47 protein-coding genes and 8 pseudogenes (1 of these 55 running past the window's edge) are annotated in these 57671 nt (G+C 68.2%); 28 read left to right on the top strand and 27 right to left on the bottom strand.

From position 1 onward, the window contains the following. Positions 1-397: the 3' end of a sigma-54 dependent transcriptional regulator gene (locus BCR55_RS16855; RefSeq protein ID WP_035487738.1), read on the top strand. 995 nt of this gene lie to the left of the window's left edge; 397 of the gene's 1392 nt are visible here — the last part of the coding sequence; the start codon falls outside the window, past its left edge; it ends in the stop codon at positions 395-397. Positions 398-510: 113 nt separating this feature from the next. On the opposite strand, the gene BCR55_RS33930 is transcribed toward BCR55_RS16855, so the two are convergent. From BCR55_RS33930 to BCR55_RS16825, 6 genes are all read right to left on the bottom strand, one after another. Further along, complete coding sequence (locus BCR55_RS33930; RefSeq protein ID WP_065496624.1) at positions 511-2988, bottom strand: glycoside hydrolase family 2 protein; 2478 nt, start codon at positions 2986-2988, stop codon at positions 511-513. Further along, positions 2985-4040 carry a DUF1839 family protein gene (locus tag BCR55_RS16845; RefSeq protein ID WP_006403706.1) on the bottom strand — a complete coding sequence of 352 codons (1056 nt, stop codon included), beginning with the start codon at positions 4038-4040 and terminating at the stop codon, positions 2985-2987. The genes BCR55_RS33930 and BCR55_RS16845 overlap by 4 nt, the downstream gene beginning before the upstream one ends. Further along, a complete protein-coding gene (locus BCR55_RS16840; RefSeq protein WP_006403705.1) occupies positions 4037-5014 on the bottom strand; it encodes an amino acid--[acyl-carrier-protein] ligase in 978 nt (325 codons plus the stop codon). Before BCR55_RS16840 ends, BCR55_RS16845 begins: the two co-directional genes overlap by 4 nt. Then, a complete protein-coding gene (locus BCR55_RS16835) occupies positions 5011-6207 on the bottom strand; it encodes an acyl-CoA dehydrogenase family protein (RefSeq protein ID WP_006403704.1) in 1197 nt (398 codons plus the stop codon). Before BCR55_RS16835 ends, BCR55_RS16840 begins: the two co-directional genes overlap by 4 nt. Continuing rightward, entirely contained in the window at positions 6204-6455 is a 252-nt protein-coding gene (locus BCR55_RS16830; RefSeq protein ID WP_006403703.1) for an acyl carrier protein, read from the bottom strand. The genes BCR55_RS16835 and BCR55_RS16830 overlap by 4 nt, the downstream gene beginning before the upstream one ends. A gap of 169 nt (positions 6456-6624) precedes the next feature. Next, entirely contained in the window at positions 6625-7365 is a 741-nt protein-coding gene (locus BCR55_RS16825; protein ID WP_065496622.1) for a Crp/Fnr family transcriptional regulator, read from the bottom strand. A gap of 939 nt (positions 7366-8304) precedes the next feature. Between BCR55_RS16825 and BCR55_RS16820 the strand changes: the two genes are divergently transcribed. The 4 genes from BCR55_RS16820 to polX all read left to right on the top strand — a co-directional run bounded on the left by BCR55_RS16820 (position 8305) and on the right by polX (position 13223). Then, positions 8305-9087 carry a Crp/Fnr family transcriptional regulator gene (locus BCR55_RS16820; protein ID WP_006402402.1) on the top strand — a complete coding sequence of 261 codons (783 nt, stop codon included), beginning with the start codon at positions 8305-8307 and terminating at the stop codon, positions 9085-9087. 11 nt (positions 9088-9098) lie between these two features. Continuing rightward, positions 9099-10502, top strand: coding sequence for an undecaprenyl-phosphate glucose phosphotransferase (locus BCR55_RS16815; RefSeq protein ID WP_065495042.1), 1404 nt, complete (start codon positions 9099-9101; stop codon positions 10500-10502). Positions 10503-10896: 394 nt separating this feature from the next. Next, entirely contained in the window at positions 10897-11289 is a 393-nt protein-coding gene (locus BCR55_RS16810) for a TraR/DksA family transcriptional regulator (protein ID WP_035956058.1), read from the top strand. 170 nt (positions 11290-11459) lie between these two features. Next, positions 11460-13223 carry a DNA polymerase/3'-5' exonuclease PolX gene (polX, locus tag BCR55_RS16805; RefSeq protein ID WP_053298664.1) on the top strand — a complete coding sequence of 588 codons (1764 nt, stop codon included), beginning with the start codon at positions 11460-11462 and terminating at the stop codon, positions 13221-13223. Between the two features lie 36 nt (positions 13224-13259). On the opposite strand, the gene ald is transcribed toward polX, so the two are convergent. Then, positions 13260-14375: an alanine dehydrogenase gene (ald, locus tag BCR55_RS16800; RefSeq protein ID WP_006403699.1), complete on the bottom strand. Its 1116-nt coding sequence runs from the start codon at positions 14373-14375 to the stop codon at positions 13260-13262. A gap of 313 nt (positions 14376-14688) precedes the next feature. On the opposite strand from ald, the gene BCR55_RS16795 reads away from it, so the two are divergent. After that, a complete protein-coding gene (locus BCR55_RS16795) occupies positions 14689-15105 on the top strand; it encodes a DUF3995 domain-containing protein (RefSeq protein ID WP_006410420.1) in 417 nt (138 codons plus the stop codon). 44 nt (positions 15106-15149) lie between these two features. On the opposite strand, the gene BCR55_RS31050 is transcribed toward BCR55_RS16795, so the two are convergent. Continuing rightward, positions 15150-15551 carry a hypothetical protein gene (locus tag BCR55_RS31050; RefSeq protein ID WP_081000699.1) on the bottom strand — a complete coding sequence of 134 codons (402 nt, stop codon included), beginning with the start codon at positions 15549-15551 and terminating at the stop codon, positions 15150-15152. A 26-nt stretch (positions 15552-15577) separates the two neighbouring features. On the opposite strand from BCR55_RS31050, the gene BCR55_RS16790 reads away from it, so the two are divergent. From BCR55_RS16790 to BCR55_RS16775, 4 genes are all read left to right on the top strand, one after another. Further along, positions 15578-16318, top strand: coding sequence for a gluconate 2-dehydrogenase subunit 3 family protein (locus BCR55_RS16790; RefSeq protein ID WP_006402393.1), 741 nt, complete (start codon positions 15578-15580; stop codon positions 16316-16318). Then, entirely contained in the window at positions 16318-18096 is a 1779-nt protein-coding gene (locus BCR55_RS16785) for a GMC family oxidoreductase (protein WP_006410419.1), read from the top strand. The genes BCR55_RS16790 and BCR55_RS16785 overlap by 1 nt, the downstream gene beginning before the upstream one ends. Then, positions 18093-19502: a cytochrome c gene (locus BCR55_RS16780; protein ID WP_065495040.1), complete on the top strand. Its 1410-nt coding sequence runs from the start codon at positions 18093-18095 to the stop codon at positions 19500-19502. The genes BCR55_RS16785 and BCR55_RS16780 overlap by 4 nt, the downstream gene beginning before the upstream one ends. Before the next feature lie 143 nt (positions 19503-19645). Next, positions 19646-21361, top strand: a complete 1716-nt coding sequence (locus tag BCR55_RS16775) for a cation:proton antiporter (protein WP_006403691.1) — start codon at positions 19646-19648, stop codon at positions 21359-21361. A 35-nt stretch (positions 21362-21396) separates the two neighbouring features. Here BCR55_RS16775 and BCR55_RS16770 read toward each other — a convergent pair whose 3' ends face one another. Then, positions 21397-23253 carry a penicillin-binding protein 2 gene (locus BCR55_RS16770; RefSeq protein ID WP_065495038.1) on the bottom strand — a complete coding sequence of 619 codons (1857 nt, stop codon included), beginning with the start codon at positions 23251-23253 and terminating at the stop codon, positions 21397-21399. Positions 23254-23646: 393 nt separating this feature from the next. Beyond that, positions 23647-23994, bottom strand: coding sequence for a DUF3564 family protein (locus BCR55_RS16765; protein ID WP_006403688.1), 348 nt, complete (start codon positions 23992-23994; stop codon positions 23647-23649). 586 nt (positions 23995-24580) lie between these two features. On the opposite strand from BCR55_RS16765, the gene BCR55_RS16755 reads away from it, so the two are divergent. Next, positions 24581-25777: an SDR family oxidoreductase gene (locus BCR55_RS16755; protein WP_065495033.1), complete on the top strand. Its 1197-nt coding sequence runs from the start codon at positions 24581-24583 to the stop codon at positions 25775-25777. Positions 25778-25832: 55 nt separating this feature from the next. On the opposite strand, the gene hpaR is transcribed toward BCR55_RS16755, so the two are convergent. Beyond that, positions 25833-26279, bottom strand: a complete 447-nt coding sequence (gene hpaR / locus BCR55_RS16750; RefSeq protein ID WP_006402383.1) for a homoprotocatechuate degradation operon regulator HpaR — start codon at positions 26277-26279, stop codon at positions 25833-25835. Positions 26280-26429: 150 nt separating this feature from the next. Here hpaR and BCR55_RS16745 point away from each other — a divergent pair, with 150 nt between their 5' ends. The 9 genes from BCR55_RS16745 (at position 26430) to BCR55_RS31045 (ending at position 33472) form a co-directional block, all read left to right on the top strand. Beyond that, the gene (locus BCR55_RS16745; protein WP_065495031.1) at positions 26430-27119 is read left to right on the top strand and encodes a fumarylacetoacetate hydrolase family protein; all 690 of its coding nucleotides are present in this window, start codon (positions 26430-26432) and stop codon (positions 27117-27119) included. Then, complete coding sequence (locus BCR55_RS16740; protein ID WP_006403684.1) at positions 27116-27880, top strand: fumarylacetoacetate hydrolase family protein; 765 nt, start codon at positions 27116-27118, stop codon at positions 27878-27880. Before BCR55_RS16745 ends, BCR55_RS16740 begins: the two co-directional genes overlap by 4 nt. A gap of 22 nt (positions 27881-27902) precedes the next feature. Further along, on the top strand, positions 27903-29366 hold the full coding sequence (hpaE, locus tag BCR55_RS16735; protein WP_065495029.1) for a 5-carboxymethyl-2-hydroxymuconate semialdehyde dehydrogenase: 1464 nt from the start codon (positions 27903-27905) through the stop codon (positions 29364-29366). 42 nt (positions 29367-29408) lie between these two features. Next, positions 29409-30257 carry a 3,4-dihydroxyphenylacetate 2,3-dioxygenase gene (hpaD, locus tag BCR55_RS16730; protein WP_065496620.1) on the top strand — a complete coding sequence of 283 codons (849 nt, stop codon included), beginning with the start codon at positions 29409-29411 and terminating at the stop codon, positions 30255-30257. Between the two features lie 35 nt (positions 30258-30292). Beyond that, positions 30293-30685 carry a 5-carboxymethyl-2-hydroxymuconate Delta-isomerase gene (locus tag BCR55_RS16725; RefSeq protein WP_006409445.1) on the top strand — a complete coding sequence of 131 codons (393 nt, stop codon included), beginning with the start codon at positions 30293-30295 and terminating at the stop codon, positions 30683-30685. A 14-nt stretch (positions 30686-30699) separates the two neighbouring features. Next, complete coding sequence (gene hpaH / locus BCR55_RS16720) at positions 30700-31503, top strand: 2-oxo-hept-4-ene-1,7-dioate hydratase (RefSeq protein ID WP_006402377.1); 804 nt, start codon at positions 30700-30702, stop codon at positions 31501-31503. Between the two features lie 7 nt (positions 31504-31510). Next, entirely contained in the window at positions 31511-32317 is an 807-nt protein-coding gene (gene hpaI, locus BCR55_RS16715) for a 4-hydroxy-2-oxoheptanedioate aldolase (RefSeq protein ID WP_065495028.1), read from the top strand. Positions 32318-32432: 115 nt separating this feature from the next. Next, complete coding sequence (locus BCR55_RS16710; RefSeq protein ID WP_053298663.1) at positions 32433-32900, top strand: helix-turn-helix domain-containing protein; 468 nt, start codon at positions 32433-32435, stop codon at positions 32898-32900. Then, entirely contained in the window at positions 32897-33472 is a 576-nt protein-coding gene (locus BCR55_RS31045; protein ID WP_045593318.1) for a PIN domain-containing protein, read from the top strand. Before BCR55_RS16710 ends, BCR55_RS31045 begins: the two co-directional genes overlap by 4 nt. 244 nt (positions 33473-33716) lie before the next feature. Here the strand turns inward: BCR55_RS31045 and BCR55_RS16700 are convergent, their stop codons facing one another. Further along, positions 33717-34526 carry a helix-turn-helix domain-containing protein gene (locus BCR55_RS16700; RefSeq protein ID WP_053298608.1) on the bottom strand — a complete coding sequence of 270 codons (810 nt, stop codon included), beginning with the start codon at positions 34524-34526 and terminating at the stop codon, positions 33717-33719. A 95-nt stretch (positions 34527-34621) separates the two neighbouring features. On the opposite strand from BCR55_RS16700, the gene BCR55_RS16695 reads away from it, so the two are divergent. Further along, entirely contained in the window at positions 34622-34873 is a 252-nt protein-coding gene (locus BCR55_RS16695; protein ID WP_039218251.1) for a hypothetical protein, read from the top strand. Between the two features lie 78 nt (positions 34874-34951). After that, positions 34952-35917 (top strand): zinc-binding alcohol dehydrogenase family protein, encoded by a 966-nt coding sequence (locus tag BCR55_RS16690; protein ID WP_053298607.1) that lies wholly within the window; start codon positions 34952-34954, stop codon positions 35915-35917. A gap of 58 nt (positions 35918-35975) precedes the next feature. On the opposite strand, the pseudogene BCR55_RS31040 reads toward BCR55_RS16690, so the two are convergent. Further along, a pseudogene (locus BCR55_RS31040) lies at positions 35976-36092 on the bottom strand (porin); the annotation flags it as partial. A 121-nt stretch (positions 36093-36213) separates the two neighbouring features. Between BCR55_RS31040 and BCR55_RS16685 the strand changes: the two are divergent. Further along, positions 36214-36864 carry a hypothetical protein gene (locus BCR55_RS16685; protein ID WP_223852647.1) on the top strand — a complete coding sequence of 217 codons (651 nt, stop codon included), beginning with the start codon at positions 36214-36216 and terminating at the stop codon, positions 36862-36864. A 135-nt stretch (positions 36865-36999) separates the two neighbouring features. Here BCR55_RS16685 and BCR55_RS16680 read toward each other — a convergent pair whose 3' ends face one another. The 5 genes and pseudogenes from BCR55_RS16680 to BCR55_RS33800 all read right to left on the bottom strand — a co-directional run. Continuing rightward, on the bottom strand, positions 37000-38082 hold the full coding sequence (locus tag BCR55_RS16680) for a porin (protein ID WP_065495026.1): 1083 nt from the start codon (positions 38080-38082) through the stop codon (positions 37000-37002). A gap of 156 nt (positions 38083-38238) precedes the next feature. Then, the gene (locus BCR55_RS16675) at positions 38239-39306 is read right to left on the bottom strand and encodes an ABC transporter ATP-binding protein (RefSeq protein WP_065495023.1); all 1068 of its coding nucleotides are present in this window, start codon (positions 39304-39306) and stop codon (positions 38239-38241) included. After that, entirely contained in the window at positions 39299-41071 is a 1773-nt protein-coding gene (locus BCR55_RS16670; RefSeq protein WP_006409438.1) for an iron ABC transporter permease, read from the bottom strand. Before BCR55_RS16670 ends, BCR55_RS16675 begins: the two co-directional genes overlap by 8 nt. A gap of 98 nt (positions 41072-41169) precedes the next feature. Further along, positions 41170-42271: pseudogene (locus BCR55_RS16665) on the bottom strand (ABC transporter substrate-binding protein). 283 nt (positions 42272-42554) lie between these two features. Continuing rightward, positions 42555-42812 (bottom strand): annotated as a pseudogene (locus BCR55_RS33800) (transcriptional regulator); the annotation flags it as partial. A 152-nt stretch (positions 42813-42964) separates the two neighbouring features. On the opposite strand from BCR55_RS33800, the gene BCR55_RS16655 reads away from it, so the two are divergent. Together BCR55_RS16655 and BCR55_RS16650 are read left to right on the top strand one after the other, a co-directional pair. Then, positions 42965-43639 carry a response regulator gene (locus tag BCR55_RS16655; RefSeq protein WP_006403664.1) on the top strand — a complete coding sequence of 225 codons (675 nt, stop codon included), beginning with the start codon at positions 42965-42967 and terminating at the stop codon, positions 43637-43639. Further along, complete coding sequence (locus BCR55_RS16650; protein WP_065495017.1) at positions 43636-45057, top strand: sensor histidine kinase; 1422 nt, start codon at positions 43636-43638, stop codon at positions 45055-45057. The genes BCR55_RS16655 and BCR55_RS16650 overlap by 4 nt, the downstream gene beginning before the upstream one ends. Before the next feature lie 11 nt (positions 45058-45068). On the opposite strand, the gene BCR55_RS16645 is transcribed toward BCR55_RS16650, so the two are convergent. The 8 genes and pseudogenes from BCR55_RS16645 to BCR55_RS16610 all read right to left on the bottom strand — a co-directional run bounded on the left by BCR55_RS16645 (position 45069) and on the right by BCR55_RS16610 (position 53157). Then, positions 45069-45935 carry an MOSC domain-containing protein gene (locus tag BCR55_RS16645; RefSeq protein ID WP_065495015.1) on the bottom strand — a complete coding sequence of 289 codons (867 nt, stop codon included), beginning with the start codon at positions 45933-45935 and terminating at the stop codon, positions 45069-45071. A 74-nt stretch (positions 45936-46009) separates the two neighbouring features. Further along, a complete protein-coding gene (locus tag BCR55_RS16640) occupies positions 46010-46972 on the bottom strand; it encodes an ABC transporter substrate-binding protein (protein ID WP_006403661.1) in 963 nt (320 codons plus the stop codon). 37 nt (positions 46973-47009) lie between these two features. Continuing rightward, positions 47010-48191 carry a c-type cytochrome gene (locus BCR55_RS16635; protein WP_065495013.1) on the bottom strand — a complete coding sequence of 394 codons (1182 nt, stop codon included), beginning with the start codon at positions 48189-48191 and terminating at the stop codon, positions 47010-47012. A 59-nt stretch (positions 48192-48250) separates the two neighbouring features. Next, entirely contained in the window at positions 48251-49051 is an 801-nt protein-coding gene (locus tag BCR55_RS16630; RefSeq protein WP_065495010.1) for an ABC transporter ATP-binding protein, read from the bottom strand. Next, a complete protein-coding gene (locus BCR55_RS16625; protein ID WP_065496618.1) occupies positions 49045-50136 on the bottom strand; it encodes an ABC transporter permease in 1092 nt (363 codons plus the stop codon). Before BCR55_RS16625 ends, BCR55_RS16630 begins: the two co-directional genes overlap by 7 nt. A 4-nt stretch (positions 50137-50140) precedes the next feature. Continuing rightward, complete coding sequence (locus tag BCR55_RS16620; RefSeq protein ID WP_065495008.1) at positions 50141-51175, bottom strand: ABC transporter substrate-binding protein; 1035 nt, start codon at positions 51173-51175, stop codon at positions 50141-50143. Between the two features lie 35 nt (positions 51176-51210). After that, on the bottom strand, positions 51211-52050 hold the full coding sequence (locus BCR55_RS16615) for a class II aldolase/adducin family protein (protein WP_006403656.1): 840 nt from the start codon (positions 52048-52050) through the stop codon (positions 51211-51213). Positions 52051-52070: 20 nt separating this feature from the next. Further along, a pseudogene (locus tag BCR55_RS16610) lies at positions 52071-53157 on the bottom strand (LLM class flavin-dependent oxidoreductase). Positions 53158-53544: 387 nt separating this feature from the next. Here BCR55_RS16610 and BCR55_RS16605 point away from each other — a divergent pair. Further along, positions 53545-54867 (top strand): annotated as a pseudogene (locus tag BCR55_RS16605) (acyl-CoA dehydrogenase family protein). Positions 54868-54982: 115 nt separating this feature from the next. On the opposite strand, the pseudogene BCR55_RS16600 reads toward BCR55_RS16605, so the two are convergent. After that, positions 54983-55893 (bottom strand): annotated as a pseudogene (locus BCR55_RS16600) (LysR family transcriptional regulator). 74 nt (positions 55894-55967) lie between these two features. Here BCR55_RS16600 and BCR55_RS16595 point away from each other — a divergent pair. Further along, positions 55968-56528: pseudogene (locus BCR55_RS16595) on the top strand (cysteine dioxygenase). Between the two features lie 72 nt (positions 56529-56600). After that, positions 56601-57671, top strand: a pseudogene (locus BCR55_RS16590) (rhodanese-like domain-containing protein); the annotation flags it as partial.

Below are 57671 nucleotides of genomic sequence, written 5' to 3'. Positions count from 1 at the left end.
ACTGCTCGCGCATCACATGCTCGAACGTTTCCGCGGCGACGCGCGTCATCGCGTGCGCGGCTTCTCGACCGATGCCATCACGGCGCTGTACAAGCACGACTGGCCCGGCAACGTTCGCGAGCTGATCAATCGCGTGCGTCGCGCGGTCGTGATGACCGAAGGGCGCCTGATCACCGCGCGCGATCTCGAGCTCGAATACTGTCTCGATGCCGCATCGCCGTCGGTCGCCGACATGCGCAAGTCGATCGAGCGCGAGGCGATCGAAACCGCGCTGCTGCGCACGCGCGGCCGCGTCGCGGCTTCCGCGCGCGAACTCGGCGTGTCTCGCGCGACGCTGTATCGGTGGATGGAAGCCTACGGTATCGAGCGGCCGCGCGGTACCGGATCGTCCGACTGACCGACCGCCTTCGCCCGCGGCTTGCGCCGCGGACCTTCATCGAACCGATTCGATATGCGCGGCGCAGCGGTGCACCGGTATGCCGGTATGCCGCTGCGCACGCTGCGCGTGCGTCAGCCGGCCTGCGTCGCGCGCACGGTGCGCGCGGCATTCATCGCACGGATCTCGACGACCGGCGCCGTATCGGCCGCCGCGCGTGCCGGATCGCCCTCGAGCGGCACGAGCGCGACGCGCGCGGGTGTGTCGGGCGCGAGATGGAACCAGTCGTCGCGCGGCACGAAGCCGGGCGCGTCGATCTGCACGTGGCGCGCGACGTGGCGCGTGTCGATGTCGACATGCCAGACGTCCCCGGTGCGCGACACGCAGGCCTCGAGGCCGAGCTCGCGACGCGCGAACACGACCGGATGCGTGCGCGACGGGAAGTAGAACGCTTGCGACAGCAAGGTGCCGTCGTCCGCGCGCAGCGTCGCGACCGCGGTGTCGTGCTCGCACGGGCCGAAGCGGTACGCGTAAGTCCAGTCGAAAAACCGGCCGAGCAATTCGGCCGAGCCGAACCGCAGCGTATCGTGCGCGGCGATGCGCACCGGGCAGCCGGCACGCGCGACCGGCGTGCGGCCGTCGCGCAGCGCGACCAGCTCGACGGTCCCGGACAGCGGCGCCGGGCGCTCGTTGAGCACGTGCACGTCCAGGCCGTTCAGCCCTTCGTCGACGAGCAGCACCTGCACCGGCTGCAGCACCTGGCGCAACGCATACCATGCCGATTTCGGCCGATGCGAGGCGTCGATCACGCCCCAGCCGGCGCCCGGCATCACGTCCTGAAACTGCCAGACGAGCGCGCCGGCGCAGCGCGACCCGTTGCGGCGCCATTCGGAATAGGTGTCGCGCATCACGTCGGCGATCACCGCGCGCGACAGCTCGAAGTAGCGTGCCGGATCCTCGCGCCGCAGGCGATCGGGCGTCACGTCGTACAGCGTGCGCAAATAGTGGTCACGCACATCGTCGAAATCCCACGACGTGCCGGGGTCGCGCGGCACCGCCGCCTTCCAGCGCGGCTCGTGCACGCCAGGCCAGCCGAGCTCGTCGAGCATCGCGTTCGACGGCACGTTCGCGAACGCGAGACACTCGCTCGCGAAGCGCACGTCGGCCCGGCGCGCGTCCTCGAGCGGACGCAGATACGCGCCGACGCCGTAGTAGTGCGACACGCGCTCGCGCGGCACGAACGGCAGCACGCCGCCGTCGGGCGAGTCGGAGACGTACACGACGTCCGGCCGCCGCGCGGCCGCGTGGGCGGCCAGCCGCTCGGCCGTCAGCTCGAGAAAGCGCTGTTTCGTGCCGAGCCCCGACATCGCGGCCTGCTGCGCGATCTCGCTGCCGCCGCACAGCACCGCGAGCGACGGGGACGCACGATGACGCAGCAGGAACTGATCGGCTTCGCGATCGACGACCTCGGCGAACGCCGGATCGTCGAGCGCATAGTCGAAGTTTGCAAACATGAAGTCCTGCCAGACGAGCAGCCCGAGCCGGTCGCACCATGCATGGAACGCATCGGCTTCGTAGGTCATCGTGCCGCCGACGCGAATCATGTTGAAGCCGGCGTCGCGCGCATAGCCGAGCAGACGCCGGTAGGTCGCGTCGTCCGCATGCAAGGCGAGCGGCGCGGCGCTGCTCCAGCACGCGCCGCGCGCAAACACCGGCACGCCGTTGACGCGCAGCGCAAAGCCCTTGCCGTCCGCGCCGGCGTCGGCTTCGATCGTACGAAAACCGGTCGTGCCGAGCGGGCGGCGTTCGCCGCCGAGATGCAGCTCGACGTCGTACAGCGCGGGTTCGCCGTGCGTATGCGGCCACCAGCGCCTGACGTTCGGTATGGCGACGCTCCCGCGTACGCGGTCGGGCGCGACGCGTTCGAGCGTCGCGACGTGCTCGCCGCACGCGAGCCGCACGGCATCGTCGTCGGGCAGCGGCGATGCGAAACCGAGCTCCGCGTCGAGCCAGCCGGTGTCGCCGTCGACGCGTGCCTGCAGGTCGCGATGCACGATCACCGGGCCGAGCGTCGGATCGAGCACGTCGACCGGCCGCCACGGGCCGGTCGGCACGTAGGGCGGAAACCAGCCGGGCATGTGCCCGAGCAGCGACGTGCGCACCGCGCGCAGGCCGGCCGGTTCGGCGAGCCGCGTGCGCCAGCGTGCGCGCCGCGCCGCGCGTACCTCGCGCAGATGCGGCGCCAGCGCGCGGAAGCGGACGAAGAGCCGGTGCGCGCCGTCGAGCGAGACGGGAACATCGTGCGAGACGAACATGCTGTACGACTGCAGGATCGGCGTGTCGTCGAGCCATACGTCGGCGAGCGTCGCGAGGCCGTGAAAGCGCAGCACGCGCGGCCCGTGACCGTGCAGTTCCGTCCGGTACCAGTGATCGCGCTCGGCGAGCGACGCGATCTCGTCGGTACGGCCCGCCAGCGCGAGCGCCTGCGCGACCGTACCGGGCGCCGGTGCGTCGATCCAGCCTCGTTCGGCCGGCAGTTCGCGCGGTTCGTCCGCGGCGCCCGCGTCGGTCGTCAGCATCGACCACGCGGGCGCGGCGCCGGACCGCGTCATCGGCCGAGCGGCATCGCCGCCGCGTCGTGGCGTATCGGTGCGCGATGCAGCAGCGGCGGCGCGATCTGCCGCGCGCACGCGATCAGATCGTGATACGCGGCTTCGATCGCGTCGAGCGTCGCGTCGCCGCGCTCTTCCTTGCCGCGCGAACAGGCGCGCGCGAGCCGGAACTCGAGCACCATCGCTTCGGATGCGATGCGCTCGCAGGCACTGCGGATGTCGGCGAACGGACCGATGCAGCCGTTCGCCTGCAGCCAGCGCGCGTAATGACCGAACAGCTCGAAGTTCGCGCCGAGCTGCCGGACCGAGTTGAACGAATACGCGTGAAAGCGTTCGATCGGCGCGTCGGCGAGACGCTTCGCTTCGTCACGCAGCTGATACCGGAACGCCGCGATCGGATCGACGACCGGCAGCCGCCGCAGATGGCGCTGCAGCAGCGCGAGCGACGCTTCGCACAGCGCGCGTTCGTCGAGCGGGGGGAAGCGCCGCTTCGCGCACTCGACGTACGGCGGCAGCGTCATCGGCGATGCGTCGCCGACGAGCCCGTCGTAATCGTCGCCCTCGGCCACGTAATAGCCGCTGTTGTGGAAGTAGCCGAGCTGGCGGCGCTCGCGGTCGATCGCATCGATGCCGATCGTCGTCTTCGTGTGCTGCGCGCGATAGCTGATGCCGCGCGTATCGGGCAGGAACCACGCGTCGACTTCGACGATCATCAGATGGCCGCGCGCGACCTGCGTCTCGATGTGGCGGTCGAGCGGCTCGTAGATCGAATGCTCCTGCACGACGATGCCGTACAGCCGTTCGAGTTCGTCGAGCGGAAACTTGAAGAACGTGAACTGATCGCCCTCGAAATCGAGCGCGATCGTAAACGGCAGCGCCGCATACGGGTTCAAGCCCCACCACCGGAGCACCTCGAGCCACATGTCGACGTAGCAGTTGGTCTGCTTCCAGACCATCTCCTGGCCATGCAGCGGATGCGGCAGATAGTGGCGCGCGCGGTGGCGCACCGCGTCGAACGACGCATCCTCGCCGTCGCGGGACACGAATGTCATGGCGTTCCCCACAGTACGTTGCGCACGTCGGCCGGCCATGCTTCGATGTCGAAGCCGTGGTGGCGGAACAGCGCGAGCGTCAGGCGTTCGAGCCCGAAGCCGACGCAGCCGGTGTGCGCGACGTCGTCGGTCGCGGTGCGGATGTTCCACAGCAGGCCGAAGTGGTCCATGTGGTAGTTGAAGCTCAGGCAGGCGGTCTGCCGGCCGTCGTGTTCGATCGGGATCAGCAGCTCGAACTTGAGGTTCTGCTCGCGCTGGCTGTCGGCGACGATCTTGCCGCCGCGTCCGAAGAACGGATCGTTCGCGAGATCGATCCCGTTCGGCAGGCCCAGCGAGTCGATCATCTGCGTGCCGCGTTCGATCCACGTCTGGCGGAACGCGAGAATCTGCTCGGGTGTGCCGATCCGCACGTACTCGCGCATCCGGAACAGCTGCATGCGCGTCGGATCGAGCGACGGCTCGTGACGGAAGCAGTACGAGAACACGTCGAAGATCCGGCCGTCCGGCGGCAGCGCACCTGCACGTGCGACGACCGGGTAAATCGGGTAGCACGCGGCCGGCGTCATCACGACGTAGGTCGGCTTCTGGTTCTCGGTCCAGTCCTCGCCGCGCTCGAGGCATTGCAGCAGCCGCTGATGCTGGTGTTCGTTGCCGCCGAACGAATGCACGCTGCCCGCGAGCTGCGGAAAGCTCTTCATGTATTCGCTGCGCTCGAACTCGAGGCGGCTCATCGCGGGCGGGAAGCGCAGCACTTCCGCATGCTGGTCCGCGCCGAGGCGCGAGACGTACGCGTCGAGCGCTTCGACGACGCGCTCGAACGCTTCGCTGCGGCCGAACAGGCCCTGGATGCCGGTCGAGACCAGCAGGCCCGCATCGATCATTTCGTCGCGCAGCGGGTTCACGCCCGCGCGGTCGAGCGGCGCATCCGCGGGAACGGAGGGGGCGGCGGGGGCTACGGAGAGGCGATCGTTCACGTGTGTTTCTCCAGCGTCGCGGGACGCAGCGCGAGCAGCAGGCTCGAAGTGTTGGTGGCGATGCGGTCGTTGTTGATCATCAGCGGCGCCGCATGCAGGTCTCGAATATGACGGCCGACGCTGAAGGGCGTGCCGTGCTTGTAGCCGGCCATCCCGCAGATCATCATCGCTTCGTGTGCGACCTGAAGCGCGGTCGTCGATACGTAGGTCTTCAGCGTGTTGATCTCGGCGGCCCATGCCATGCCGCCCGACCACGAGCGCGGCGCGCCGCTCTCGTACAGGCGCAGCACGTTGTCGACGCGCGCCTGCATTGCCTGCAGCAGCGCGAGCGATTCGGCGAGACGCCGCGACGCGGGCGACGAGGCGCCGTCGGTCTGACGCGCCTGCGCGCGGAAGAACTGGTGCGCGCGGTGGAACGCGTCGCCGGCGACGCCGATCCACACGGCGGCCCAGAGGATGTGCGACACGGGCACCATCGTCTGTTCGGCGATCTGCGCGAACGGCACGGGCAGGCATTGCACGGTCGCGCCGTGCGCGTCGAGCATGAAGCCGTTGCTGCAGGTGCCGCGCATGCCGAGCGTGTCCCAGTCGCCGCGGCGCGCGAGCGTATAGCCGTCGCGCAGCAGCGTGACGAGCACCTGCTCCGACGCGGGTGCGTTTGCGTCGCGGCGTGCGGTGGCCAGAATGCCGTCCGCATATTCGCCGTACGAGATCGTCGGCGCGGCCTTGTGCAGCCGGAATTCGCCGCCGTCCGCTTCGAGCGCGCACTGGCTCGCGCGCAGGTTGCCGCCGACGCCGTCTTCCGACGTGGCCGACGCGAGCAGCCACTGATGGCGCACGAGCTGCTGCAGAAACAGCTTGTGCCAGCCGTGGTCGACCGCATGGTCGACGACGCACGCGACCTGGATCTGATGCATCGCGAAGACCATCGCCGACGATGCACATGCGCGACCGAGGATCGTACACGCCGATGCGACCTCCGCGAGCGAGGCGCCGATACCGCCGAGCCGCGTCGGCACGAGCGCGCTCAGCAGGCGGCGCGAGCGCATCGCCTCGATCGCTTCGACGGGACAGCGCGCATCGCGATCGACGGCGTCCGCGTGCTGCGCGGCGATGCGGGCGACGGCGTGCGCGGCTTCGTCGAGCCGGCCCGCGGTGTCGTCCGCTTCGAGTTCGGGAAGGATCGCGTTCATGCCGATTGCTCGGTGCGTTGGAGCGTACCGATCGCGTCGGCCAACGAGTCGATGCTGCGGAACAGATTGCGGTTCAGCATCTCGTCGGGGATTTCGACGTTGAACTGTCGCTCGAGCGCGAGCATCAGCTGGATCGTGTCGAGCGACGACAGGCCCGCTTCGTAAAGATCGTCGGCGTCGCCGATCGAATCGATGGCGGCTTCGAGATGGGCGACTTGCTTGAGAACGGCTCTGATTTCGTTTTTCACGTGCAACTCCGGCGTGCGTGGTGTCGTCCGCACGGGAAGAAGCGGCGCAGCGCGCTGACTCCCCCCCGGCAGTCCTGCGTCAGTAGACCATCCGGGGTCGCCGTGTTCTGTTCGCCAACCTACAGTCGGCAGGCCCGATGTGCGTTCGAGTACCGACGCATGACAACGGTCAAACGCGTGCCGCAGCCGGTACGCCGCTGTCGGCCGACAGGATCCGCTTCATCTCGTCGCGCACGATGGCGCGACAGCCGCACGACATCTTCTCGAGATCCTGCAGATCGGCGAGCACGATCGAGCTGCGGTATTGCCGGATCAGGCCGAGCTTCTGGATCTCGCCGGCCGCATCGGTGACGGTCTCGCGGCGCACGCCGAGCATCTGCGCGAGCATGCTGTGCGTGACCTGAATCTCGATGCTGCGCGAGCGGTCATAGGCCAGCATGAACCATCTGCATAACTGATGTTTCAGCACGTGATGGCGGCTGCAGAACGTGATTTGCGATACCTGTGCCATCAGCAGGCGCACGCTGACGAACACCAGATGACGAATCACCGGCGATGCGTCGAACGCCGCGGCGAATGCCTGCCGGTCGAGCCGGTAGACGAAGCCGTCCCGGCAGGCGACCGCGCGGCACGGCATCGTGCCGCTGCCGCCGATCACGTCGTCGCAGACGATGCTTTCGCTGCCGATCTCGGCGACCTCGAGCGTCATGCCGCCCGACGACACGTACTGCAGCGAGATCGCGGTCGTGACGGGCAGGTAGACGGCGGCCAGCCTGGCGCCGGGCTCGCACAGCACTTGCCCCGATTTCAGATGGACCAGTTGAAGCTGAGGAATCAGCGCTGCGCGTTCGTCGCGGTCGAGCGCGGCGAGAAACCGGTTTGCGTCGAAGCTGTGGGACAGTTCGATCATGCCGCTCGTGCGAGCGGCGCCATCACGGGCCAGATGGGTCACGGGCATCCTCGATATAAGTGGGCGCACGACGTCGCGGCGGATCTCGCGCAAAGCACGTCGTGTTCGTTTAAATGGATAGGCGGATAGCGCACGAAGGCTAGCACGGCACTCAATTCCGCTAAACGCACATTACGTCATTTCACAAACTTTGACGATCCAAAAAGAATGAGAACGTTATATGAAATTCGATCTTGCCTTATTTAAGAATTAATCATCCGGAAATGGAATCGACCGATGTAAACGTATTCTCCTATCACCGGTTGCCAATCGCCAGACATGAAGCATTGTGCCTCGAAAACAGAAAGACAACATCAAACACTATTTGACATTTAATTGGGGAAGGAGATCTTTCCCATTTGAATCAGGGGTTTGCGACGCATTTGTGGGATGGCTAACAAAAGCCCTGATTAGAGCGCCGATTCAAAGATGAGACAGTTCGAAACTGTCGCGCGGGACCGCGTGCGGACGCGCTGAGACAGCGGCCGACGTCGCGGAAACGATTGAAAAACAACTGTAAGTATTTGAACGACAAGCCCGGAGCGCCATTCTGCGCGGGCTTCCGCGGTGCCCGCGTATTGATCAGTCGAATAGCCGCGAGTGTCTAGCGAATGCCCGAGTGTCCGGAAATGAGACGGTTTTCGATCGTTCCGGAGGCCGCCATTCGGCCGTTCTAAACGGTCGTCATTCATATATTAAGGACGGACGGCGATTGGCACGCAAATCGCTTATTACGACTCGCGTGTCGAACGGGGTGATTGACCGACATCGACGGCGATAAGCCGCCAATGTCCGATCCGTGGTTGTAGGCCGCAACCGCCGATGGCGCCCGACACGCTTGACGAAAACGAATTCCGCCGACCGTCTGCATGCGGCGCGGACAATAAGAGGGATACAGACATGCTTCATCTTCAATCGAGCTATTCGGCGAATGCCATTCTGGACGCACTGCCGGAGGACAGCATTCGGGCGATCGCACCGCATCTCGAACTGGTCCGGGTCAAGCCCGGCATGCTGGACCGGGTCGGCGAACCGATGCGTCATGTGCATTTCCCGACGACGGCGATGATGTCGGTGCAGCACTTGATGGAAGACGGTGCGATGGTCGAGGTGGCGGTCGTCGGCCGGGAAGGTGTGGTCGGGCTCGCGACGATGGTCGGCGGGGCGGCGGTGTCGAACCGCGTCGAGGTGCGTATCGGCGGGATGGCGTACCGCGTGCCGACCTGCGTGATGCGCACGGAATTCGAACGTTCACCGGCGACGTACCGGCTGCTCCTCAACTATTGTCAGGCGACGATGGCGCAGATCTCGCGCAGTGCGCTCTGCAATCGCCATCATTCGGTCAGCGAGCAGCTGAGCCGCTGGCTGCTGCTTGCGCACGACCGGATCGAAGGCGACGAGCTGGCCGTCACGCAGCAGACGATCGCGAACATGCTCGGCGTGCGGCGCGAAGGCGTGACGGAAGCGGCCGGCAGCCTGCAGGAGGCCGGACTGATCCGGCAGCGCCGCGGACGCATCACGGTGCTCGATCGCGGCGGTCTCGAGCGTCACGCATGCGAGTGTTACGACATGATCCGCGCCGATTACGATCGGCTGCTCGGCTCGCGCAGCGGCGCGCGCCCGATGTCGGTACGTCCGCGTCTGACGGAGGTGCGCTGCGGCGCGGCGGCACACAGCGCGTGAGGGCGGCGGAGATGAGAGGAACGAGTGTGGCGCGCCGCGCCGGGATCGCGGCGGCCGACGTCGTGCTCGTGCTCGCCGGCGCGCTGGCTGCGCAGGCCGCGGGCGGGCTCGCGTGGAGCGATCTGTCCGACGCGCGCCGCGGCGCGATCGTGTTGCTCTGCGTGCTGAGCGTCGCGCTGCTGCCGCGCGCGCTGCGCGAGACGGGCAACGGCGCAAGCGTGCGCGAACGCGAACAGGCATTGAGCGGCACGATTGCCGCGATCGTGTGCGCGAGCGTACTGACGATCGCGACGGGCGTCTGGATCATGAATCGCGGCGGCACGATCACGATGCAGTGGATCGTCGAGACCGTGCTGGCCGCCGACGCGGCACTGCTGCTCGGCAGGGTCGCGCTGCTCGCGGTCGCGGCCAAGCGTCCCGAGGCGCGCGCGCATCGGCGCCGCGTCGCGGTGGTCGGCGCGACCGGATACGGCCGCGTCGCGATCGAACGCATGCGGCTCGCGCCGCAGGGGCCGTACGTGCCCGCGTACGTGTTCGACGACGATGCGCCCGGTGCGGCCGCCGATATCGGCGGCGTGCCGGTGATCGGCGACTGGCGCACGCTGCGGCAGCGGATCCACGACGGCGAGATCGACGAGGTGTGGCTCACGCTGCCGATGTCGCACGAATGGCGGATTCAGCGGATCGTTCGCGAGCTGCGCGACGAGTTCGTGCAATTGCGCCTGCTGCCCGATGTACGTCATATGTCGGTCGTCGACCGTTCCGCGACCGACGTGCTCGGCATGCCGGCGATCAATCTCGCGACGACGCCGCGTTCCGCACCGGAGATGTGGGCGAAGTTCGCGTTCGACCGGCTGTTCGCCGCCGCGGTGCTGGTACCGCTGATGCCGCTGATGGCGGCGCTCGCAATTGCCGTCAAGCTGTCGTCGCCGGGGCCCGTGCTGTTCCGGCAGCGCCGCAAGGGGATCGACGGCCGCGAGTTCCATATCCTGAAGTTCAGGACGATGCGCGTGCATCGCGAGCAGCCCGGCGTGCTGCGGCAGGCGTCGCGCAACGACTCGCGCGTGACGCCGGTCGGCGCGTTTCTGCGCCGCACGTCGCTCGACGAGCTGCCGCAATTCTTCAACGTGCTGTTCGGCCAGATGTCGGTCGTCGGCCCGCGGCCGCATGCGATCGAGCACGACGACTTGTACCGGCAGCTGATCGACTGCTACATGTACCGCTATCGCGTGCGGCCCGGCATCACCGGATGGGCACAGGTGAACGGCTATCGCGGCGAGACGCGCAAGGTCGAGGCGATGGCCGCGCGCGTGAAGTTCGACCTGTTCTACATGCAGAACTGGAGCTTCTGGTTCGACATGAAGATCATCCTGATGACGATCGTGCGCGGCTTCATCGGCCGCAATGCGTTCTGATCGATTCATGAACGACATGCTCGAGTGCGTTGCGCCGAACGTTGCATGCGCAACGAGATTGCGCAACACGTGCCGTTCGGCATCCGGCAATACGCCGAGCCGCACGATGCGGACGGAGGTCGAAGCAGGGCCGCCGGCCGCACGTTCCGGCAGGCGCGCGCGCCGCGTTTTCGCGTCCGTCCCCGGTTTTCGCGCCGCGCCCGCTCGGGCGGCGCGCGCAGCCTGTTCGGATCAACACGTGCCGCCCGGTTGGGTTTATGCTGCATCGAATGCCCGCGGCGTGCCTTGCACGCGCGGCAGCATCCGGTCGCAGCGGCGCGCGTCGTTCGCGTTGGCCGCCGCGCCTCCGCGCGTGCGCGGCAGGCGTACGCGAAATCCGGAACAGGAGACGACGATGGCGCTCGACGAACGGCAACGGCACGCACTGCTGCAGCGGCTCAACGAATCCGAGCAGGCCTTGCGCGCGGAGCTTCGCGCGAGCGAAGACCAGCGCGCATCGGAATCGTATGCGGAGCTGGCCGGCGCATCGCCGGACGAAGGCGACGAAGCGAACGCGGATCTTTTCGTCGACGTCGATCACGCGCTGATCGGCATGAAGCTGGCCGAGCTGCGTGCGATTCGGCGTGCGCAGCAGCGCATGGTCGACGGCAGCTACGGCGATTGCATCGATTGCGACGGCCCGGTCGGCTACGCGCGGCTGCGCGCGCGGCCGACGGCCGAACGATGCACGCATTGCCAGGCGCTGTACGAACGGCGATACGCGACGGCGCCGCGTGCGTCGCTGTAACGCGGCGTCGCGGTCGGACGACGCGGCACACATCGCGCGGCGGGCGTACGATGGAAGCGCGCGCCCGGCGTCGGGCGTCCGGCATCGACGCGCCTGTGCGCGCGGGCGGCGCGATGCCGGACGATCGACACCGTACGGCGTCATCTACGTGGAAGGGGGCCACGCCGATCATGCGGATTCACAATGCCGAATGTGCGGCCGTCTTCGCCGAAATCGCGGACATGCTCGAGATTCAGGGCGCGAATCCGTTCCGGGTCCGCGCGTATCGCAACGCGGCACGCACGATTGCCGACTACGGCCGTGACATTCCGTCGATGCTCGCCGACGGCGGCGAGCTCGTGCGGATCCCGTCGATCGGCCCGGATCTCGCGTCGAAGCTGCGCGAGATTGCGCAGACGGGCACCTGCGAATTGCAGCAGACGCTGCGCCGCGCGCTGCCCGGCGCAATCGTTCAGCTGCTCGACGTGCCGGGGCTCGGTGCGAAGCGCGTGAAGGCGCTGCACGATGCCTTGCGTATCGAAACGCTCGAACAGCTGCGCGTGGAAACCAAGAACGGGCACGTCCGTGCGCTGCCCGGTTTCGGCGCGAAAACCGAAGCGCAGCTGCTCGACGCGCTCGACGAACGCTTGCGCCGCACGCCGCGGCGCTGTCTGCTACCGGCCGCGACCGGCGTACTCGCGCCGCTGCTCGAACGGCTGCGCGCGCTGCCGGGCGTAATCGAGGCGGTGGCAGCCGGCAGCGTGCGGCGGCGTCGCGAGACGGTCGGCGATCTCGACATTCTGGTATCGGCGCGCGACGCGGCCGCCGTCGCCGATGCCTTCACGCGCGGCGACGCGGTCGAACGCGTGCTCGCGAAGGGCAAGACGCGCTCGAGCATCGTGCTGGCGTGCGGGCTGCAGGTCGACCTGCGCGTCGTCGATGCGGATGCTTTCGGCGCGGCGCTCGTCTACTTCACCGGTTCGAAAGCGCACAACATCGCGCTGCGCCGGATCGCCCAGGCGGCCGGGCTGAAGATCAACGAGTACGGCGTGTTTCGCGGCGAAGAGCGGATCGCCGGTGCGACGGAAGCGTCGGTCTACGACGCGATCGGCCTGCAGTGGGTGCCGCCCGAGCTGCGCGAAGGGCGCGGCGAGATCGACGCGGCGCGCGCCGGCACGCTGCCGACGCTCGTCGAGCGCAGCGATCTTCATGGCGACTTCCACGTGCATACCGACGCATCCGGCGGTCGCGACAGCCTGCACGCGATCGCTCGGGCCGCGCGTTCGCGCGGGCTCGGCTATCTTGCCGTGACCGATCGCGCGCCCGATGCGGGCCGCGGCCGTACGGCGGATTTCACATGGCTGCTCCGGCAGCTCGACGAGATCGATCGGCTCAACGCATCGTTCGACGACTTCGTGCTGCTGAAAGGCGTCGAGGCCGGCATACGCGACGACGGCAGCCTCGACGTGCCGGCCGATGTGCTCGACCGGCTCGAGATCGTCGTCGGCGCGGTGCGCGACGGCTTCGATCTGCCGCGCGACGCACAGACCGCGCGGATGCTGCGCGCGATCGACGATCCGCATCTGACGATCGTCGCGCATCCTGCCGGCCGCTTGCTCGGCGAGCGCGACGGATGCGATGTCGATCTGCCGCGCGTGATCGCGCACGCGGCGGCGCGCGGCTGCAGCGTCGAACTCGATGCGCAGCCGCAGCGGCTCGACTTGCCGGACGTCTGGTGCCGCGAGGCCGCGAAGGCCGGCGTGCCGGTCGCGATCGGATCGGACGCGATGAGCGCGGACGAACTCGGCTATCTCGACGGCGGCGTCGATCAGGCACGGCGCGGCTGGTTGACGCCGCGCGACGTGCTCAACACACGCACGCTCGCGCAGCTGCGCCCGCTGCTCGCGCGCGCGGCGGACAGAAGCCCGGCGCAGCGCCGCCGCAACGGCACGTGAACGCAACGGGTCGGCGCGTGCCGCGCCGTCGCGCGATCACGCGAGCACGTCGATCGCCGGCACGTACGGCAGCCGCAGCGCCTGTGCAACTGCTTCGTACGTGATATGCCCGTCGCAGACGTTCAGCCCCGCGCGCAGATGCGGATCGTCGATCATCGCCTGTTTCCAGCCCTTGTCGGCGAGCGCGAGCGCATGGCCGAGCGTCGCGTTGTTCAGCGCGAACGTCGACGTGCGCGCGACCGCGCCCGGCATGTTCGCGACGCAGTAGTGAACGACGCCGTCGACGACGAAGGTCGGGTCCGCGTGCGTGGTCGGATGCGAGGTTTCGAAGCAGCCGCCCTGATCGATCGCGACGTCGACGACGACCGCACCGGCCCGCATCGTCGCGATCATGTCGCGCGTGACGAGCCGCGGTGCCGACGCACCGGGCACCAGCACCGCGCCGATCACGACATCCGCATCGCGGATCGCTTCGTCGATCGTCTGCGCATTCGAGCAGACGGTCGCGATGCGGTTCGCGAAGATCAGGTCGAGCTGCCGCAGCCGGCTCACGTTGGTATCGAGCACCGTCACGCGCGCGCCGAGGCCGACCGCCATCTGCAAGGCGCCGGTGCCGACGACGCCCGCGCCGAGCACGACGACGTGCGCAGCGGGCACGCCGGGCACGCCCGCCATCAGCATGCCGCGCCCGCCGCGCGGGCTTTCGAGATGCGTGGCCGCGACCTGGATCGACATGCGGCCGGCGACTTCGCTCATCGGCGCGAGCAGCGGCAGGCCGCCGCCGGGCCCGGTCACGGTTTCGTAGGCGATGCACACGGCGCCAGACTTCACGAGTGCGGCCGCCTGTTCCGGATCGGGCGCGAGATGCAGATAGGCGTACAGAACCTGGCCGCGCCGCAGCATCGCGCATTCGGCGGGCTGCGGCTCCTTCACCTTGACGATCATGTCGGCGCGCGCAAACACTTCCTCGGCGCCGTCGCACAGTGCTGCGCCGGCGGCGACGTAGTCGTCGTCGAGCAGGCCGATCGCGGTGCCCGCACCGCGCTGCACGAGCACCTTGTGGCCATGCCGCGTGAGCTCGCGTGCACCGGCGGGCGTCAGGCCGACGCGGTATTCGTGGTTCTTGATCTCTTTCGGCACACCGATCAGCATGAGTCGTCTCCAACGGTTGTCGTTATCGTCGCCGTGCCGCGGATCGATGGGGCGATGCAGTTGCGTTCGCGCGTGTCGTTGTGCGACGCGCGTTCCGTCGGCCGGACGCTGCGCGCGCGTCGTGCGCGCGACTGCAGCACAGCTCTAAAAGGTAGCGACGGGCTGACCGAAGTCAAGCCGCAGTGCGGCACGGCTCGCGCGTGTCGATGCACGAACGGCGGCGTTTCGATATCGTGATGCACACGCGTTGCGTGTGCGCGCCGAAGCGGCACGACGCGAAGCACTTGTCACACGATACGAGGAACCGCGCGACATGATCGCTGCGTATTTCAGCGTGCCGACGCTCTGCGCGATCGCGCTTGTCCACGTCTATTGGGCATGCGGCGGACGGCGCGGCAAGCGTGCGGCGATACCCGAACACGACGGCGTGCCGTTGCTGCATCCGAGCACGGCCGGCACCTGCACGATCGCGGCCGCGCTGCTCGCAGCGGCATGCGTCGTCGCCGCGCACGCAGGGTGGGTGTGGCCGGGCCGTTATCCGGGCGCGAGCGGCATCGCGATCGTCGTACTCGCATTGATGTTCGCGGTGCGCGCCGTCGGCGATTTCCGTTACGTCGGCTTTTTCAAGCGGATTCGCGGCTCGCGCTTTGCCCGGATGGACACGCTGTACTACTCGCCGCTGTGCGCGGCGCTCGCGCTGTCGATCGCGTCGATGGCGTGGCGGCGCTGAGCGCTGCGGCGAGCTGCAGCCCACGTGGCCGCCGCCCCGTTTTTTCAATTGTTGCGGTTTTCGCTGCAATCAATTGCATCTGTTTCGATAGAAATGGAACCGGTTCCATATATAATGCGCGGCACTCGTCGCCCATGTCTCGAATGAGGGTCGTGCACGTTGCGCTTGCGACACGCAAGTGCGGCGTCTAAGTTGAATGAGAGCCATGGCGACGACGGACGGACGCGGCCGGCAGGCCCGAGCCGTCCGCCAATCAGGCCCGTGAAGAGGTCGAACCCGCCGCGCGCCGCCGGATCGAGCGCGTGGCAGCGTGAGAGGGCGCCGCCGCCTGCGCGGTCGGCGCCCGTGTCGAATTTGCTCGCAGCACACGGAAAAAACAACGACGGCCTGCCGTACGCGGCCGGTCCGTCGGGCACGCCGCATGCGGGATGCGCGTGTTCGAACAACGGTCTCCAACGCCCAACATCCGACCATGTCTACCCCATCTGACAAACCCAATTCGCGCCGCCGGTTTCTGCGCACGTCGGTCGCGCTCGTGCCGATCGCGTCGGTCGCCGGCTGCGACCTGCGTTCGTCGCCGTCTTCCGCGACGACGGCCGGCCACGCGTCGGCTGCGTCGGCCGACGCCGAACGTTCGCCGTACAAGCCGACCTTCTTCGATGCGAAGGAGTGGGCGTTCGTCCAGGCCGCGGTCGACCGGCTGATTCCGGCCGACGCCGAAGGCCCGGGCGCGCTCGACGCCGGCGTGCCGGAATTCATCGATCGCCAGATGGAAACGCCGTATGCGCACGGTGCGACGTGGTACATGCAGGCACCGTTCCAGCAAGGCGTGCCCGAGCTCGGCTATCAGCTGAAGCTCGTGCCGCGCGACGTGTACCGCCTCGGCATCGCGGCCGTCGATCGCTATTGCGAGAAGACGCACGGCAAGGCATTCGCGGATCTCGACGCGGCGACGCGCGACGCGGTGCTCGGCGCGCTCGAAAAGGGCAGCGCGCCGATCGACGACGTGCCGCCCGGCGTGTTCTTCGGCCAGCTGCTGCAGAACACGCGCGAAGGCTATTTCTGCGATCCGGTGCACGGCGGCAATCGCGGCATGGCGGCATGGAAGATGATCGGCTTTCCGGGCGCGCGCGCCGATTTCATGGATTTCGTCAACCAGAACGGCAAGCCGTATCCGTACGGCCCCGTGTCGATCAACGGGGAGCGTAGCTGATGGCCGCAGAGAAAAAGCCGCATGTCGATGCGGTGATCGTCGGCTTCGGCTGGACCGGCGCGATTCTCGCGAAGGAACTGACCGAAGCAGGACTGAAAGTCGTCGCGCTCGAGCGCGGCGAATATCGCGATACCTATCCGGACGGCGCGTATCCGAACACGATCGACGAGCTGACCTACAACATCCGCAAGAAGCTGTTCCTTGACCTGTCGAAAACGACCGTGTCGATCCGCCACGGCATCAGCGACACGGCGCTGCCGTATCGGCAGCTCGCCGCGTTTCTGCCGGGCGAGGGCGTCGGCGGCGCGGGGCTGCACTGGTCCGGCGTGCATTTCCGCATCACGCCCGAGGAGCTGCGGCTGCGCAGCCACTATGAAGAGCGCTACGGAAAGAAATTCATTCCGGAAGGGATGACGATCCAGGACACCGGCGTCAGCTACGACGAACTCGAGCCGCATTTCGACTTCGCGGAGAAGGTGTTCGGCACGTCGGGGCAGGCGTACAAGGTCGGCGGCAAGGTGGTCGGCGACGGCAACGTGTTCGAGGCGAACCGCAGCGATCATTTTCCGCTGCCGCCGCAGCTCAACACGTATTCGGCGCAGCGCTTCTACGATGCCGCGAAGTCGCTCGGGCTGCATCCGTACCGGCTGCCGTCGGCGAACACGTCGGGTCCGTACACGAATCCGTACGGCGTGCAGATGGGGCCGTGCAACTTCTGCGGCTACTGCAGCGGCTACGCGTGCTACATGTATTCGAAGGCGTCGCCGAACCTGAACATCCTGCCCGCGCTGAAGCAGACGCCGAACTTCGAGCTGCGCTCGAAGTGCCACGTGCTGCGCGTCGACCTCGACGACACGAAGAAGCGCGCGACCGGCGTCACCTACGTCGATCCGACCGGACGTGAAGTGCATCAGCCGGCCGATCTCGTGATCGTCGCCGCGTTCCAGTATCACAACGTGCATCTGCTGCTGCTGTCGGGCATCGGCAAGCCGTACGATCCGATCTCCGGCGAAGGCGTCGTGGGCCGCAATTTCGCGTACCAGAACCTGTCGACGATCAAGGCGTTCTTCGACCGCGATACGTTCACGAACCCGTTCGTCGGTGCCGGCGGCAACGGTGTCGCGGTCGACGACTTCAACGCGGACAACTTCGATCACGGCCCGCTCGGCTTCGTCGGCGGCTCGCCGCTGTGGGTGAACCAGGCGGGCGTGAAGCCCGTCAGCGGGATCGCGGTGCCGCCCGGCACGCCCGGCTGGGGTTCCGCGTGGAAGAAGGCGGTGAAGGATTACTACGCGCACACGATCTCGATGGACGCGCACGGCACCAACATGTCGTACCGCGACGTCTATCTCGATCTCGATCCGACCTATCGCGATTCGTACGGGCAGCCGCTGCTGCGGATGACCTTCGACTGGAAGGACAACGACATCCGGATGGCGCAGTACGTGACGGGCCAGATGAAGAAGATCGCGGAAGCGATGGGGCCGAAGGCGATCAGCGTAACGACGCGCGAGTTCGGCAAGCACTTCGATACGCGTGCGTACCAGACGACGCACCTGGTCGGCGGCGCGGTGATGGGCACCGATCCGAAGACGAGCGTGCTGAATCGCTATCTGCAGTGCTGGGACGTGCACAACGTGTTCGTGATGGGCGCGTCGGCGCTGCCGCAGGGCATCGGCTACAACCCGACCGGCATCGTCGCGGCGCTCGCGTACTGGTCGGCGCGCGCGATCCGCGAGCAATACCTGAAAAATCCCGCACCGCTGGTGACCGTATGAAGAGGATCGTGACCCACCGTATCGCGCGCCGCCTGTCGCGCGCATTGGCCGCGAGCGCTGCATGCGCGGCGCTCGGCTTCGGCAGCGCGGCGGCCGTCGCGCAACCTGCGGCGACGCCCGCCGCCGCATCGGCCGCGGCTGCAGCCGCGCCGCAGTCCGCCGATGCGCTGGTCGCGCGCGGCGCGTATCTTGCGCGCGCGGGCGACTGCGTCGCCTGCCACACCGCGGTCGGCGGCAAGCCGTTCGCGGGCGGGCTGAAGTTCGACACGCCGATCGGCGCGATCTATTCGACGAACATCACGCCGGCGCAAAAGACCGGCATCGGCACGTGGTCGCTCGAGGACTTCGACCGCGCGGTGCGCGCCGGCGTGCGCAAGAACGGCGACACGCTGTATCCGGCGATGCCGTTTCCGTCGTACGCGCGCTTGACCGACGACGACGTGAAGGCGCTGTACGCGTACTTCATGCACGGCGTCGCGCCGGTCGAGCACGAGAACCGCGCGGTCGACATCGTCTGGCCGCTGTCGATGCGCTGGCCGCTCGCGATCTGGCGCAAGATGTTCGCGCCGTCGCCGAAGCCGTTCGACGCGACGCCGTACGCCAATCCGGTGCTCGCGCGCGGGGCCTACCTCGTGCAGGGGCTCGGCCACTGCGGCGCGTGCCATACGCCGCGTGCAGTGACGATGCAGGAACGCGCGCTGACCGACGCGGACGGCCTCGACTTCCTCGCCGGCGGCGCGGCGATCGACGGCTGGGTGCCGACGAGCCTGCGCGGCGAACCGCGCACCGGCCTCGGCACGTGGAGCGAAGGCGAGATCGTGCAGTTCCTGAAGACCGGCCGCACGCTGCGCACGGCCGCGTTCGGCGGGATGACGGACGTGGTCGGCCACAGCATGCAGCACATGAGCGACGACGACCTGACCGCGATCGCGCGCTATCTGAAGACGCTGCCGCCGCGCGTGCAGGGCGAGCAGCCGCACGTCTACGATGCGGCCGCCGCGAAGGCGCTGCAGACGGGCGACGCAAGCAAGCCCGGCGCGGCCGTGTACCGCGACAACTGCATGGCCTGCCACCGCAGCGACGGGCACGGCTATACGCGCGTGTTCCCGGCGCTGGCCGGCAACCCGGTCGTGCAGGGCGACGATCCGACGTCGCTGATCCACGTGGTGCTCGAAGGCAGCGCGCTGGTCGGCACGCGCACCGCGCCGTCGACGTTCACGATGCCGCCGTTCGGCTGGCGCCTGTCGGATCAGGAAGTGGCCGACGTGTCGAACTTCATCCGCACGAGCTGGGGCAACACCGGCTCGCCGGTGACGGCCGCGCAGGTCGCGAAGGTGCGCAAGAGCGTGCCGTCGACGCGCCCCGAGCCGCCGCCGGGCGCGCGCTTCCCGCAAGCCGCGCGCTGAGCGGGCGCGGCGGCCTGCCGCGCTTCGCGTCCGACCCGCGCCGCCGCGTGAATTTTTCGCGGCGGCGCGCCATTTGCCCGCCTCATCCCTTATCCTTTCGTTCTTGAACCTTACTAAAGCGTTACACGAACCAGGGAGGGGGGATGCCTCATGACGTCAGCCTGATTGCGTTGCTCGCGGCCGGTTTCGGTCTCGCGATGATCTTCGGTTATCTCGCGTCGCTGCTCAAAATGCCGCCGCTCGTCGGCTATCTGCTGGCCGGGATCGTGATCGGCCCCGGCACGCCGGGCTTCGTCGGCGATCTGTCGCTCGCGCAGCAGCTGGCCGAAGTCGGCGTGATGCTGCTGATGTTCGGCGTCGGCCTGCATTTCTCGCTCGGCGATCTGCTCGCGGTGCGCAAGATCGCGCTGCCGGGCGCGATCGTGCAGATCACGGTCGCGACGCTGCTCGGCGGCGGCCTCGCGCTCGCGTGGGGCTGGAGCATCGGCGCGGCGCTCGTGTTCGGTCTCGCGCTGTCGGTCGCGAGCACGGTCGTGCTGCTGCGCGCGCTCGAAGGGCGCGGGCTCGTCGAAACGGTGAACGGACGGATCGCGGTCGGCTGGCTTGTCGTCGAGGATCTCGTCATGGTGCTCGTGCTCGTGCTGCTGCCGCCCGTCGCGGGGCTGCTCGGCGGCTCGCCGCCGGGTGGCGAGCATGCGGCCGGCGGCGGCGTGTGGAGCACGCTCGGCGTCACGATGCTGAAGGTCGCCGCGTTCATCGCGCTGATGTTGATCGTCGGCAAGCGCGTGTTTCCTCGCATTCTGTGGCTCGTCGCGCGCACCGGCTCGCGCGAACTGTTCACGCTCTGCATGATCGCGGCCGCGGTCGGCATCGCATTCGGTGCGGCGAAGCTGTTCGACGTGTCGTTCGCGCTCGGCGCGTTCTTCGCCGGGATGATGATGCGCGAATCGGAATTCAGCCGCCGCGCGGCCGACGAAACGCTGCCGTTGCGCGACGCGTTCTCGGTGCTGTTCTTCATTTCGGTCGGGATGCTGTTCGATCCGAAGGTGCTGCTCGACGAGCCGCTGCACGTCGTCGAGGTCGCGGCGATCGTGCTGATCGGCAAGACGCTGGCGGCCGTCGCGCTCGTCGTCGCGTTCCGCTATCCGCTGAACACCGCGCTGATCGTCGGCGCGGGGCTCGCGCAAATCGGCGAATTCTCGTTCATCCTCGCCGGGCTCGGCCGCTCGCTGGGGCTGCTGTCGGCGGAAGGGCAGAACCTGATTCTCGCGGTCGCGCTGATCTCGATCGCGCTGAACTCGGTCGCGTTCGCGGCGATCGATCCGGCGCTCGCATGGATCCGCAAGCGCTCGGCGTTCGCGCGGCGGCTCGAGGCGCGCGACGATCCGCTCGCCGCGCTGCCGATGTCGACGCCGCAGACGCATCTGACCGGGCAGGTCGTGATCGTCGGCTACGGCAAGGTCGGCACGCGGATCGCGCGGGCGCTCGACGAGCACGGCATCGCGTACGTCGTCGTCGAGCAGAACCGCGAGATCGTCGAGAAGCTGCGCGCCGGCGGCGTCGCCGCGGTGTCGGGCGACGCGATCGAGCCGATCGTGCTCGTGCAGGCGCATATCGCGCGCGCGGGGATGCTCGTCGTCACGCTGCCGGACGTGTTCGACGTGCGGCAGATCGTCGAGATTTCGCGCACGCTGAATCCGACGCTCGAAGTCGTGCTGTGCACGAACAGCAGCGACGAAGCCGCGCTGCTGGCGAGCGAGGGCATCGGCACCGTCTTCATGGGCGAGACGGAACTTGCGCGCGGCATGACCGAGCACGTGCTCGGCAGGATGGCGAAGCCGGTCGCGGCTTCGCATTGACGGCGGGCGGGGCGGCCCGCCGTTTCTTCACGCAATCAGCCGGCTGCAGCGGGTCTCGGCGCCGCGTCGCCCGATTGCGCGGCCGTTCGTACCGGCGCCGCGGCCTTCGGCGCCGCGACCGTCTTCTGCGGCACCTTTCTCGTCGGCGTCTCCGTATCGGCTTCGACCGGTGCGTCGGGCGGCACGCCGAGCAGTTGCAGCGCGCCGCTCGTCACCGACGCGAACACCGGGCCGGCCACCGTGCCGCCGTAATAGCCCTTGCCGCGCGGCTCGTCGATCATCACCGCGACGATCAGGCGCGGATTGCTCATCGGCGCCATCCCGGCGAACAGCGCGCGATACTTGCCCTTCGCATACGACGAGCCGACCTGCTTGCGCGCCGTACCGGTCTTGCCGCCGATCCGGTAGCCGTCGACGCGCGCGCGCCGCCCGGTGCCGCCTTCGCCGACCGCCATCTCGAGCATCGAACGGATCGCGGCCGCCGTCTGCGGCGACGTCACGCGGTGGCCGCGATGCGCGTCGATCGTCTGCTGGTCGGTGCCGTTCTTCAGCAGCGACACCGGATGCAGCGTGCCGTCGCCGGCATAGGCGGTGTACATCTGCGCGATCTGCAGCAGCGACATCGACAGCCCGTAGCCGTAGGCCATCGTCGCCTGCTCGATGGGCCGCCAGCGCTGGTAGCTGCGCAGCCGCCCCGACGCGACGCCGGGGAACGTGAGCTCCGGCGCGCGGCCGATCCCGTATTCCTGATACTTGTTCCAGATCGTTTCGGCGGGCAGGTTCAGCGCCAGCTTCGCGAGCGCGATGTTGCTCGACTTCTGCAGCGCCTGCGCGACGGTGAGCGAACCGTGGTTCGACGTGTCGTGGATGACGGCCGGGCCGATCTTGTACGTGCCCGGCGACGTGTTGATGATCGTGTTCGGCGTGACCTTGCGCTGGTCGATCGACAGCGCGACGACGAGCGGCTTGATCGTCGAGCCCGGCTCGAACGTGTCGATCACCGCGCGGTTGCGCAACTGCTGGCCGGTGAGCCGCGCGCGGTCGTTCGGGTCGAACGTCGGATAGTTCGCGAGTGCGAGGATTTCGCCGTTCTGCGCATCGAGCACGACGACGCTGCCGGCCACCGCGTTGTTCTCGAGCACCGCCGCCTTCAACTGGCTGAACGCGAGCTGCTGGATGCGCCGGTCGATCGTCAGCTCGATCGTCGCACCGTGCTGCGCCGGCACGAGCGGGCGCGTGTCCGACACGATCCGGCCGAGCCGGTCGCGAATCACCTCGCGCTGGCCCGACGTGCCGGACAGCAGCGCATTCGCCGCGAGCTCGACGCCTTCCTGCCCCTGATCCTCGACGTTCGTAAAGCCGACCACGTGCGCGGCCGATTCGCCTTCCGGATAGAAGCGCTTCGAATCGGCGATCTGCGTGATGCCGTCGATCGCGAGCTTGTCGAGGCGGCTCGCGGTCTCGGCGTCGACCTGACGCTTGAGCAGCACGAACGTACGGTCGTTGCCGAGGCGGCGCTTCACTTCGGCGAGCGGCATGTCGAGCAGCTTCGCGATTTGCGGATAGTCGGTGTCGGATACCTGCTTCGGGTTCGCCCAGATCTCGTAGGTCGCGAGGCTGACCGCGAGCATCGCGCCGTTGCGGTCGACGATGCGCCCGCGCATCGCGTCGAGCTCGATCGTGCGCTGGTAGCGCTTCTGGCCTTGACCGACGTAGAAATCCTGATTCGCGACCTGCACCCAGAAGGCGCGCACGATCAGTGCGGCGAACGCCACGAACACGAGAATCACGACGAGCTTCGAGCGCCACATCGGCAGGCGCGACGCGAGCATCGGATTCTTGGTCGCGGACGCGTACGGGTCGACGGGGTGGGGCTTTTTCTTCGCGCTCATGCAGGGGCCAGGGTCGGTCGCCGGGAGACGGCGGGTCAGTCGGAATAATGGGATTGTAATAAATGAGTAAAGATCATGTGAGGAAACTGTGCGCGCGCGACGCGCATGGGCGTGAAGGCAAGCGGCGATCGCGGTGAAAACGGCGGGTAAACGACGACGTGGGCGCACGATTGCATCGATGCAGTCGCGAACGGCGGCCGGGCGGCGGGGCGATGGCGTGGACGGAGACGCTGGGCGGTGTCGGTGCGCTACGCCCATCGGGCACGCATCGGTAATGGTGCCGGAATAAAAAAGCGCCTCGGAAACGAGGCGCCAATTTACTGAATATCGAAATAGAAAATCGCCGGGCGGAATAAGCGATTAAATTTGAATCTGATTTTCGTCAACGAAAAACTAGCGGGCCACCGTGATGAATTCCTGATATTCCGGCGAGGTGGTGCAGCGGTCGACCGCCTGCAGGCGCCACGCGCCTTCGCGATGCTCGCCCGCGAGCACCGCCGTGCCCTGGTCGCGCTGCGTTGCGTCGAACGACAGGCCCTGCAGCTCGCAAACCGCGTTCCCGCTGTCGGCCGCGCACAGTGCCATCGCGCCCTCGACGTCGCGGACCTTGCCCCAGGTCGGCAGGTCGATGCCCTGATGTGCCTCGCGTGACCACAGCCCTTCGTCGGTGTCGACCCACAGCACTGCGAACGACTGCCGGGTTGCCGCTTCGCTGCCATTAATGCGAATGGTGAGGCGCATTGGATCGTCTCCTGAGAAATGACAAATTGGACCGTTTGAACTTGAACAGTCTAGATAGACTGTGCTGAAACGCAAGTGATAACCGACAATAAATGCGCATTGCGTTTATCCGAGATTCGGATGAAACGACGTCAGACGAGCGCGTGCAATTTGGCGACAGAATGCGCGCGCAGATACGACGGCGTCGACGGGGTGCGACCGCCGATCCCGCGCGGGAAGAGAGATCGGATGACCGCAAGCGCGTTCGGCCAGAGCGGGTCGCCCGCCGCCGAAGTGCGGCACAGCGAACGCGCGCGTGCGACGCGTCCGAACGCGGCGCGACAGAGCCGGACAATCCCGTACAAATCCACACATTTTTACGAAACTTTCAGCACAGACTTCCGCGCGATCGCGCCCCACACTGCGCATTGCCCGACGCTGCGCGCACGGCAACGTGTCGCGACCTCCGCGCGGCGCGACGTGTTCGCAGCAGCGGCCGGTCGCGATCGCCGACGGCGTACATGCCCGTCGTGCGGCTCGCCTCCGCGCAGAGCGCGACTGCCCTGCGCGCGTCGCCGGTCGGGCCGCTTCCTCGAAGGAGACTACCGTGCTGATCTGGAAAACCGCGCTGCCGCTGAACTGGCGCACGAGCCTCGTCTCGCCCGCGAGCGCGCCGGTCGCGGCGGCAAACGTCGAGCGACTCGTGCTGACCGGTGCAACCGGTTTCCTCGGCAGTACCGTGCTGACGGCGCTCATCAATGCGGGGCTGCTCGAACGCGTCGTCTGCATCGTGCGCGCGCAGGACCGCGGACACGCCGTCGCGCGGCTGCGCGATGCGGCGCTCCGCGCGGGCCTCGCGCCGTACTGGGCGGCGCGCATCGGCGATGCGAACGTCGTCGTCGGCGCGCTCGACGACGTGTGGGACCGCGCCGACGCAGCGCGCCTCGCGGCCGCGACGCACGTGATTCATTGCGCGGGGCACGCGTCGGTCGCCGACGGCGCGCATCTGCAGACCGATCTCGACAGCACGCTGCGCTTTGCCGCGCGCTGCACGCAGGCGCCGCATCTGCGGCGGTTCGTCTACGTCGGCACTGCATTCGCGGGCACGGCCGGCGTCGGCGTCGTGCAGGAAGAGCCGGAGCGTGCGCCCTGCACGGGCGAAACGCCGCGCGGCGCAGTGCTCACCGCCCGCTATCTGCACGCGAAGGCGGAAACGGAGCGGCGGCTGCGCGCGCTTGGGTTGCCGCTCGTCGTCGTGCGGCCGTCGCACGTCGTCGGTCACACGGTGCTCGGCACGCGGCCGGCGCCGAATTCGTTCTGGATGTTTCGCGTCGCGCACGCTGCGCGTCGCTTCACCGCGCGGCCGATGACGCGCATCGACATCGTGTCGGTCGACGACGTCGCACGCGCGACGATGCTGCTGGCCGTCAAGCCGACGCTCGCGCATCGCGTCTATCACGTGTCGGCGGGCGAGGATGCACCGATGGTCGCGCAGATCGTGCGCGCGATGGACGAGGCGGTCGGCATCGCGGACGCGCCGCGCTACGCGGCGTGCGCGCCGGCCGATCTCCCGCAGGTGGTGCGCACCGTGCTCGGCCGCGCGGACCCGGCGCGCGAGCGCGTGATCGGCGACGCGATGCGGCGTTTCGCGGAATTCGCGACGGTCGACCGCGTGTTCGACAACCGCCGCCTGCGCGACGAAATCGATTTCGAGCCGTTGCCGTTCGTCGATTATGTGGAAGCGTGCATGCGCACGTCGCGCGGGATCCCGGTGACCGACCTGATGCGCGGCGCGCGAGACTGACGGTACCGCACGCGTACGTACCGTTCACGCACGGCCACGCCGGCACGCAAGGACGTCACGACGACATGCCGTTGCCGAGCTCGATCAAGCGGTCGAGCGCGCGATAGATGTCGTCGAGGCCGTCCTGGCCGAAGCGCGCTTCGAGCAGCCGATACTGTTCGTCGATGCGCGGGCCGATCTCCGTGACGAGCTTTCGGCTTTGCGGCGTCAGGCTGACCACGAGCCGACGCTGATCCTCCTGAGCGCGCGTGCGCGTGATCAGCCCGTCGCGCTCCATGCGTTCGAGCACGCCCGTGAGGCTCGGGCTCAGAATGCAGCAGCGCCGCGCAATCTGTCCCGCTTCGAGGGACTGCCCCGGCTCGCCGTCGAGCACGCGGATGATCCGCCATTGCTGCTCCGTCAGTGCAAATTCCTTGAGAATGGGGCGGAACAGGCCCATCAGCGTTTCGCGGGCCTCGAGCAGCAGCATGGCCAGATTGCGATGGTCGAGCGTACGGTTCATCGGGGGATGCGGTGAATGGGACGGATGAATCTTAACAGCCGACGGTGGTGAAATTCGTCTATCAGGGTAATCGAGGTTGTCAGGGCCGCTTTGTTTACTTAAGATGTTAAGTATTGACGATGCGCCGCGACGCGCGGCAGAGGAGTCCCGATGGAGCTGTGTTGCACGACCGCCGCGGCGCCGCCGCTGCCGGTCGCGGTCGGTACCGTTTATGGCGCACTGCTGAACGAGCGCGCGGCGCTCGCCGCGCTCGGCGACGCGGTGCATGCGGCGCCTTACGGGCGTCCGCCGCGGGCGCCCGTGCTCTACATCAAACCGGCCAATACGCATGCGTCCGACGGCGCGGCCGTCGTCGTGCCGGCCGGCGTCGAGGCGCTGGAGATCGGCGCGTCGGTGGCTGTCGTGTTCGCGCGCCGGGCGACGCGCGTGCCGGCCGCCCGCGCGCTCGACTACGTGCATGGCTTCACGCTCGCCAGCGACGTATCCGTTCCGCATCCCGACTACTATCGGCCGGCCGTGCGCTTCAAGTGCCGCGACGGCTTTTGTCCGCTGGGCCCGGCGGTCGTGCCGGCCGCCGCGCTCGCCGACGTCGACGCGATCGCGCTGAGCGTGCGGATCGACGGCGAAGTCGTGGCGCGCACGTCCACCGCGACGCTGATTCGCCCGGTGCGCGAACTGATCGCCGACATCAGCGCGTTCATGTCGTTCGACGCCGGCGACGTGCTGTTGCTCGGCGTCGCGGGCGGCGCGCCGCATGCACGCGCGGGCAGCACGGTCGAGATCGCCGCCGACGGCATCGGCACGTTGCGCCACACGCTCGTCGCGGAGGCGGCACGATGAAGACGGCACGCGTCATCTACAACGGCGCCCTGCATGCAGCCGAACCGGCCGGCGACGGCGCGATCCGCCTCGATACCGGGCGCGTGCTCGCCGAGGAGGCGGTCGCGTGGCTGCCGCCCGTCGCGCCGCGCACGACCTTCGCGCTCGGCCTCAACTACGCGGATCACGCGAAGGAACTCGCGTTCAACGCGCCGAGCGAGCCGCTGATCTTCCTGAAAGGACCGAACACGTTCATCGGCCACCGGTCGCAGACGGTGCGGCCCGCCGATGCGACGCACATGCACTACGAGTGCGAACTCGCCGTCGTGATCGGCCGGCCCGCGCGCAACGTCGCGCGCGCGCAGGCGATCGACTACGTGGCCGGCTATACGGTCGCGAACGACTACGCGATCCGCGACTATCTGGAGAACTACTATCGGCCGAACCTGCGCGTGAAGAATCGCGACACGTGCACGCCGCTCGGGCCGTGGTTCGTGAGCCGCGACGAAGTCGGCGACGCCGGCGATCTCGCGCTGCGCACGACGGTCAACGGCCACGAGACGCAACGCGGCAGCACGCGCGACATGATCTTCGACGTGCCCGCGCTGATCGAATACATCAGCGGCTTCATGACGCTCGCGCCGGGCGACCTGATTCTGACCGGCACGCCGCAGGGGCTCGCCGACACGAAGCCCGGCGATGTGGTGGTGACGGAAATCGAACGAATCGGCCGGCTCGTGAACACGATCGTCGGCGAAGCGGACTACTATCGCGCGGGCTGAGCCCGTCGCACAAGGAGAGCAGATGACCATCAAGCACTGGATCGACGGCCGCGAGGTCGACAGCCGCGACAGGTTCGCGACGCTGAATCCGGCGACGGGCGACGTGATCGACGAAGTCGCGTCGGGCGGCGAGGCCGAAGTCGACGCAGCCGTGCGCGCGGCGAAGGAAGCGTTTCCGAAATGGGCGAACACGCCCGCGAAGGAGCGCGCGAAGCTGATGCGCAGGCTCGGCGAGCTGATCGAGAAGAACGTGCCGACGCTCGCCGCGCTGGAAACGCAGGACACGGGCCTGCCGATCGCGCAGACCGGCAAGCAGCTGATTCCGCGTGCGTCGGAGAACTTCCATTTCTTCGCGGAAGTGTGCGTGCAGATGAACGGCCGCACGTATCCCGTCGACGATCAGATGCTGAACTACACGCTGTATCAGCCGGTCGGCGTCTGCGCGCTGATCTCGCCGTGGAACGTGCCGTTCATGACCGCAACCTGGAAAACGGCGCCGTGCCTCGCGCTCGGCAATACCGCGGTGCTGAAGATGTCGGAGCTGTCGCCGCTGACGGCCGACCAGCTCGGCCGGCTCGCGCTCGAGGCCGGCATTCCGCCGGGCGTGCTCAACGTCGTGCAGGGCTACGGCGCGACGGCCGGCGATGCGCTCGTGCGTCATCCCGACGTGCGCGCGGTGTCGTTTACGGGCGGCACCGTCACGGGCAAGCGGATCATCGAACGCGCGGGGCTGAAGAAATACTCGATGGAGCTCGGCGGCAAGTCGCCGGTGCTGATTTTCGACGACGCCGATTTCGATCGCGCGCTCGACGCGTCGCTGTTCACGATTTTCTCGATCAACGGCGAACGCTGTACCGCGGGCTCGCGCATCTTCGTGCAGCGCACGATCTACGACCGCTTCGTGCAGGAATTCGCGCGGCGCGCGAACCAGCTCGTGGTCGGCGATCCGTCCGATCCGTCGACGCAGCTCGGTGCGATGATCACGCGCCAGCATTGGGAAAAGGTGACGGGCTATATCCGCCTCGGCGAACAGGAAGGCGCGCGGATCGTCGCGGGCGGGGCCGACCAGCCGGCCGGGCTGCCCGAACGGCTGCGCAACGGCAACTTCGTGCGGCCGACCGTGTTCGCCGACGTCGACAACCGGATGCGCATCGCGCAGGAGGAAATCTTCGGGCCCGTCGCGTGCCTGATTCCGTTCGACGACGAAGCGCACGGGCTGCAGCTTGCAAACGACACGGCGTACGGGCTCGCGTCGTACGTGTGGACGCAGGACGTCGGCAAGGTGCATCGCCTCGCGCGCGGGATCGAGGCCGGCATGGTGTTCGTGAACAGCCAGAACGTGCGCGATCTGCGCCAGCCGTTCGGCGGCGTCAAAGCGTCCGGTACCGGGCGCGAAGGCGGCGAATACAGCTTCGAGGTGTTCGCGGAAGTGAAGAACGTCTGCATCTCGATGGGCTCGCATCACATTCCGCGCTGGGGTGTCTGACGCGCGCCGTTGCGCCGCGACAAGAACGATACGGAGACTACGATGGGCAAACTGTCCCTCGCCGCGAAAATCACGCATGTGCCGTCGATGTACCTGTCGGAGCTGCCCGGCAAGCATCACGGCTGCCGCGATGCGGCGATCCGCGGCCATCGGCTGATCGGCGAGCGCTGCCGCGCGCTCGGCGTCGACACGATCGTCGTGTCGGACGTGCACTGGCTCGTCAATGCCGGCTATCACGTGAACTGCAATGCGCGCTTTGCCGGCACGTACACGAGCAATGAACTGCCGCATTTCATCCGCGACATGCATTACGCGTATCCGGGCAATCCGGCGCTCGGCCGGCTGATCGCCGAGACGGCGAGCGCGCGCGGCATCGCGACGCGCGCGCACGAGATCGACAGTCTCGAGCTCGAATACGGGACGCTCGTGCCGATGCGCTACATGAACGGCGACCGGCACTTCAAGGTCGTGTCGATCGCCGGCTGGTGCATGTGGCACACGCTCGACGACAGCCGCCGCTTCGGCGAAGCGCTGCTCGAAGCGATCGAAAAGAGCGATGCGAACGTCGCGTTTCTCGCGAGCGGTTCGCTCTCGCATCGTTTCAACGACAACGGCAGCCCCGAGGAATCGATTCACGAGATCAGCCGTGAATTCTTTCGGCAGGTCGATCTGCGCGTCGTCGAACTGTGGAAGCAGGGCGACTTCAAGACGTTCTGCGCGATGCTGCCCGAGTACAACCAGCACTGCCACGGCGAAGGCGGAATGCACGACACCGCGATGCTGCTCGGCCTGCTCGGCTGGGATCGCTACGACCAGCCGGTCGAAATCGTCACCGACTACTTCGCGAGTTCGGGCACCGGCCAGATCAACGCCATTTTTCCGCTGCGCTGAACGCGCGAGCATCCGAGATCCGACCGGAGACTGCCATGCCGCACATCGTCGTCGAATATACGGCGAACATCCGCGCCGACGCCCGCATCCCCGCGCTGCTGCGCACGATCAACGCGACGTTGATCGCGCAGGGCGGCGTGTTTCCGATCGGCGGGATTCGTTCGCGCGCGATCGAACTGCACGACTACTGCGTGGCCGACGGCACCGAAGACGACGCGTTCGTGCACGTGACGCTGAAGATCGGCGCCGGGCGCAGCGAGGCGACGAAGCGCGCCGCATGCGACGCGTTGTTCGACGCGATCAAGGCGCATTTCGCCGAGCTGTATGCGAAGCGTTATCTCGCGCTGTCGATGGAGCTGACCGAGTTCAGCGAAAGCGGCTCGTACAAGCACAACAACATCCACGCCCGCTACAAGCGGGCCGACTGAATCCGAACCCCACCATGCTCGATACCGCCACCATCGATGCGCTCGCGCAGCGTCTGCACGACGCCGAACGCGAACGCACGCAGATCCGCCAGATCTCGCTCGACCATCCGGACATCACGATCGACGACGCATATGCGATCCAGCGCGCGTGGGTCGCGCTGAAGCTCGCGGAAGGCCGCACGCTGAAGGGGCACAAGATCGGCCTCACGTCGAAGGCGATGCAGAACACGTCGCAGATCGACGAGCCCGACTACGGCGCGCTGCTCGACGACATGTTCTTCGAAGACGGCGGCACGATTCCGACCGATCGCTTCATCGTGCCGCGCGTCGAGGTCGAACTCGCGTTCGTGCTCGGCAAGCGCCTGAGCGGCCCGAACTGCACGATCTTCGACGTCTACGACGCGGTCGACTACGTGGTGCCCGCGCTCGAGATCATCGACGCGCGCAGCCAGTCGATCGATCCCGACACGCAGCGTCCGCGCAAGGTGTTCGACACGATCGCCGACAACGCGGCGAACGCGGGCGTCGTGATCGGCGGGCGGCCGGTGAAGCCGCACGACGTCGATCTGCGTTGGGTCGCGGCCATCATGTCGCGCAACGGCGTGGTCGAGGAAACGGGCGTCGCGGCGGGCGTGCTGAATCACCCGGCGAACGGCGTCGCGTGGCTCGCGAACCGGCTCGCGCGCTTCGACGTCGCGCTCGAGCGCGGCCAGATCGTGCTCGGCGGGTCGTTTACGCGGCCATGCGCGGCGCGCCGCGGCGACACGTTCAGTGTCGACTACGGCCCGCTCGGAACGATTCAGTGCTACTTCGGGTGAACTGACGATGCAGATGCCGACGAATACGTTCAAGGCCGCGCTCGTGCGCGGCGACGCGCAGATCGGGCTGTGGCTCGGTCTGGCCAATCCGTACAGTGCCGAAATCGTCGCGGGCGCCGGTTTCGACTGGCTGCTGATCGACGGCGAGCACGCGCCGAATACCGTGCCGTCGATCGTCGCGCAGCTGCAGGCGATCGCGCCGTATCGGTCGCAGCCGGTCGTGCGCGTGCCGTGGAACGATCCGGTGATCGTCAAGCAGGTGCTCGATCTCGGTGCGCAGACGCTGCTCGTGCCGATGGTGCAAAGCGCCGACGAAGCGCGCGCGGCGGTGGCCGCCACACGCTATCCGCCGCACGGGATTCGCGGCGTCGGCAGCGCGCTCGCGCGTGCGTCGCGGTGGAATCGCGTGGGCGACTACCTGCATCGCGCGAACGACGAGATGGCCGTGCTCGTGCAGGTCGAGACGCGCGCGGGGCTCGACGCGATCGAGGCGATTGCGCGCGTCGAAGGGGTGGACGGCGTGTTCATCGGGCCCGCCGACCTGGCCGCCGATCTCGGGCACCTCGGCAATCCCAGGCATCCGGACGTGCAGGCCGCGATCGACGGCGCGATCCGGGCGATCAAGGCGGCCGGGAAGGCGCCGGGGATTCTCAGTGCGGATGAGGCGGCGGCGCGGCGTTATCTGGAAGCGGGGGCGCTGTTCGTGGCGGTCGGCGTCGATACGACGTTGCTGGCGAGGAGTGCGGAGCGGTTGGCGGCGCAGTTCAAGGGGAAGGCGGGCGAGGTTGTGAAGAAGGGGGATGGGACGTATTGAACGATGAAGCCGGCTGCGCTCGGAGTATTTGGGGTTCGTTCAATTTTCGTTTATTGCGAATTTCGTTTATTTCGAATAGACTGCTGAAATCCTGAAATTCCGATTGGAGAACGCAATGCATCACGCCACGACACCCGACATGATCTTGCCCGTCGAGCGCGAGATGCAGGCGGCCGTCGAGGCGCAGCGCATGCTGGCGGCTTATCTCGCAACACGGACCGATACGCAGCGCATTCAGATTTTTGATGACGAGAACCGAGCCCATCAGGTCGAGCTGCCGACGTCCGCACTTCGTCTGCTGGTGGATATTCTCGCGGAATTGGCGGATGGCAACGCTGTCAAGGTTGTGCCGGTTCATGCGGAATTGACGACGCAGGAAGCGGCAGATCTGCTCAATGTCTCCCGCCCGCATCTGATCAAGCTGCTTGAGTCGAATGCATTGCCCTATCACCGGACGGGCAAGCATCGGCGAGTGCGGTTTTCGGATCTGATGCGCTACAAGGCTGAGCGCGACCAAGAGAGTGCTGACGCAATGGAAGAACTGAGCAAGCAGGCACAGGATCTGCGGATGGGCTACGAATGACGCATTCGCCATTTACGGCGATCTACGATGCCTGTGTGCTTTATCCCGCGCCGCTTCGCGATTTCCTGATGCGGCTGGCGTTGAGTGGATGTTTCCGGGCGCGGTGGAGCGCACATATTACCGACGAGTGGAAGCGCAATCTGTTGGACAACCGTCCGGATTTAACAGCGGAACAGCTTGATCGAACCTCAAGTTTGATGGATCGAGCGATACCGGATGCCGTCGTGACCGGTTATGAATCGTTGATTGCCGGGCTTGTTCTCCCGGATGCCGACGATCGTCACGTGCTTGCCGCTGCAATCCGTTGCAACGCCAGCGTGATCGTGACGTTCAATCGAAAGGACTTTCCGGAAGAGGCGTTGTTGCCGTACGGCATCGAGGCCCAGCATCCAGACGAGTTCGTCGATGATCTTTTCGACCTCGAACCCGCGGTGGTCGTTGCGGCCGCGCGACGACAGCGAGAGGCGCTTAAACAACCACCGTTGACTGCAGACCGGTACCTCGAGATCTTGCGACGACAAGGCATGGTGCAGACGTGTCAGTCGCTCGACGCCTATCGAGCACTTCTTTGAACGGGTGTTGTGCGGTGCGCGGATTCAGTAATGTCATGTGACCGCGCGTCGATGCTTTCGCCATCTAACGTCCATACGTTCCGGCCGGCGTCGTGCTCTGCGATTGCCGTCACCGGTATGCTTCGCGATCACGAACGCGGCGCACGGGTGGCGAACGACGAATTCGCTGCTTGCAGTTTTCAACAATGCCGTGCGCGTTACATTCGGCGCCGTCTAGCCGATCGGCACCGGCGCTGCATGTGAATCATGACGAAGTTCGCTCCTTGCTGGCTTCAAGTCGCGTCAGCTCCCCATACTTCCCCGGCGTCGTCCCGAGCGCACGCCGAAACATGTCGATGAACGCGCTCACGTTCTCGTAGCCGAGATCGAGCGCGATCGTCGTGACCGGCACACCGTCGGCCACTTTCTCGAGCGCGCGCATCAGCCGCGCCTGCTGACGCCACTGCGCGAACGTCAGCCCCGTCTCCGCGACGAAGCGCCGGCTCAGCGTGCGCGCGCCGAGCCCGGCCCAGCGCGCCCAGTCTTCGAGCCGGCGGTTGTCGGCCAGATCGGCCGCGAGCGCATCGGTGATCCGCACGAGCCGCGGGTCGCGCGGCCGCACGAGCCCGAGCGACTGCGCGTCCGCCGCGGCGATCTCGTCGACGATCACTTCGGCGATTCGCGTCTGCGCGGCGTCGAGCGCCGATCCATCCCAGCTCGCCGCGCGCCGCACCGCTTCGCGCAGCAACGGCGTCGTGCGGATCGCGCGCGGTTCCGACGGCAAGGCGCCGCAGCGCGCCTCGGCCACGAACACCGACCATCCCGAAAACGGCCCGAACGACTGCAGCCCGTGCCGGCAGTGCGGCGGAATCCAGATCGCATGGATCGCCGGTACGACCCAGTCCTGATCGTCGAGCCCGATCGACAGCAGCCCGCTCAGGGCGCCGACGAGCTGCCCACGCGCATGCGCATGCGGCGCGGTCGTACGCGCATCGCGCTGCGTGAGCACGGCCGCGGCGACGAACGGACCATCGTCGCCGAGCACGAGCCGCGCGGGAAGAAGGGGGGCGGACATGGCCGAATCTCCGTATCGAATGGCTTTTATACCGGAGATCGGCATCGATCGCACGCGTAAATTGTGCGCTTCGATCACAGACATGGAGCCGGACGATGCGAGCCGAACAATTGCTTCCCGACGATCAGGACCGGCTCGATGCCGGCGACACGACGATCCGCAAGGGCACCGTCGGTGCGTTTCTGATCAACGCACGCGTGCTGACCGACCCGCATGCGTCGACGGCCGAGCGCGCCCGCGCAGAAGCCGACGTGCTCGACGCGTTGCCGGCGCTGCGCGCGCTCGGGCTGTTCGATGTGCTCGACGTGCGCGATCGCGCGCTGCGCGCGTGGCTTGACGCGCATTGAGGGTTGCGCCGCAGCGCGACGTCAGGCGTACGCGTGCGGCCAGCCCGGTATTCACATCAGCACATTCGAGGAGTCGACATGAAGGCAGCAGTCGTGAAGGGTCCCGGCGAAGGGCCGGTCTATACGGAGTTCGACGCGCCGCACGCGCAGCCGGGTCACCGGCTGATCGACGTGACGGCGTCGGCGGTGAGCCGGCTGGCGCAGGGGCGCGCGTCCGGCGCGCACTACTCGTTCGACGGGCGCTATCCGTTCGTCGTGGGCGTCGACGGCGTCGGGCGGCTCGACGACGGGCAGCGCGTCTACTTCTTCAGCGCCGCGGCGCCGTTCGGCGCGATGGCCGAGCGCACGATCGTGCCCGATACGCAATGGGTGCCGCTGCCGGACGATCTCGACGACGTCACGGCCGCCGCGATCGCGAATCCGGCGATGTCGTCGTGGGCGGCGCTGACCGAACGCGCGCGCATGACGGTTGGCGAGACGGTGCTCGTCAACGGCGCGACGGGCGCGTCGGGCCGGCTCGCGGTGCGGGTCGCAAAGCACCTCGGCGCCGCGACGGTGATCGCGACGGGGCGTAACACGGCCGCGCTCGATGCGTTGCTGGACGCCGGTGCGGATGCCGTCGTGCCGCTGCAGCAGGACGCGGCCGCGCTCGCGCGTGCGCTCGAGCCGCACTGGCGTGCGGGCGTCGACGTCGTGCTCGACTATCTCTGGGGCGATACCGCGCGCACGCTGCTGGTGAGCGCCGCGAAAAACATGCCGGCGGGACGCGCGCTGCGCTTCGTGCAGATCGGCTCGATGGGCGGCGGCGACGTGTCGCTGCCGGGCGCCGTGCTGCGCGCCGCGGCGATCGAACTGATGGGCAGCGGGCTCGGCAGCGTGCCGCTGCCGCGGTTGCTCTCGGTCGCGCGCGGCGTGTTCGACGCCGCCGCACGCGCACGGCTGACGCTCGACACACGCGTGGTGCCGCTGTCGGCGGTCGGTGAGCACTGGAGCGATACGAGCAGTGCCGTTCGTACGGTGTTCGCGATGGGAGCGGAACGCTGACCGCCGTGCGGCGCCGCGGGCGACATGCGTGCCGTCGCCCGCGGCACCGAGCGAGGCGTCAAAACCGCTGCTGAATCCCCGCCGTCACGCCCACCTGTGTCGTGCCATACCCAACGAAATCGCGCGACACGTGGACCTTGCGCACGTGCTTCGCGATCGCGAATGCGCCGGGCGCGCGCCCAATGACGAATTCACTGTTTGCAGTCTTCAACAATGCTGCGCGCGTCACGCTGCGCCGCTAGCTTGTCTACGAGATGCATCAGGCAACGCGTTTCCGCCCGGAACGACGAGCGTATGTGCGATTCCTGTATGCGGAACTGGAACGACCTCATTCGGGATTCGATTGTGTCGACCATGGCAAGCGAGGCACCATCGAGCCGGCGACTTCATCACATTTCCCGACGACAGACGATCATGCTGCCCAAACCCATAACGGTGTATTTCGAATGAACGGATTGGCGACAGGTGTGCAAGCGGCCGGCATGCTCGCACTCGCGGCCGTCGTCCTGCTCGGAATCACGGCAGGGCTGCTGATCGTCGTCTTATACAGCTTCTCGCGCCAGGAGGGACGCCTCGGACGAACGAACTCGGGAATGAAGGTGCTCGGTTCCGCTCTGGCAGTTGTTATCTTGCTGTTCTGCGCCGGCGCCTACTACAAGGACGCTCGCTTACGCGCACGCGCGACGCAATTCGGCACCGAACTTTCGCAGGGCGACGGGGGACGCTACACCGCGCGATATGCGTACCTCGGAGGGGAGCAAATCCTTTTGCGGCTCTATCGGACCTCCGATATGCAATTGCTTGCCGAGCGCACGTACGCGTACCCCGATGCCGTCCGCTTGATATGGACCAAGGAATCGTTGATCTTCGATACCGCCGTCGACCATGACGGAGAGATCGCGTTGCCGCCCACGAGGTTTGACCGATTCAAAGCCATGTTGCCGTAGTAGGCGGCGCTCCTGCATGAGCGACTTCGTACGAGCGGAGAAGGGTGGCGCACGACGGCGCGCGAGCACAGATGACCGCACCGCGCACAGGCACGGGCGACGTGCGTACCGCCGCCCGCGTCATCGAGCGGGACGTCAAAACCGCTGCTGAATCCCCGCCGTCACGCCGACCTGCGTCGTGCCGTACCCGGCGAAATCGCGCGACACGCCGACCCTCTGATCATGCTTCGCGATCGCGAACGCGCCCGACAGATACAGCACCGTGCGCTTCGACAGCGCGTAGTTCGCGCGCATCGACACGAGCGTCGGATCGGCGTCGGTGCCGCCCTTGATGTCCTGGTGATAGACGGCCGCGATCAGCGAGAACGTCGGCGTGAACTGATACGAGCCGCCGACCCAGTACGTGTCGCTCAACTGGTTCGCGGCGCTCGTGTGAAACGTGCGCCGATAGTTGCGATAACCGGCCATCGTCTTCAGGTTGCCGAAGTCGTAGCTGAGGCCCGCGTGGATCCCCTGGATGTAGTTGACCGTGTCGGCGGGCGTCACGCTGTCGGCCGCGCCGTTCTGCCGGTCGAACGTGACCACGGCTGCGAACGGGCCCGTCTCGTAGCCGAGCGCGACGTCGTATTTCGAGCTGGTCTTCACGCTGCCCGGCACGTTGCCGAAGCCGTACATCGCGCCGAACTTGAAACCGCCGAACTCGCCGTCGTAACGCACTGCGTTCGACGAGCGCGTGAACATGCCGTCCTTGCGGCCGCCGGTCGCCATCGACGACGTCGCCCACGAGTAGTTCTGCGCATAACCCATCGGGTCGAACGGCAGCAGGTAGTCATAGGTGACGGTGTAGTTGCGGCCGAGCGTCAGCTCGCCCCATTTGCCTTTCAGGCCGACCGTCGCACGGCGCGCGAAGATCGAGTCGGGGCCGTCGTCGAATGCGCCGTTCGCGAGATCGATGCCGCTTTCGAGCCGGAACACGGCCTTCAGGCCGCCGCCGAGATCCTCGACGCCGCGCAAACCCCAGCGCGACGTGTTCTTGTTGCCCGACTTCAGCTTGACCGAGCTGCCGCCTTCCGGCGCCGCGTGGTTCGTGTACTCGATGCCGGCATCCATGATCCCGTACAGCGTGACCGACGATTGCGCGTGCGCGGCGCCGGCCGCGAGACCGGCGACGGCGGCCGAGCCGGTCAGAACGGCGGCGCGGAGGGAACGTGACTTCATTGACGGTGTCTCCTTGGTTCTTGTGGTTGAGGTGAAACGGATGCGGCGCGCAGCCGACCGCGGCGGACGCCGCCGGCCGTCCGCGCGCAAATGCACGCGAGCGCGTGGTGCGATGGGTGCGGCGTGCACACGTGCGGCGTGCACACGCCGCCCGGGTCAGCCCGCTTTCGCGAATGCCCAGCAGTCGTTGGCCGGAAACTCGATCCAGTGCTTGCCGGCCGCACGCGGCACGTGGCCGAACGCGCGCAGCCGCATGTCGCCGCAATGGAACAGGTATTCCCAGCGGTCGCCGAGATACATCGACGTGACGAGGTCGGCCTGCAGCCGGTTGGCGCCCGGGCCGTCGGCGACCTGCACGCGCTCGAGGCGGATCACGGCCTGCGCATCCTGGCCCGGCGCGAGCGTGTCGCGCGCGAGCGCGCGCAGCTCCCAGCCGTCGCCGGCGAGCGTCACGCATTCGCCGTCGACGGCCGCGACACGCGCGTCGATCCGGTTGTTGCTGCCCATGAACTCGGCCGTATACAGCGAGCGCGGCGCGCCGTACAGCTCGGCCGGCGTGCCTTCCTGCTCGATGCGGCCGTTGCGCAGCAGCAGGATGCGGTCGGACATCGCCATCGCTTCGGTCTGGTCGTGCGTCACGCAGAGCGCGGAGAGCCCGAGCGACACGATCAGCTCGCGCAGCCACGCGCGCGCTTCTTCGCGCAGCTTCGCGTCGAGGTTCGAGAGCGGCTCGTCGAGCAGGATGACGGGCGGGTTGTAGACGAGCGCGCGTGCGATCGCGACGCGCTGCTGCTGGCCGCCCGACAGCTGATGCGGAAAGCGTTCCGCGAGGTGGCCGAGGCCGAGCTGATCGAGCGCGTTCTGCACGCGGCGTTTCTGTTCGGCCGCGGCGACGCGGCGCAGCTTCAGGCCGTAGCCGACGTTGTCGGCGACGGTGCGATGCGGCCACAGCGCATACGACTGAAACACGAGCCCGAGCGAGCGCTGCTCGACGGGCAGATCGATGCGCTGCGCGCCGTCGAAGAACACGCGATCGTCGAGCTGGATGCGGCCGTCGGACGGCTGTTCGAGGCCGGCCACCGCGCGCAGCAGCGTCGTCTTGCCGCTGCCCGACGCGCCGAGCAGACACACGACTTCGCCGGCCTTCAGTTCGAACGACACGCCTTTCAGGATCGGATTGGCGCCGTAGCTGAGATGCAGATCGTCGACGATAAGCTTATCCATGAAGTTTCACTCCGAAACGCAGGGCCACGCCGAGACCGACGCCGACCATCGCAATGTTGATGACAGAGAGCGCGGCGACTTGATCGACCGCGCCGGTCGCCCACAGCGACACGAGCAGCGCGCCGATCACTTCGGTGCCGGGCGACAGCAGATAGACGGCGGTCGAGTATTCGCGCTCGAAGATCATGAAGATCAGCAGCCACGCGGCGAGCAGCCCGAAGCGCACGAGCGGCAGCGTCACGTCGAGCGAGACGCGGCTGCGCGTGGCGCCGACGCTGCGTCCGGCTTCCTCGAGCTCGGGGCCGACCTGCAGCAGCGCGCTCTGGATCAGCCGCATCCCGTACGCGAGCCACACGACCGTGTACGCGATCCAGATGCTCCACATCGAGTTCTTCAGCTCGCGCAGCCCGGGCACGAACAGGAAAATCCAGAGGAACGCGAGACCGGCGAGCAGGCCCGGCACCGCGCGCGGCAGCAGCACGACGTAGTCGAGCAGCTTCGTCGCCCAGTCGTGGCGGCGATGGCCCGCGAACGCGACCAGCGAGTAGAAGCCGACCGCGAGGGCGCCGCCGATCACGCCGATGCCGAGCGTGTTGACGATCGCGCGCACGAGGTTGTCCTGTTCGAACAGCTCGGTGAAGTTCGCGAGCGTCAGCACTTCGCCGAGCGCGACGCCTTCGCCCCAGTTCGTGACGAACGCGCGCAGCACGATCCCGGAAATCGGCACGATCACGGTCAGCGCGAGCCACAGCGCGACGATCGCGAGCGCGACCCAGCGCCACACGCCGAGCGGGAGCACGGTCGAGCGGCCGGCCTTGCCCTTCACGGTGACGAAGCGGTTGGCCGTCTTCAGCAGGCGGCGCTGCAGCAGCACGAGCGGAAACGTGATCGCGACGATGCACACCGCGACCGCGGCCATCAGGTGATACGACGGCACGCCGAGCTTGTTGGTCAGCTTGTACAGATAGGTGGCGAGTACGAGATGGCCTTCCGGATCGCCGAGCACGAGCGGCAGCCCGAACACCTCGAAGCCGAGGAAGAACACGAGCACGCCGGCGAACAGCAGCGCGGGCATCGTCATCGGCAGGCTCACGTCGAGCGCGACGCGGAACGGCCGCGCGCCCGTCACGCGCGCCGCTTCCTCGACGTCCGAGCCGAGGTTGCGCAGCGCGGCCGACGAGTACAGGTACACGTGCGGCACGTGCGTGAGGCCGACGATTACCGTGATCGCGAAGATCGAATAGACGTTCCACGGCACGCTCTGCGCGCCGAACAGTTCCTTGAACCACACCGAGTAGAAGCCGACCGGGCCGGCCGCGACCACGTAGCCGAACGCGAGCACCATCGGCGACACGAACACGGGCGTGAGCAGCAGCGGTTCGAGCCAGCGGCGGCCGGGTAGGTCGGTGCGCACCATCAGGAATGCGAGGATGCCGCCGAGCGGGATCGAGATGAACAGCATCCCGCCGGCGATGATGAACGAGTTCTTCACGGCCGACCAGAAGTCGGGGTCGCGGAAGATGAAACGGAAGCCTTCGATGCCGAGCGTCTTGCTGGCGTCGAAGAACGGCGCGGACAGCAGGCTCTGGAACAGGATGAAGCCGAGCGGCAGCGCGACCGCGACGGTCAGCACCGCGACGACGATCCAGCGCAGCATGCCGGCGAGCGGCTGCAGGCTGCGTGCGGGCAGCGCGGGAATCGCGTCGCCGTTGCCGGCGTGAGGCGGAACGGCGGCGGCCGCTCCGCGTGTGCTGGTTGAAAGCATGAGTTCGCCCCTGCGGCCATCGGAATGGCCGCCGCAAGGAAAATCGGAAAGGGGAAGGGTGCGGCCCGCGCGGCGTCGCGCGGGCGGCCGTCAGCGGATCAGCGCTTGATCGCCTGCTGCCATTGCTTCAGGAAGGCGAGCCGCTTCGACTGGTCGAGATAGACGAGCAGGCCCGTGCCGATCGGGATCGGCTTCAGCGAATCGCCGAGTTCCTTCGTGAGGCTCGCGGCCGACGTTTCGCCGGTCACGTCCGTGCGGATCGCGTACAGGTTCGCCTGGTTCGCGATCAGCGTCTGGCCGCGCTTCGACAGCAGATAGTCGACCCACAGCTTCGCGGCGTTCGGATTCTTCGCCTTCTTCGAGATCGTCGCGAGACGGCTCACGACCTGCGTATAGTCCTTCGGAAACACGTAGCCGATCGACTTGTCCTTCTTCGCCTTCGCGTACGCGTAGGAGCCGATGATGTTGTAGCCGATCAGGTTCTCGCCCGACGAGATCCGCTCCATCATCGCGCCCGTGCTCGACTGCAGCTTCGGGCCGGTCGCGCCGATTGCCTTCACGAGCTCCCACGTGACCTTCTCGTTCAGGTGCGCGTCCTGCGTCAGTGCGTTGAAGCCGACGCCGGACTTCTCTACGTCGTACGTCGTCAGCTTGCCCTTGAACCTGTCGGGCTGCGACGCAAGGAGCTTGATCAGGTCGGTGCGCGTCTTCGGCACTTCGTTTTCGGGGATCAGCCGCTTGTTGTAGACGATCGCAAGCGGCTCGAACGTCGTGCCGTATGCCTGCTTCTGGTATTGCGCCCACGACGGTACGTGCGCACTTTCCGGCGAGTCGTACGACGCCATCAGGCCGTCGTTGACGAGCTTCACCTGCAGGTCCATCGCCGAGCTCCACAGCACGTCGGCGCTCGTGCTGCTCGCCGCGTTCTCGCTGATGTAGCGGTTGTACAGCTCGGTGCTGTTCATGTCGTTGTACTCGACCTTGACGCCGTACAGGCTTTCGAAGTCCTTGATCAGCGGCCGCACGAGGCCCGTGTCGGTCGTCGAGTAGACGATCAGCTTGCCTTCCTGCTTCGCGGCGTCGATCACGCCTTGGTAGTTGCCCGGATACCCGGCCGGGACCTGCGCGGCTGCCGGTGCCGGCGGCCGCGCCCGTGACGATCGCCAGCGCGGCGGCGAGATGCTTCGGTGCAAACGGCATGTCTTCCTCCAGTTACGTTTTCTGTTGTGTCGTTCGAGTGACGCGGATGTTAAGTGCGATGCACTTTCAGCCTGCTTTCATTTCCGTTGACGATTGTGTCGTCCGCGTCATGGATTTCCCGAGGTCGATGCGGCGAGGCCGCAGTTTGTCGCGGCTCGCGGCAGGGATGGCGGGCAGGGCAAGGGGGCGCGTGCCATGCGCACGGCGACGGCACGGCGAGGATCGGCGCGAAAGCCGCCAACGCGCGCGACGCGCGGCCAACGCGTCGCCGCGAGCCGTTACCGACGCCGCGCAATCGATAGCCGCCGCCGCACATGACTTCCGGCATGGCCGAAGCGCCCGCGCATTGGAGCCTCCTGCGCAGCCGGCCGATATGACTGTCGACGGTGCGCTCCAGCGCGTCGGCATCCGCGTCCAGCCCGCGCAGAATCGTGCGGATGCGCGCCACGACGTCGGCCCGGTCGAACGGCTTCGTGATGTAGTCGTCGGCGCCGAAGCGCAGTCCTTGCAAGCGATCGAGGCGATGGCCTGCCGCGGACATGCTTCGATCTGCTTCGCGAGCGCCGTTTCGTGCGTGACTCGCCGGCGATCGGCTGCGCTGCATGCGACCGCGCAACCGGGGTTTGTGCGAGGCGTCGGTGCGGAAAGGATCATGTAATGTAGCGGCCTGACGTTTGCCTGACCGGAATCGCCATGCGTGTGCTGCTCGTCGAAGACAATCCCCTCCTTGCGCAGTCGCTGAACGACGCGCTGAGTGCCGCGCGGTTCGCGGTCGACCACATGGCGGACGGCGAGGCGGCGGACCACGTGCTGCGCACGCAGGACTACGCGCTGGTGATCCTCGATCTCGGGCTGCCGAAGCTCGACGGGCTCGAGGTGCTGCGGCGGCTGCGTGCACGCCGCAATCCGGTGCCGGTGCTGATCCTTACGGCGCACGGATCGGTCGAGGATCGCGTGAAGGGTCTCGACCTCGGCGCCGACGACTATCTCGCGAAGCCGTTCGAGTTGACCGAGCTCGAGGCGCGCGCCCGCGCGCTGATCCGGCGCAGCCTCGGCCACGAGCATTCGCGCGTCGAATGCGGGCCGCTCGCCTACGACAGCGTCGATCGCAGCTTCCGGCTCGCCGACGAGCCGCTGCCGCTCACGCCGCGCGAGCGCTCGGTGCTCGAGGTGCTGATCCTGCGCAACGGCCGCGCGATCAACAAGGAAACGCTGTCGGAAAAGATCTTCGGCCTCGACGAATCCGTCAACGCCGACGCGATCGAGATCTACGTGTACCGGCTGCGCAAGAAGCTAGAGAACAGCGGCGTCGCGATCGTCACGCTGCGCGGGCTCGGCTATCTGCTCGAAGCGAAGGCCGACGCGTGAAGCAGCCGAACCTGCGGGCCCAGGTTGCGCTGTGGTTGCTGCTGCCGCTGCTCGGCCTGCTCGCCTTCGATTCCTGGCTCACATACCAGCGCGCGATGAGCGCCGCACACGTCGCGTTCGATCGCACGCTGTCCTCGTCGCTGAAGTCGATCCGCGAAGGCGTGCGGCTCAACGATGGCGACATCGAGGTCGACCTGCCGTATCTCGCGCTCGAGATGTTCGAATCCGGCGACGGCGGCAAGATCTACTACCTGATCCGCGAGGACAACGGCCGCACGATCACCGGCTATCCCGACCTGCCGCTGCCGCCCGGCGACGACGCGGCCGGCGATCGCACGCTGTTCGTCACGCACTACTACGACGTCGTCTATCGCGGCGAGCAGCTGCGCATGGCCGCGCTGCGCGTGCCGGTGCACGACGTGCCGACCGCACAGACGCGCATCGTCTGGGTGATGGTCGGCGAGACGATCGAGGCGCGCCAGGCGCTGGCGCGGCAGATTCTCGTCGGCTCGCTGCTGCAGGAAGGGCTGCTCGTCGTGCTCGCGCTCGGCATCGTATGGCTCGGCGTCGGGCGCGGGCTGCGGCCGCTGAATCGGCTCTCGGCGACGGTCGCCGCGCGCAGCGAGGACGACCCGACGCCGCTCGATACGGGCGGGATGCCGAGCGAACTCGCGCCGCTCGTCGAGTCGATCAACCAGTACATCGGTCGTACGCAGCGGATGCAGGTCGCGCGGCGGCGCTTCTTCGCGGACGCCGCGCATCAGCTGAAGACGCCGCTCGCGGCCGTGCAGGCCGGCGTCGAACTGGCGCTGCGCCCCGACGAGCAGCCGCGCGTGAACGTGCATCTGCGTCGCGTGAACGGCGCGGTGCGGCAGGCCGCGAAGATCGTCCAGCAACTGCTGTCGTTGTCGCGGCTCGATTCGGACAGCGGCCATGCGGTCGCGCACAAGACGGTCGCGCTGCATCGGCTCGCGCGCAGCGTGACGCTCGACTGGTCGCCGGTCGCGCGCGCACGCGACATCGATCTCGGCTTCGAGCACGATGCGGACGTCACGGTGCTCGGCCAGCCCGATCTGCTCGGCGAGATGATCGGCAACCTGATCGACAACGCGATCCGCTATGCGGGCGACCGCGCGGTGATCACGGTGCGCGTGTCGCGCGAGGGCCAGTGCGCGCGGCTCGACGTGATCGACAACGGGCCCGGTATTCCCGAAGACGAGCGCGATGCCGTGTTCGAGCGCTTCCATCGCGGCAGCACGACGCAGACGGTGGAAGGCACGGGGCTCGGGTTGTCGATCGTGCGCGAGATCGCGCGCGTGCATCGAGGCAGCGTGGCGCTGGCCGGTGCGGCGGGCGGCGGGTTGATCGTCACGGTGAGTTTGCCGGCAGTGGACGACGGGGCGTCGCGCGTGCGCTGAGCGCGACTAGATTAATCGCCGAAGCCGATCTCCGCATCGAGCGGCTGGCCGACCTCGAGCCACGCACCAGCGCCTTCGACGACGATCGCGTTGATGCCGAACGTCAGCGCACCGTCGTAGTTCGGATTCGCGCGATAGGTCTGCAGCGTATCGGTCGGTTCGTGCGGCCATGCCGGATCGGGCGCGCCGGTGCGCTGGTCGATCGTCGGCATCGGGCAGCGCGTGCAGAGCTTCACGAGACGCAGCCGCACGCGCGTCGCGCCGTCGGCATCGAGGTGCTCGACGAAATCCTCTTCATACGCCTCGAGGTCGGACACGACGAGGTTCGGCCGGAAGCGGTTCATCGGAATCGCGGGCGCGCCCTTTGCGGCGAGTCGCGCATTCAGATCGTCGAGCGACGCCTGCCCGATCACGAGCAGCGGATAGCCGTCGGCGAACTGCGTATGCGCGTCGACGTCGCCCGTCCATTTGGCGCTGCACGCGCGCCGCGCGTCGCGCGCGAAGCGCACGAGTTTCGCGGGTTCGCCGAGCCATTCGCTGAACCACGCCGACGTGTCCGTGCCGGTATCGATCGCATCGACGGTGTCGCGCCACACGGTGGCGGCGATCGTCGGCGTGGCCGGCGTCGCGTCGCCGTCGAGCGGTGTGCGCAGTTCGCGCATGCCGGGCGCGTTCAGCACGAGCGTGTCGCCGTCGAACGCGGGCTGCACGAGCGCGAGGCGCGGATGCGTGCGCTGCGTGATCATCCGGCCCTGCGCGTCGGTCACCATCCAGTGGCGGTCGTACGCGAGGCCGGTATCGAGCAGTTGCGCACGCGGCAGCGCGATGCCGGCGCAGGATTTGATCGGATAGACGTGGAGTTCGGCGATGGCTGGCATGACGCTGGCTGAGGTGGACGAAACGGTCGAGTCGCGATTGTGCCAGATCGCACGACGGCCGTCCGTGCGGGCGGTCACGCGAGCGGGAAGCCGAGATCGAACGTCGTGCGCACGTCGAGCGGCTGGCGCAGCAGCCCGGACTTGAGGTAGAAATCCGCGGTGCGCTGCTGTTCGGCGATCACCGTTGCATCGATCGCCTGCCAGCGCGTGGCGCGACGCTGGAACTGCAGTTTCGCGGCTGCCGGCGGAATGCCGATGATCCGCGCGAGCGTCGCGGAATACGTGTCGACATGCCGGTACGACCATTGCTGCGCGCGCACGACGCGTTGCAGGAAATCGCGCAGCACGTCGCGCTTCGATGCGATCGCGGCGTCGGTCGCGGCGAGGTAGCTGAGCCCCGACCACAGGCCGCGGCCGTTGACGAGCACGCGCGCGCGGCCGCTCGTTTCGGCGAGCGCCGTATAGGGCTCCCAGGTCGCCCACGCGTCGATCGAGCCGGTCGCGAGCGCGAGCATCGTATCGGCCGGCGGCAGGAAGCGGAACGACACGGCGTCGGGCGGCAGGCCGGCCGCGTCGAGCGCCTTCAGCGTGACGAAATGGCCGATCGATCCGCGCGTGGTGCCGATCTGCTTGCCTTTCAGATCGGCCGCCCGTTTCAGCGTCGCGTCGGGCCGCACGAGCACTGCGGTGCCGAACGGATCCGAGCGGTTCGCGCCGATCACCTTGATGCGTGCGCCCGAGGCGAGCGCGAAGATCACCGGCGCGTCGCCGATCGGCCCGCAATCGACGGCCGCCGCATTCAGCGCTTCGGCGAGCGGCGCGGCCGCCGGAAATTCGGTCCACGCGATGTCGTAGGCGAGGTCGTGCAGTTCGCCGGCCGCTTCGAGCAGCGCGCGCAGCCCGCCTTTCTGGTCGCCGGCACGCAGCAGCGGTCGTGCACCGGCCTGCGCGCGCAGCGCGGCGGGCGCGACGGTCAGCGTGGCGGCGGTGGCGAGCGCACCGGCGTGCGCGAGGAAGTGGCGTCGGGTCGGATTCATCGTCAGGAGCGATCGTCGGAGAGAGGGTTCGGGGAAGTCAATGCGGCAGGCCGGCCTGCACGTCGCGTACGGGTTCGGCGTCGATGCGCAGCAGCAGCGCGGTCAGCGAATCGGCGGCGCCCGTTGCGCGCGACGGGCCTGCGCCGGCGTCCGCGCCGCAGAGCAGATCGGCGGTCGACCAGCCCGTGCTGCCCGGCAACGCACGCATCCGCAGCCAGCCGCGGCGGTCCGCGAACAGCTGCGTGCCGCCGAGCGCATCGGCCGGCACGCCGGCGATCGTCGCGAACGTGCGCCACGCGCCCGGCGACGCGGCCACGCAGTTCGCCCGCGCGGCCGTCGACGGCGGCAGCGGCGCGTCGTCGGTCGTGACGAGCAGCGTCTGCCAGCGCGGGTCTTCGGGCGGCGGCGCGCTGCCGGGCCGCAGCGCGACGATGCGCACGCGCTGTCCTTCGCGCCAGCGCGCGAGCGGCTGCGCCGTCGCCTCGCCGCAGCGCACGTCGAGTGCCGGCAGCGGGACCGGCACCGGCCACGCGCCGGCCGTCCGCGCGCCGCTGCCGGCCGACAGCGCTTTCAGGTAATCGAGCACGGCCCACGTGTCGGCGGCATCGAGCGTCGCGGCGAAGCCGGGCATCGACGGCGCATCGTGCGCGTCGCGCATGCCGTGCCGCACGTGCCAATACAGCTCGCCGTCGAGTCGCCGCGCGAGCAGCGTGCCCGCGAAGGTCGGCGGCCAATGCGCGAGCGTCGCGGCGAGCGGCCCTTCGCCGCGGCCGTCCGCGCCGTGACAGGCCGCACAGTGCCGCGCATACAGATTTGCGCCGTGCATCACGGTCGCGACCGAAAACGGCACCGGGCTGCGCTGGAAACTCGTCGGCACGGCCGGCGCAAGCCACAGCGACGCGGGCGGCCACGGCGTGCACCACGCGAGCGCGAGCGCGCCGATCGCTGCGGTCACGCGCCATCTGCGCGAAGCGACCGCGACGCAGCCGAGCGCCACCGCGAGCGCCGTCGCCGCACAGGCGAGCGCCAGCTGTCGCGTGAGTCCCGCATCGATGCGCAACGTCTCGAGCGCGATCCGCCGTGCCCACGGCCACGCGGCCTGTCCGTCGGCGTCGCCGGTCAGGCCGACCGCGTGCAACGCGCGCGCGAGCGCGATCTGCGCGCGATACAGCGACTGCAGGAACACGAGCGCCCAGTCGGCGAACGGCGGCACCGTCATCGGCGCTCCGATTGCCGCGCACGGCCGATGCAGTCTACCCGGCGAACGACAGCCCGCATCTACCAGCTCGCATCGAGCCCGAGATGGCGCAGCGCTTCGTGGCGCAGCGCTGCGAGGCGCGGGTCGCCGCGATGGCGCGGATACGGCAGGTCCACCTGCAGTTCGGCGACGATGCGCGCGGGACGCGGCCCGAACACGATCACGCGCTGCGCGAGGAACAGCGCCTCCTCGACGTCGTGCGTAACGAGCAGCGCGGAGAAACCGTCGCGTTGCCACAGCGCGATCAGCTCGGCCTGCATCGTCAGCCGCGTCAGCGAATCGAGCTTGCCGAGCGGCTCGTCGAGGATCAGCAGGCGCGGATCGTTGACGAGCGCGCGGGCGAGGGCGACGCGCTGCGCCATCCCGCCGGACAGCTGGTGCGGAAACGCGTTCGAGAACGCCTGCAGCCCGACGCGCGCGAGCGCGTCGTCGACACGATGCTGCGCCGTGCGTGCCATGCCGCGCGCTTCGAGGCCGAGCGCGACGTTGGCGCGGACGCGGCGCCACGGGTAGAGCGTCGGATCCTGGAACACGACGATGCGCGACGGGTCGGGGCGCGCGATCGGCACGCCGTCCTGCGCGATCGTGCCGGCGCGCGCGGCGTCGAGGCCGGCGACGAGCCGCAGCAGCGTCGACTTGCCACAGCCGCTCGGCCCGAGCAGCGCGACGAATTCGCCGGCGCCGACCGACAGCGACACGTCGTCGAGCACCGGCAGCGAGCCGTCGGGGCCGTCGAATGCATGGCTCACGCGACGAATGTCGATGCGCGCGCCGCGCGGCGCGGCAACGGCGGGCGTAATGGCGGGGGCGGCGCTTACCATTGGACGGTTCCTTTCTGCCAGGCGAGCGCGCGGTCGCGCAGCGCGAACAGCAGCGCGATCAGGCCGGAAAACAGCAGCGCCATCACGATCAGCGCCGCATACATGTTCACGTACGACGCCCAGCCCTGCGCCCAGCTCAGATACCAGCCGAGCCCCGATTTCACGCCCATCATTTCGGCGACGACGAGCACCGTGAACGACGCGCTGAGTCCCATGAAGATGCCGACGAACACGTGCGGCAGCGCGGCCGGAATCGCGACGCGCAGCACGAGGAAGCGCGCGCTCGCGCCGAACGTGCGCGCGACGTCGTAGTACTGCCGGTTCACGCTCGCGACGCCCGACCACGTGAGCACGGCGACCGGAAAGCCGGTGGCCAGCGCGATCAGGAACGCGGCGGCCGAATAGCTGGTCGGGAAGAAGTAGAACGTCAGCGGCAGCAGCGCGGTGGCCGGCACGGGGCCGAGCACGCGCAGCACGGGATGCACCCAGTAGCCGATGCGGCGCGACCAGCCGATCGACACGCCGACCGCGAAGCCGACGGCGACGCCGTACGCGAAACCGAGCGCGAGCAGTTTCAGCGTGTTGACGGCGCTGCCCGCGAGGCGCGGCCAATCGTCGACGTAGACCTCGATCAACGCCTGCGGCGGCGCGAAGAACGGCGTAGGCAGCCAGCCGGTCTTTGCGGTCGCGATTTCCCAGGCGGCGAGCACGAGCGGCAGCGCGACGAGCCAGGGGCCCGCACCGTGCACGCGCGCGAGCGGCGCGCGTACGGCCCGCACGAGCGGCCCGAGCGTCGCGGCGACGAGCAGCAGCACGGCGAACGCGCCGGCGGCGATCGCGAACGTGTCCGTGTAGGCCCAGTCGGTGAAGCCGACGACGCGGTTCGGCCACAGCTGCGTGACGGCCGCGAGCAGCGTCCATGCGAGCGCGGCCGCGATGCCGGCGGGCCACACGCGCGTGCGCCGCGCGTCGGCCGCGGATGCCGCGTCGCAGGCGCTGCACGGGACGCGCGACACTGCGGCGCCAGCGCCGCCGGCCTGTGCCGGCGCAGTGCGTGCGGTAGAAGCGGATTCGATCGTCGACATCGCGTCACCCCAGCACGTTTGCATAGACCTGCTGCGCGAAGCGCTGCGGATCCGTGCTCTTTTTCAGCACGTTGATGCGACGGAAATCGTCCGCATAGAACGCGATTTCCTGCTGCAGGTCGACGTTGGTCGGGTGGTGCGTATAGGTCAGCGTCGCATAGAGCTTGCGCAGGTCTTCCGTACTGATCTTCGGCGAATACTTCGCGAATACCTTGGCGGCCTCGTTCGGATTGTCGTGCGTGTATTCGGTCGCCTGCACGATCGAGCGCGCGAGCGCGGCGGCCGCCGGGCGGTCGTTGCGCACGAGATCGCCGCGCGCGCCGATCACGCAGCAGACCTTGCGCGCATATTCGCCGGACAGGTTCGTCGCGAGCTCCGCATAGGCGCCCTGGCTGCGCTTCTCGAGCAGATAGAGGTTCGGGTCGCCGTCGGCGATCGCCTGGATCTCGCCCTTGTCGACCGCGACGCCGAGCAGGTCGGCCGGATACTGCCGCCAGGCGATGTCGCGTTCGGGATCGATGCCGTTCTTCGCGAGCAGGATCGAGAAGAAGTGCTTGCCGGGCGCGGCGAGATCGCTGACGCCGACCGTCTTGCCCTTGAGCGCCTGCAGCGTCGTCACGCCGGCGGCTTTGGCGCCGACGAGCCGCACGCAGCCGCCGTGCGAGCTGCCGATGATCTTCACGTCGAAGCCGGCTTCGAGCGGCTTCAGCCAGCGATGGATCATCCCGACCGCCGCATCGGCCTTGCCGGTCGCGATCGATTCGAGCAGCTGGTCGGTCGAGCCGCTGTAGTTGATGAGCTCGACCTGCAGGCCATTGCGTTCGAAGAAGCCGCGCTCCTGCGCGACGACGATCGGCGTCAGGCAGAACGCGTTCTGGTTCCAGGCGAACGTGAGCTTCTTCAGCGGCGGCGCCGACCACGCGCGGCGGCCGAGCGTGATCGCCGGCGCGGCGAGCGCGGCGGCGCCGGCCGCGCGCAGCAGCCGGCGGCGTGTGGCGTCGTGCGCGTCGGAACGCGCGAGAACGGGGGTATCGGTCATCGTGGGTCTCCGGGGCCGGTCGTGCGGAACGGCGCTCAGTCGAGCAGGTCGGGTTCGTCGGCGACGACGCGCGCGTACAGGCTGTCGAACGCATGCAGCGCGCCGTCGGGGCCGCCGATCTGCCCGTGCGTGTGACGCGCGGTCGCGTGATCGATCGGCTGCGGCGTGCCGGCCGCTTCGGCGAGCAATTGCGTATGCGCGGCGTTGTCGAGCGCGATATACCACCATGCGGCCGCCTCGACCGTCGGGCCGGCCGTCAGGATGCCGTGATTCTTCAGAATCACGCCCTTGTGCGTGCCGCCGTCGGGCTTCGCGAGCGCATGCGCGATGCGCGCACCTTCGCTCGTGTCGACCACCATCCCCGTGAAATCGTCGAACAGCGCATGGTCTTCGTAGAACACGCAGGCGTCCTGCGTGAGCGGATCGAGCGGACGACCGAGCGTCGACCATGCCTTGCCGTAGGTCGAATGCGTATGCGCAGCGGCGACGACGTGCGGATGCGCGTCATGAATCGCGGCATGGATCGCGAACGCGGCCTTGTTGAGCGGCCGCGTGCCGATCACGGTTTCGCCGCGCGCGTTGACGAGCAGCAGATCCGACACGCGGATCTGCGAGAAATGCACGCCGAGCGGATTCACCCAGAAGTGATCGGGCAGCTCCGGATCGCGTGCCGTGATGTGGCCCGCGAGCCCGGACGCGAAGCCGAAGCGCGCGAACAGGCGGAACGCGGCCGCGAGCCGCTCCTGCCGGTGACGGCGCTCGGCCGCGACGTCGATGCGCGGAGCGGGCGGATCGAACCAGAAATGCTGGCGCGGCGTATCGGCGAGCACGAGGCCCGACGCGGTGCGCGTGGGCGGGGAAAGGACGGCGGACATCGTCGGCGTCTCCCGTGGAATCAGGCTGCGCGGCGCGACGCGTCGCGTGCGGCGACGGCGCTGCGCACGCGCGGAATCAGTTCGCGGCCGTAGTCGATCGCGTCTTCGAGCGGGTCGAAGCCGCGGATCAGGAAGGTCGTCACGCCGAGGTCGTAATAGTCGAGCAGCGCATCGGCGACCTGTTCGGGCGTGCCGACCAGCGCGGTGGAATTCGAGCGCGCGCCGGTGAGCTTCGCGATCTCGGTCCACAGCCGCTTGTCGACGCGCGAGCCGCGTTCCGCGGCGGCGAGCAGGCGCCGTGCGCCTTCGCTCTGCTGCGGGCTGCCGGCGCCGAGGCCGGCCGCTTCGCGCAGCCGGCGCGCTTCGTCGAGGATCCGGTGTGCGCGCGCCCACGCGGCGTCCTCGGTCGCCGCGAGGATCGGGCGGAACGACACCGAGAACCGGACCTGTCGGCCGTGCTTCGCGGCTTCCGCGCGCACGGCGCGTCGTCAGGTCGCGCACCTGGTCGAGCGATTCGCCCCACAGCGCATAGACGTCCGCATGCTTGCCGGCGACCGCGAGCGCCGCGTCCGATGCGCCGCCGAAATAGATCGGCACATGCGGCTGCTGGAACGGCTTCACCTCGGAAAAGCCCTGCGTGAAACGGTAGTACGTGCCGGCGTGATCGAACGGCTGCGGCTCGGTCCAGATGCGCCGCAGGATGCCGAGATATTCGTCGGTGCGGGCGTAGCGCGCATCGTGATCGAGAAAGTCGCCGTCGCGCTGCTGTTCGCTGTCGGAGCCGCCGGAGATCACGTGCACCGCGAGCCGGCCGCCGCTGAACTGGTCGAGCGTCGCGATCTGCCGCGCGGCGAGCGTCGGGGCCGTAAAGCCCGGGCGATGCGCGAGCATGAAATGGATGCGCTCGGTCGCGGCGGCCGCGAACGCGATCGTCAGCGTCGCCGACGGGCCGGTCGAATGATGCGGAACGAGGATCCGGTCGAAGCCGGCAGTTTCATGCGCGCGGGCGAACTCGCGCACATAGTCGGGATCGACGACGCGGCCGGACGGCGGATGGATTTCCGACTGCTTCTGGCTCTGGATCATGCCGATGAATTCGACGCTCATCTGGGTCTCCGGGAGAGGTACACGGCCCGCGCGGCCGTCGTCGGCCGCCGGGCGGGAATGGAGCGCAGATTACCGCCGCGATCATGCGGAACGGAAATAATCAATCCCGATTTGAATATCAGATTTGCATGGTTTGGGTGGGAGGGCGTTACGCATACGCTGTGCGCTCGCGATGTCATGTCGGTCGAGACCGAGATCGAGATCGAACCGCTCGCGGAACCGGCACACGCGCCGTTCGTGCCCGGCGGCCGTGAATCGATGAAGATCGTGCGTCGGCCGCGACGCGCACGCAGGCACTGCGTCCGATCGAGGGCGGCGCTGCCGCCGGTATTGCCGTCGTACGCCGCCGCATCCTCCAATTCCCCGTTATCGAGAGAACCCGTACCGATGTCCGTCAGCCTTGCCGCTTCGCTGCCGTCGCGCGAGTCGTCGCTGCGCCGCCTGCCCGACGACGAGACGCGCCTCGCCGCGCTACTCGACCGTCTCGTGCCCGAACTCGCGGCCGATGCCGCGCGCAACGATGTCGACGGCCGTTTTCCGCACGAGAATCTCGCGCGGCTGCAGCGCGCGGGGCTGATCGCGCAGGTGGTGCCGCGCGAGTTTGGCGGCGCTGGGCGCGACGCTCGCGCGCGCGAGCCGGATCGTCGCGGCCGTCGCACGCGCCGACCCTGCCACCGCGCTCGTCCTGACGATGACATATCTGCAGCACCGCGCGCTCGGCCGGCCCGACAACCGCTGGCCCGCGCAGGTGCGGCGCGCGGTGTTCGACAGCGCGGTCGCCGACGGCGCACTGATCAACGCGCTGCGCGTCGAGCCGGCGCTCGGTTCGCCGTCGCGCGGCGGGCTGCCCGATACGATCGCGCGTCGCGACGGCGACGGCTGGCGGCTGTCCGGTCACAAGCTGTACAGCACCGGCATTCCGGCGCTGCGCTGGCTGCCGTGTGGGCGCGCACCGACGAACCGCAGCCGCGTGTCGGCGTGTTCCTCGTCGGGCGCGATCCTCACGTGGACGACGCACGGATCCGCGTGATCGAAAGCTGGGATCATCTCGGCCTGCGCGCGTCCGGCAGCCACGAGGTCGTGTTCGACGACGTGCGGCTGCCCCTCGATCATGCGGTCGACGTGCGTACGCCCGACGCGTGGTCGGTGTCGGCGGCCAGTCATGCGGACGTCGACGCGCAGACCGACCAGCAGGCGTGGATGGTCGCATTGCTCGGCAGTCTCTACGACGCGGTCGCGCGGGCCGCGCACGACTGGCTGCTCGCGTTCGCGACGACGCGCACGCCGACCGGCGTCGGCGCGCCGCTCGCGACGCTGCCGCGCGTGCAGGAGGCCGTCGGCGAGATCGAGGGCTGGCTGCATGCGAACCGTGTGCTGCTCGACGATCACGTCGCGCGTACCGATGCGGGCAATGCGCCGGCCGTGACGACGAGCGGACTCGTGAAGCGCACGGTGACGGAGCAGGCGATCCGCGCGGTCGAACAGGCGCTGAAGCTGTCCGGCAATCACGGCCTGAGCCGCCGCAATCCGCTCGAACGCCACTATCGCGACGTGCTGTGCAGCCGCGTGCATACGCCGCAGGACGACGCGATCGCGGTCGCGGCCGGACGCGCGGCGCTCGACGCGGCGGCGCGCCGCACAGCAGGCGAGGGCGCGGGCGAGGGCCAGACGACGCCTCGCGCATCGGCATCGGGCCGCTGCGATGCGTGAGCCTCGGGCCGGACGACGTCTCACGCGCGAGTATCGGGCCGACGCAATGCGCGAGCGTTGGCGAGCGACCGCCGGAGAGCGTCGCGCGACGCACGACGTGTGCGCCGGCCGCCGCTTACGCGGCTTCGTCTTGTGCGCTCGGCGTGAACGCTTCGCGCGCCTGCGCGGCGATCGCGTCGAGCGGTGCCGCGAAGCGCGCCGCATCCTGGCGGCGCAGCAGCCACAGATCGATCTGCGGCTTGAAATCGGCGAGCGGCACGATCGCGAGCGCATCGCGCAGCGGACTGCATTCGACGAGCGGCATCGGCATCAGACCGATGCCGATGCCGTTGGCGACGCTCTGCAACTGCAGGTCGCGGCCGTACGCGTCGAGCGCGACCGGCATCGGCAGCCCTTGCGCGTCGAGTGCGCGGCGCAGGCCTGCGCGAAAGCCGCAACCGTCCGGATTGAGCACCCAGCCGCGCGCATGGCAGTCGGCGAGCCGATAGCTCGGCGCGGCCAGTCGCCCTTGCGGCCGACAGCGACGAGCCGCGTCGCCAGCAGTCGTTCGCCTTCGACTGCCGGCGGCAGCACCATTTCGCGCGCGAGAAACACGAGCGCGGCGTCGAGCTCGCGCCGCGCGATGCGCTCGACGAGCACGCCGCCCCAGGCGGTCGTGACCTGCGTCGCGAGCGCCGGCCATCGGCTCGCGAGCCGCGCGATCAGCTCGGGCAGCATGCGCTCGCCGAGACCCTGCGTGATGCCGATGCGGAATGCGCCGGCGGGCGGCCGCCGTGCGGCCGTCAGCTCGCGCAGCGCGTCGACTTCGCGCAGGATCGCGCGGCACTGGTCGAACACCTGCCGGCCGATGTCGGTCGGGCGCGGCGGTTTCGTGTTGCGGTCGAGCAGCGTCACGCCGAGCGCTTCCTCGAGGTTCTGTACGCGCCGCGTGATCGCGGGCTGCGTCATGCCGAGCTCGGCCGCGGCCTGGCTCAGCGTCTGGCAGCGAACGACCGCTGCAAAAGCGTCGATATCGCTAATTTTCATGTTTGTTCTGCATGGTATTTCCGGTGCATCATGACGATCCATCATGATGGCCATCATATTCGAGGAGCCGGTCGATGAGTACGCTTTCGTTGCATCAGTCGCCGCTGGCCCGTTCGTCGACGGCTTGCGTGCGTTGCTCGCGTCGGGCGCGGACGAGGCGGCATCGTCGACGAGGCCGGGCGCTGCTCGCGGCGCTCGTCGCGCGCGACGACTGGCTGCCCGACGCGTTCGCGCAGCCCGATCCGAGCGCTATCGCCAGTACCTGCTGCATCTCGACCCCGACGAGCGTTTCTCGGTCGTCAGTTTCGTCTGGGGGCCGGTCAGTCGACGCCGATTCACAACCATACGGTGTGGGGGCTGATCGGCATGCTGCGCGGCGGCGAGCTGTCGCAGCCGTATCGGCTCGACGAAGGCGGCCGGCCGGTGCCGGCAGGCGACGCGACGCGGCTGCGCCCGGGCGACGTCGAGGCCGTGTCGCCGCGCATCGGCGACATCCATCGCATGACGAATGCGTTCGCGGATCGCGTGTCGATCAGCATCCACGTGTACGGTGCGAACATCGGCAAGGTCGAGCGCGCGGTGTTCCTCGACGAACGCACCGTGAAACCGTTCGTATCCGCTATTCGAATGCGTGACGCCGCCTCCCGCACGCGGAGGCCGCCGTTTTTTCCGTTTTTCCGACATCCCGTTCAACCGACAGAGACATCGTGACGCCAACCGCCGATTCCGTTTCCCGCTTTCCCGTCGCGTCGTACCACGACGTACGCGCACGCCTGCTCGCCCGCGACGAAATCGCGCTGATCGACGTACGCGAGGAAGATCCGTACGCGCAGGGCCATCCGCTGTGGGCCGCGAACTTTCCGCTGTCCAAGCTCGAACTCGACGCGTGGACGCGCATTCCGCGTCGCGACACGCCGATCGTCGTGTACGGCGAAGCCGACGGCGAGGATCTCGCGCCGCGCGCGGCCGCCACGCTCGCGCGGCTCGCTATACCGACGTGCGGCTGCTCGACGGCGGTCTCGCCGGCTGGCAGGCCGCGGGCGGCGAGCTCTTCATCGACGTGAACGTGCCGAGCAAGTCGTTCGGCGAATGGGTCGAGGCCGAGCGGCATACGCCGTCGCTGTCCGCGCAGGAAGTGCAGGCGCTGATCGACGCGCGTGCCGACGTCGTGATCGTCGACGCGCGCCGCTTCGACGAGTATCGGACGATGAACATCCCGACGTCGACGAGCGTGCCGGGCGCCGAACTCGTGCTGCGCGTACGCGCGCTCGCGCCGAACCCGTCGACGCGGATCGTCGTGAACTGCGCGGGCCGCACGCGCAGCATCATCGGCACGCAGTCGCTGATCAACGCGGGCTGCCGAACCCGGTGGCCGCGCTGCGCAACGGCACGATCGGCTGGACGCTCGCGGGCCAGACGCTCGAGCACGGCGCGGCGCGCCGTTTTCCCGACGAGATCGATCCCGCCTTGCGTGCGGAAGCGCGCCGCGCGGCGCGCGCGGTCGCCGAGCGCGCGGGCGTGGCGCGGATCGCGCTCGCGGACGTCGACGCGCTCGCCGCCGAGCCGGGCCGCACGCTCTACCGCTTCGACGTGCGCACGCCGGAGGAGTACGAGGCCGGCCATCTACCGGGTTTCCTGAGCACGCCGGGCGGGCAGCTCGTGCAAGAGACTGATCATCATGCGCCGGTGCGCGGCGCACGGATCGTGCTCGCGGACGACGACGGCGTGCGCGCGGACATGACCGCGTCGTGGCTCGCGCAAATGGGCTGGGACGTGCG

It is taken from the genome of Burkholderia sp. CCA53 (genome assembly GCF_001685525.1).
Classification (GTDB): domain Bacteria; phylum Pseudomonadota; class Gammaproteobacteria; order Burkholderiales; family Burkholderiaceae; genus Burkholderia; species Burkholderia multivorans.
Note: the sequence above shows the minus strand (reverse complement) of the source record. Positions and strands in the feature narration are given on the sequence as shown.

Bases quoted from the DNA above. Each gene is read 5' to 3' on its own strand.
- BCR55_RS16780 (WP_065495040.1), top strand. From the start codon at position 18,093: ATGAAGAGGATCGTGACCCACCGTATCGCGCGCCGCCTGTCGCGCGCA.
- hpaH (WP_006402377.1), top strand. From the start codon at position 30,700: ATGCTCGATACCGCCACCATCGATGCGCTCGCGCAGCGTCTGCACGAC.
- BCR55_RS16615 (WP_006403656.1), bottom strand. From the start codon at position 52,050: ATGTCCGCCGTCCTTTCCCCGCCCACGCGCACCGCGTCGGGCCTCGTG.
- BCR55_RS16625 (WP_065496618.1), bottom strand. From the start codon at position 50,136: ATGTCGACGATCGAATCCGCTTCTACCGCACGCACTGCGCCGGCACAG.
- BCR55_RS16655 (WP_006403664.1), top strand. From the start codon at position 42,965: ATGCGTGTGCTGCTCGTCGAAGACAATCCCCTCCTTGCGCAGTCGCTG.
- BCR55_RS16825 (WP_065496622.1), bottom strand. From the start codon at position 7,365: ATGATCGAACTGTCCCACAGCTTCGACGCAAACCGGTTTCTCGCCGCG.
- BCR55_RS16790 (WP_006402393.1), top strand. From the start codon at position 15,578: ATGTCTACCCCATCTGACAAACCCAATTCGCGCCGCCGGTTTCTGCGC.
- BCR55_RS16725 (WP_006409445.1), top strand. From the start codon at position 30,293: ATGCCGCACATCGTCGTCGAATATACGGCGAACATCCGCGCCGACGCC.
- BCR55_RS16635 (WP_065495013.1), bottom strand. From the start codon at position 48,191: ATGACGGTGCCGCCGTTCGCCGACTGGGCGCTCGTGTTCCTGCAGTCG.
- BCR55_RS16815 (WP_065495042.1), top strand. From the start codon at position 9,099: ATGAGAGGAACGAGTGTGGCGCGCCGCGCCGGGATCGCGGCGGCCGAC.
- BCR55_RS16740 (WP_006403684.1), top strand. From the start codon at position 27,116: ATGAAGACGGCACGCGTCATCTACAACGGCGCCCTGCATGCAGCCGAA.
- BCR55_RS16645 (WP_065495015.1), bottom strand. From the start codon at position 45,935: ATGCCAGCCATCGCCGAACTCCACGTCTATCCGATCAAATCCTGCGCC.
- BCR55_RS16845 (WP_006403706.1), bottom strand. From the start codon at position 4,040: ATGACATTCGTGTCCCGCGACGGCGAGGATGCGTCGTTCGACGCGGTG.
- BCR55_RS16810 (WP_035956058.1), top strand. From the start codon at position 10,897: ATGGCGCTCGACGAACGGCAACGGCACGCACTGCTGCAGCGGCTCAAC.
- BCR55_RS16785 (WP_006410419.1), top strand. From the start codon at position 16,318: ATGGCCGCAGAGAAAAAGCCGCATGTCGATGCGGTGATCGTCGGCTTC.
- BCR55_RS16795 (WP_006410420.1), top strand. From the start codon at position 14,689: ATGATCGCTGCGTATTTCAGCGTGCCGACGCTCTGCGCGATCGCGCTT.
- BCR55_RS16745 (WP_065495031.1), top strand. From the start codon at position 26,430: ATGGAGCTGTGTTGCACGACCGCCGCGGCGCCGCCGCTGCCGGTCGCG.
- BCR55_RS16835 (WP_006403704.1), bottom strand. From the start codon at position 6,207: ATGAACGCGATCCTTCCCGAACTCGAAGCGGACGACACCGCGGGCCGG.
- BCR55_RS16690 (WP_053298607.1), top strand. From the start codon at position 34,952: ATGAAGGCAGCAGTCGTGAAGGGTCCCGGCGAAGGGCCGGTCTATACG.
- ald (WP_006403699.1), bottom strand. From the start codon at position 14,375: ATGCTGATCGGTGTGCCGAAAGAGATCAAGAACCACGAATACCGCGTC.
- BCR55_RS16620 (WP_065495008.1), bottom strand. From the start codon at position 51,175: ATGACCGATACCCCCGTTCTCGCGCGTTCCGACGCGCACGACGCCACA.
- BCR55_RS16695 (WP_039218251.1), top strand. From the start codon at position 34,622: ATGCGAGCCGAACAATTGCTTCCCGACGATCAGGACCGGCTCGATGCC.
- BCR55_RS16765 (WP_006403688.1), bottom strand. From the start codon at position 23,994: ATGCGCCTCACCATTCGCATTAATGGCAGCGAAGCGGCAACCCGGCAG.
- BCR55_RS16640 (WP_006403661.1), bottom strand. From the start codon at position 46,972: ATGAATCCGACCCGACGCCACTTCCTCGCGCACGCCGGTGCGCTCGCC.
- BCR55_RS16670 (WP_006409438.1), bottom strand. From the start codon at position 41,071: ATGCTTTCAACCAGCACACGCGGAGCGGCCGCCGCCGTTCCGCCTCAC.
- BCR55_RS16700 (WP_053298608.1), bottom strand. From the start codon at position 34,526: ATGTCCGCCCCCCTTCTTCCCGCGCGGCTCGTGCTCGGCGACGATGGT.
- BCR55_RS16710 (WP_053298663.1), top strand. From the start codon at position 32,433: ATGCATCACGCCACGACACCCGACATGATCTTGCCCGTCGAGCGCGAG.
- BCR55_RS31045 (WP_045593318.1), top strand. From the start codon at position 32,897: ATGACGCATTCGCCATTTACGGCGATCTACGATGCCTGTGTGCTTTAT.
- polX (WP_053298664.1), top strand. From the start codon at position 11,460: ATGCGGATTCACAATGCCGAATGTGCGGCCGTCTTCGCCGAAATCGCG.
- hpaE (WP_065495029.1), top strand. From the start codon at position 27,903: ATGACCATCAAGCACTGGATCGACGGCCGCGAGGTCGACAGCCGCGAC.
- BCR55_RS16770 (WP_065495038.1), bottom strand. From the start codon at position 23,253: ATGAGCGCGAAGAAAAAGCCCCACCCCGTCGACCCGTACGCGTCCGCG.
- hpaR (WP_006402383.1), bottom strand. From the start codon at position 26,279: ATGAACCGTACGCTCGACCATCGCAATCTGGCCATGCTGCTGCTCGAG.
- BCR55_RS16680 (WP_065495026.1), bottom strand. From the start codon at position 38,082: ATGAAGTCACGTTCCCTCCGCGCCGCCGTTCTGACCGGCTCGGCCGCC.
- hpaD (WP_065496620.1), top strand. From the start codon at position 29,409: ATGGGCAAACTGTCCCTCGCCGCGAAAATCACGCATGTGCCGTCGATG.
- hpaI (WP_065495028.1), top strand. From the start codon at position 31,511: ATGCAGATGCCGACGAATACGTTCAAGGCCGCGCTCGTGCGCGGCGAC.
- BCR55_RS33930 (WP_065496624.1), bottom strand. From the start codon at position 2,988: ATGACGCGGTCCGGCGCCGCGCCCGCGTGGTCGATGCTGACGACCGAC.
- BCR55_RS16775 (WP_006403691.1), top strand. From the start codon at position 19,646: ATGCCTCATGACGTCAGCCTGATTGCGTTGCTCGCGGCCGGTTTCGGT.
- BCR55_RS16820 (WP_006402402.1), top strand. From the start codon at position 8,305: ATGCTTCATCTTCAATCGAGCTATTCGGCGAATGCCATTCTGGACGCA.
- BCR55_RS16675 (WP_065495023.1), bottom strand. From the start codon at position 39,306: ATGGATAAGCTTATCGTCGACGATCTGCATCTCAGCTACGGCGCCAAT.
- BCR55_RS16630 (WP_065495010.1), bottom strand. From the start codon at position 49,051: ATGGTAAGCGCCGCCCCCGCCATTACGCCCGCCGTTGCCGCGCCGCGC.